Origin of the sequence: Streptomyces sp. NBC_01433, from assembly GCF_026340105.1 — a bacterium.
Lineage (GTDB): Bacteria > Actinomycetota > Actinomycetes > Streptomycetales > Streptomycetaceae > Streptomyces.
On the sequence record NZ_JAPEPM010000002.1, the window covers coordinates 457,545 to 515,215 of the forward strand.

General features: G+C 71.4%; 32 protein-coding genes and 3 pseudogenes (1 of these 35 only partly in view). 17 read left to right on the top strand and 18 right to left on the bottom strand.

Annotated elements, in window-relative coordinates:
• Positions 1-2 precede the first annotated feature (2 nt).
• The 9 genes and pseudogenes from OG413_RS29795 (at position 3) to OG413_RS29835 (ending at position 9,098) form a co-directional block, all read left to right on the top strand.
• Positions 3-659 (top strand): annotated as a pseudogene (locus tag OG413_RS29795) (transposase).
• A gap of 330 nt (positions 660-989) precedes the next feature.
• Positions 990-1,682 (top strand): tRNA-dependent cyclodipeptide synthase, encoded by a 693-nt coding sequence (locus tag OG413_RS29800; protein WP_266811027.1) that lies wholly within the window; start codon positions 990-992, stop codon positions 1,680-1,682.
• A 161-nt stretch (positions 1,683-1,843) separates the two neighbouring features.
• Complete coding sequence (locus OG413_RS29805) at positions 1,844-2,845, top strand: cytochrome P450 (RefSeq protein WP_266811029.1); 1,002 nt, start codon at positions 1,844-1,846, stop codon at positions 2,843-2,845.
• A gap of 27 nt (positions 2,846-2,872) precedes the next feature.
• Complete coding sequence (locus OG413_RS29810; RefSeq protein WP_266811031.1) at positions 2,873-4,114, top strand: cytochrome P450, cyclodipeptide synthase-associated; 1,242 nt, start codon at positions 2,873-2,875, stop codon at positions 4,112-4,114.
• Positions 4,115-4,197: 83 nt separating this feature from the next.
• On the top strand, positions 4,198-5,700 hold the full coding sequence (locus OG413_RS29815; protein WP_266811032.1) for an FAD-dependent monooxygenase: 1,503 nt from the start codon (positions 4,198-4,200) through the stop codon (positions 5,698-5,700).
• An 86-nt stretch (positions 5,701-5,786) separates the two neighbouring features.
• On the top strand, positions 5,787-6,626 hold the full coding sequence (locus OG413_RS29820) for a bifunctional 2-polyprenyl-6-hydroxyphenol methylase/3-demethylubiquinol 3-O-methyltransferase UbiG (protein ID WP_266811033.1): 840 nt from the start codon (positions 5,787-5,789) through the stop codon (positions 6,624-6,626).
• Between the two features lie 66 nt (positions 6,627-6,692).
• On the top strand, positions 6,693-6,986 hold the full coding sequence (locus OG413_RS29825; protein WP_266811034.1) for a putative quinol monooxygenase: 294 nt from the start codon (positions 6,693-6,695) through the stop codon (positions 6,984-6,986).
• Positions 6,987-7,623: 637 nt separating this feature from the next.
• Complete coding sequence (locus OG413_RS29830) at positions 7,624-8,295, top strand: VOC family protein (RefSeq protein ID WP_266811036.1); 672 nt, start codon at positions 7,624-7,626, stop codon at positions 8,293-8,295.
• Positions 8,296-8,516: 221 nt separating this feature from the next.
• On the top strand, positions 8,517-9,098 hold the full coding sequence (locus OG413_RS29835) for a DUF421 domain-containing protein (RefSeq protein ID WP_266811038.1): 582 nt from the start codon (positions 8,517-8,519) through the stop codon (positions 9,096-9,098).
• A 775-nt stretch (positions 9,099-9,873) separates the two neighbouring features.
• On the opposite strand, the gene OG413_RS29840 is transcribed toward OG413_RS29835, so the two are convergent.
• The gene (locus OG413_RS29840) at positions 9,874-10,242 is read right to left on the bottom strand and encodes a hypothetical protein (protein WP_266811040.1); all 369 of its coding nucleotides are present in this window, start codon (positions 10,240-10,242) and stop codon (positions 9,874-9,876) included.
• An 86-nt stretch (positions 10,243-10,328) separates the two neighbouring features.
• On the opposite strand from OG413_RS29840, the gene OG413_RS29845 reads away from it, so the two are divergent.
• Positions 10,329-10,544 carry an IclR family transcriptional regulator C-terminal domain-containing protein gene (locus tag OG413_RS29845; protein WP_266811042.1) on the top strand — a complete coding sequence of 72 codons (216 nt, stop codon included), beginning with the start codon at positions 10,329-10,331 and terminating at the stop codon, positions 10,542-10,544.
• A gap of 142 nt (positions 10,545-10,686) precedes the next feature.
• Here OG413_RS29845 and OG413_RS29850 read toward each other — a convergent pair whose 3' ends face one another.
• Positions 10,687-11,388, bottom strand: a complete 702-nt coding sequence (locus OG413_RS29850; protein ID WP_266811044.1) for a FadR/GntR family transcriptional regulator — start codon at positions 11,386-11,388, stop codon at positions 10,687-10,689.
• 128 nt (positions 11,389-11,516) lie between these two features.
• On the opposite strand from OG413_RS29850, the gene OG413_RS29855 reads away from it, so the two are divergent.
• From OG413_RS29855 to OG413_RS29875, 5 genes and pseudogenes are all read left to right on the top strand, one after another.
• Positions 11,517-12,365, top strand: coding sequence for a fumarylacetoacetate hydrolase family protein (locus OG413_RS29855; protein ID WP_266811047.1), 849 nt, complete (start codon positions 11,517-11,519; stop codon positions 12,363-12,365).
• A gap of 62 nt (positions 12,366-12,427) precedes the next feature.
• Positions 12,428-13,354 carry a VOC family protein gene (locus OG413_RS29860; RefSeq protein WP_266811048.1) on the top strand — a complete coding sequence of 309 codons (927 nt, stop codon included), beginning with the start codon at positions 12,428-12,430 and terminating at the stop codon, positions 13,352-13,354.
• A 4-nt stretch (positions 13,355-13,358) separates the two neighbouring features.
• A complete protein-coding gene (locus OG413_RS29865; RefSeq protein WP_266811049.1) occupies positions 13,359-13,511 on the top strand; it encodes a hypothetical protein in 153 nt (50 codons plus the stop codon).
• Between the two features lie 63 nt (positions 13,512-13,574).
• Positions 13,575-13,682 (top strand): annotated as a pseudogene (locus tag OG413_RS29870) (hypothetical protein); the annotation flags it as partial.
• A gap of 134 nt (positions 13,683-13,816) precedes the next feature.
• Positions 13,817-14,356: an FAD-dependent monooxygenase gene (locus tag OG413_RS29875; protein ID WP_266811051.1), complete on the top strand. Its 540-nt coding sequence runs from the start codon at positions 13,817-13,819 to the stop codon at positions 14,354-14,356.
• Positions 14,357-14,414: 58 nt separating this feature from the next.
• On the opposite strand, the gene OG413_RS29880 is transcribed toward OG413_RS29875, so the two are convergent.
• The 5 genes and pseudogenes from OG413_RS29880 to OG413_RS29900 all read right to left on the bottom strand — a co-directional run bounded on the left by OG413_RS29880 (position 14,415) and on the right by OG413_RS29900 (position 19,028).
• Positions 14,415-15,308 carry an oxygenase MpaB family protein gene (locus OG413_RS29880; protein WP_266811053.1) on the bottom strand — a complete coding sequence of 298 codons (894 nt, stop codon included), beginning with the start codon at positions 15,306-15,308 and terminating at the stop codon, positions 14,415-14,417.
• 24 nt (positions 15,309-15,332) lie between these two features.
• Positions 15,333-16,208, bottom strand: a complete 876-nt coding sequence (locus OG413_RS29885; protein ID WP_266811055.1) for a 4-hydroxybenzoate octaprenyltransferase — start codon at positions 16,206-16,208, stop codon at positions 15,333-15,335.
• A 385-nt stretch (positions 16,209-16,593) separates the two neighbouring features.
• Positions 16,594-16,871: pseudogene (locus OG413_RS29890) on the bottom strand (IS5/IS1182 family transposase); the annotation flags it as partial.
• Between the two features lie 33 nt (positions 16,872-16,904).
• The gene (locus OG413_RS29895; protein ID WP_266811056.1) at positions 16,905-18,071 is read right to left on the bottom strand and encodes a cytochrome P450; all 1,167 of its coding nucleotides are present in this window, start codon (positions 18,069-18,071) and stop codon (positions 16,905-16,907) included.
• Between the two features lie 27 nt (positions 18,072-18,098).
• Positions 18,099-19,028, bottom strand: coding sequence for a terpene synthase family protein (locus tag OG413_RS29900; RefSeq protein ID WP_266811058.1), 930 nt, complete (start codon positions 19,026-19,028; stop codon positions 18,099-18,101).
• A 154-nt stretch (positions 19,029-19,182) separates the two neighbouring features.
• Between OG413_RS29900 and OG413_RS29905 the strand changes: the two genes are divergently transcribed.
• Entirely contained in the window at positions 19,183-20,124 is a 942-nt protein-coding gene (locus tag OG413_RS29905) for an IclR family transcriptional regulator C-terminal domain-containing protein (RefSeq protein WP_266811059.1), read from the top strand.
• Positions 20,125-20,356: 232 nt separating this feature from the next.
• Here the strand turns inward: OG413_RS29905 and OG413_RS29910 are convergent, their stop codons facing one another.
• The 11 genes from OG413_RS29910 to eccD form a co-directional block, all read right to left on the bottom strand.
• The gene (locus OG413_RS29910) at positions 20,357-20,980 is read right to left on the bottom strand and encodes a type VII secretion system-associated protein (RefSeq protein ID WP_266811060.1); all 624 of its coding nucleotides are present in this window, start codon (positions 20,978-20,980) and stop codon (positions 20,357-20,359) included.
• The gene (locus tag OG413_RS29915; protein ID WP_266811062.1) at positions 20,973-21,419 is read right to left on the bottom strand and encodes a hypothetical protein; all 447 of its coding nucleotides are present in this window, start codon (positions 21,417-21,419) and stop codon (positions 20,973-20,975) included. Before OG413_RS29915 ends, OG413_RS29910 begins: the two co-directional genes overlap by 8 nt.
• Positions 21,391-45,549 carry a lonely Cys domain-containing protein gene (locus tag OG413_RS29920; RefSeq protein ID WP_266811064.1) on the bottom strand — a complete coding sequence of 8,053 codons (24,159 nt, stop codon included), beginning with the start codon at positions 45,547-45,549 and terminating at the stop codon, positions 21,391-21,393. Before OG413_RS29920 ends, OG413_RS29915 begins: the two co-directional genes overlap by 29 nt.
• 81 nt (positions 45,550-45,630) lie before the next feature.
• Positions 45,631-46,002: a hypothetical protein gene (locus tag OG413_RS29925; protein WP_266811066.1), complete on the bottom strand. Its 372-nt coding sequence runs from the start codon at positions 46,000-46,002 to the stop codon at positions 45,631-45,633.
• Between the two features lie 2 nt (positions 46,003-46,004).
• The gene (locus OG413_RS29930; RefSeq protein WP_266811068.1) at positions 46,005-46,460 is read right to left on the bottom strand and encodes a YbaB/EbfC family nucleoid-associated protein; all 456 of its coding nucleotides are present in this window, start codon (positions 46,458-46,460) and stop codon (positions 46,005-46,007) included.
• A 181-nt stretch (positions 46,461-46,641) separates the two neighbouring features.
• Complete coding sequence (locus OG413_RS29935) at positions 46,642-50,112, bottom strand: AAWKG family protein (protein ID WP_266811070.1); 3,471 nt, start codon at positions 50,110-50,112, stop codon at positions 46,642-46,644.
• Between the two features lie 128 nt (positions 50,113-50,240).
• The gene (locus tag OG413_RS29940) at positions 50,241-50,711 is read right to left on the bottom strand and encodes a type VII secretion system-associated protein (RefSeq protein WP_266811072.1); all 471 of its coding nucleotides are present in this window, start codon (positions 50,709-50,711) and stop codon (positions 50,241-50,243) included.
• Between the two features lie 134 nt (positions 50,712-50,845).
• Entirely contained in the window at positions 50,846-51,154 is a 309-nt protein-coding gene (locus tag OG413_RS29945) for a WXG100 family type VII secretion target (RefSeq protein ID WP_266811073.1), read from the bottom strand.
• Between the two features lie 89 nt (positions 51,155-51,243).
• Positions 51,244-51,579, bottom strand: a complete 336-nt coding sequence (locus tag OG413_RS29950) for a hypothetical protein (protein WP_266811074.1) — start codon at positions 51,577-51,579, stop codon at positions 51,244-51,246.
• Positions 51,580-52,047: 468 nt separating this feature from the next.
• Entirely contained in the window at positions 52,048-53,682 is a 1,635-nt protein-coding gene (gene eccB, locus OG413_RS29955; RefSeq protein ID WP_266811076.1) for a type VII secretion protein EccB, read from the bottom strand.
• 45 nt (positions 53,683-53,727) lie between these two features.
• Positions 53,728-55,134: a type VII secretion integral membrane protein EccD gene (eccD, locus tag OG413_RS29960; RefSeq protein WP_266811078.1), complete on the bottom strand. Its 1,407-nt coding sequence runs from the start codon at positions 55,132-55,134 to the stop codon at positions 53,728-53,730.
• Between the two features lie 408 nt (positions 55,135-55,542).
• Between eccD and eccCa the strand changes: the two genes are divergently transcribed.
• Positions 55,543-57,671, top strand: partial view of a type VII secretion protein EccCa gene (gene eccCa, locus OG413_RS29965; protein WP_266811080.1) — the 5' portion only. It continues 1,918 nt past the right edge of the window; 2,129 of the gene's 4,047 nt are visible here — the first part of the coding sequence; its start codon is at positions 55,543-55,545; its stop codon lies beyond the right edge, outside the window.

Below are 57,671 nucleotides of genomic sequence, written 5' to 3' on the forward strand. Positions count from 1 at the left end.
CCGTGAGGGTTGATCTGTCGCGTCGGCTGGTTCCGGACGAACTGTGGGAGCTGGCAGCTCCGTTGATGCCGAGGTTCACATCCCGTCCGCAGGGCGGGGGTACGGCCCCGGTGGACGAGCGGGCGGTATTCACGGCCGTGGTGTACGTGCTGACGAGCGGGTGCGCGTGGCGGCAGCTGCCGGAGTCGTTCGATGTCTCGCCGGCCACCGCGCACCGTCGGTTCACCGTGTGGACCGAGGCCGGGCTGTGGCGCAGGCTGCACCGGGCGGCACTGAACGAGATCGGTGCCGGGGGCGAGCTGGACTGGACGTCCGCGATCGTCGATGCCGCGTCGGGGCGGGCGAGAAGGGGGGCCCGCTGACCGGGCCGAATCGGAGGAAGCCGGTGAAGGTCCGCGCGGACAAGGCGTAACTACTCCGCGGAGCGCCTCCGCCGGCTCCGCGGCCGGAACCTCATCGCGCGGACCGCCCGCCCCGGTGCCGGGTCCAGCGAGCGGCTCGGTCGGCATCGCTGGAAGATCGAGCGATCGGTCTCCTGGCTGTTCGGCCACCGCCGCCGCACCGTCCGGTAGGAACGAAAAGGCGGCCGCTTCCTTGCCTTCCTCAGCTTCGCCGCAGCCCTGACCTGCTACAGGAGAGCCGCAAAGCTCACCACGTGAGACACTGTCCAAGGCCTATCGAATGTTCATAACATCCCCTAGCGTGTGACGGCACAACGAGGAGGCGTCGGCACGCTGCGGAGTGATCGCGGGTGATGTGCACGACTCGACCGTCGAGTTGTATGTATGCCGCCCACAGGGCTGCCGTGACGAGAAAGCAGGTTCCCTCTCGAAATGACTTGAGCCGTTCGGGCAGGGTGTCGGGTGAGAATTCGACGGTGTGACGACCGCCTCTTCTTCAGGCCGTCTGTTTCATGGCGGGCTTTCAGACCTGGCGACCGGGACAGGTATTGGAATGAGAACGTGGAATACAGATGCAGGTGAGCGGCGATGATCGTGGATTTCCTGATTCGACCACAGAGCGAGAATTGCCGTCGGATTTCCGATATATCCGACCACTGTCTCGTGGGCCTGAGCCCGTTCAACGGCTATTACACACCAAGTCGGGTGGAGGCGTTGGTCCAGTGGGCAGCCGGACATTTCACGAGGGTCGACGTTCTCGTTCCCGGGTTCGAGGCGGCACATACCCTCACCGCTGCGGGCGTCAGACCGCTGGAGGCAGTGGGCCGTGTGCGGCGGGCTGTGAATCAGCTCAGAAATCCCGCGGTGCTGGCCCTGTCGCACGCCGGCGTGTCCGCGCCGGAAAGGCATGTGCACACATGGACTCAGCTGATGAGCCGACCCGCGTACGCGGCGTTGCGTGAGCAGGCCAGGACGGCATACCGAGTCGATCCCGCCCTCAGGGCGGCCTGCCGGGCGGTTGCCCGGGAAGCGGTCCGATCCATTTCGGACACGGAGCCCGGCGAGGAGCAGATCGACGCCTGCGTCAGTTATCCGATCGCGGAGTTGCCGCTGATTGTGGACAGCCCGTCGATCTTTGACGTGGCTTCTTCGGTGTTCGTCTACCACCGGCGGATCGCGCTCGCCGCGGCCGTGCTCGCCGGTCCGGCAACAGGGCTGCGGTCGGCCGCGCAACAGGGGTTCGTCGTGGCCGAGCCCGTACCGCCGGATGGTTCGGTATGAGGCAGCTCAGGCAACTCCCGATGCCGGCGATAACACCGGAAGTACCGTTGAGGTTTCCGTTCGTGTTGGGCCCTTTGGGCACGCCTCCGCCCGTGATCCACTGGGCACGCCGACGGCAGCCGGTATGCCCGGTCGAGCTTCCGGGTGGATCGCGACTGTGGATGATCTCCCGTCGGGACGACATACTGCGGATATTGACCGACCCGGGTCTCGTACGGCTGAGCGATGCCGCTGACGCGCCGTCCCCTCCGGCCGGGATCAGCGGGGGGACATTTTCACGGGTCGGGCGGCCGGCCTCCGACTATTTCGCGCCGCCAGCGATGGAACTCCACCGGGCGGCAATCGGGAAACAGGCGGGTCGCGTCCTGGACGTCATGGAATCCGGGAGCAATCCTGCTGACCTGTTGGAACAATGGGCGGCGCCGCTGGCTGCTGCCGTGTGTCGCGATGTCTTCGGGTTGTCATTCGATCCTCAGGAATTGCGGAACCTTCTGATTCTGGAAGAGCCGGCAGGAAATCCGGGTAGCAGGCATCCGGTCCTGCACTCGCTCACAGAACACCTCCGGGACGGCCCCGTCCGCAGCGATGCGGCCGGTGCGCTGTTCAAGACCTGTGAACAGCGGGAGGCCGACGCTGAATCGCCGCACACCACGGTGACAGGCTTGCTCGTCCGGTGTGCGAGGTCACTCTTCTCGGCTTTGCTGACCGGACCGTTCACGCTCCTGCTCCACCCCAAACCGCTACGGGAGTGCCTGCGCGATCCGCTGCTGTGGCGGGCGGCAGCCGGGGAACTCCGCCGGTACCACTCCGGCACGGTGCTCGGCCCTGTCCATATCGCGCTCAAGGACCTGGAACTGCACGGCACTCTGATCAAGGCCGGAGACGCGGTATGTGCGACGCCCGTTGGCGCGGCCTGGGACGAGGAGCACTACCCCACCCCGGCGAAATTCGACATCCATCGTCCGGTCACCAGGCCCGCGGACCTTCGCATGGGTCCTGGGCCCCTGGCAGACGACGCCCTGAGCCGACTGGTTCTCACCATCGTCTGCCCCGCCCTGTTCGAACGCTTCCCACAACTGCGCTTGGCCGTGGATGAGTACGAGATTCCCTGGAGGAGTGATCTGACGTTCATCCGTCCGGCCTGTCTGCCCGTGGCCTGGTGACGGCCAACTCGGTGAGAGAGGAACACCATGCACTCGACTGCTCGCATCATCAGTGTCCTGTCGGACGAGTTCGCTCGGGACCCGTACGCCTGGTACCCCCAGCTGCGGGAGAGCGACCCAGTCCACTACGAACCCGGCATCGGCGCCTACTTCCTGAGCCGGCATGAAGACGTTCGCCGGGTTCTGACCCAGGACCAGATCTTCACCACCCAGGCCTTACGAGAACGCGCCGAGCCGGTCATGCGCGGTCGCGTCCTGGCACAGATGACCGGAGCCGAACACACCGCGAAGCACCGAACGATGATCCACGGATACACCGGAACGATGCTGGAAGATCAGACCCCGCTCATCCGCCGCAACGTGGAGGAGCTCATCCGCCCCCATTTGCGGCGCGGCCGGTTCGACCTGGTGAAGGACTTCGGCCAGCAGCTGGCTATCTGGGTCGCGCTGGACAGTCTTGGACTGCCCAAAGACGACTGGCGCAATGTGCACTCCTGGTTCCAGGGCGTGGCCGAATTCGTGACGAGCGTCACCCTGACCGAGGAGCGATACCAGCACTGCGTCCAGTGCGCCCGCCGACTGGAGGACTATCTGCGGCCCTTCATCGAGGAACGGCGTGAGAACCCCGGTCAGGACGTGATCTCGCTGATGTGCCACACGGAGTACGAGAGCGGGAGAATGAGCCTGCACGAGGTCACGGCTCTGTGCCACAACGTGCTCCTCGCCGCGACCGAACCGGCGGACAAGACACTGGCCCTGCTGTTCCGGCATCTGATCACCCACCCCGATCAGATGGCCCTGGTCCGCGGCGATCCCAAACTGGTGACCAACGCCATCGCGGAGACCCTCCGCTACACACCGCCCGTGCAACTGATCCCCCGCAAAACAGCGGAGAGCGTCGAGATCTCCGGTGTCGCCATACCCGCCGAGACCATGGTCTGGTGCATGCTCGCCGCCGCCAACCGCGACCCTCGTGTCTTCGAACGGCCTGACACCTTCGACCTCCACCGCACAGACCTCGGCCCCGAACGGTCCTTCACCGCCGCTGCGAACCATTTCGGGTTCGGCGCGGGCATGCACTCGTGCGTCGGGGCAGCATTCGCGCGCAGGGAACTGGAGACAGTAGTGACGATGCTGCTGGCCCTCATGGAGAACATCGGCTTCCCCGAGGACGCCACCTACGAGGAGACCGGCTTCTACTCCCGCGGCCCCGAATCGCTCACCCTGACGTTCGAACCCACCGCGGAAGGACGGCTCCTGGCGGCCTGAACCACCGGAACGGGGAATCCGCATGCGGCCGACTGCGACCTCCTCCGCATCACCATGACGGAGGGCCGGAAAGGGGACATGCCGTGGACAGCACTCGCCACCACACATCTGTTCTGATTGCCGGAGGAGGACCTGCTGGGCTGGTCCTGGCGGAAGAACTGGCCCGCCGACGCGTCGACTTCCGGATCATCGACTCCGGCACAGGCCCCTTTCCGGGGTCCCGAGGCAAGGGTCTCCAGCCGCGCACCCTGGAGATATTCGACGACCTCGGAATCATCGACTCCGTACAAGCGGAGGGAGCACCACTGCCACCGATGGTCGCCTGGGAGGAGGGAAGAATCATCAAGGAGTGGGACGTCATCGCCCGTGGCGAGCCCACCGGGTCCACGCCCTACGCCGAACCTCTGATGCTTCCTCAGTCGCGTACCCAGGAACTGCTGCGCGAGCGACTGCTGCATCTGGGCCACGGCGTCGAGTTCGGATCGCGGCTCGCCGGATTCTCCCAGGACGAGGCCGGGGTGCGGGCCCAGGTCGTCCGGGCCGACGGAGGTACGCAGGAGATCACGGCCGACTACCTCGTCGGGGCGGACGGGGGCGGCAGCACCGTACGGAGAATCCTGGGTGTGAGGTTCGACCGCGAAGAAGTGGATACCCGGCCCCTGCTCGTGGCCGATGCCGATATTCCCGCACTGGACCGAGAGCACTGGCACACCTGGGGCAACGCGGCCGGCATCATGACCGCCATCTGTCCCGTCGCCAGAACAGACTACTTCCAGGTCATCGCACGGTTCGCGGAAGGAACCCCCGACCCCGCACCGGAGCGGGTCCGCGAACTGGTGGCCGCCCGCACAGGATTGCAGGTGCGGAAGGTGCTGTGGTCATCGGTCTTCCGGGCACGAGCGGCACTCGCGGAGCACTTCCGGGTCGGCCGGGTGTTCCTGGCCGGTGACTCCGCTCATGTTCATTCCCCGGCGGGCGGCCAGGGCATCAACGCGAGCATCCAGGACGCCTACAACCTGGGCTGGAAACTGGCGCTCGCGGCAACCGGCCAGGCGGCACCCTCGCTCCTGGACTCCTACGAGGCGGAGCGCCGGCCGGCCGCGGCGGAAGTGCTAGGAGTGAGCACCCGCATCCACCAAGGGTCGTTCCAGGTCCGACAATTGGCCGCGAACCGTGACCGCACCACGCACCACCTGGCACTCGGATACCGGGGCATCCCGCCCAACACGGAGATGCGCCCCGCTCTGGCCGAGGAAGCCCTCCACGCGGGGGACCGCGCACCGGATGCTCCGTGTACCGACCTCAGTGGGGTCCCTGTACGTCTCTTCGACCTCTTCCGTGGACCGCACTTCACCCTTCTTTCGTTCGGAAGCCCGCCGACCCCGCCCGTCGGCGCCTGGGATCCCGCGGTGGTCCGTGTGGTGCGAGTCGGCCACGACATCTCAGATACCGCGGGGTTCGCATCTCGCGCATACGCTCCGCACGGCCTGTTCCTCGTACGGCCGGACGGATACATCTCGATGGCCACCGAGACTCCAGGTGATGTGACCGGCCATCTTCGCTCACTCGGCATGCAAGCCGGATGACCAGCGGGACCCGGATCCCCGGCGGCTCACACTCGCGCCGGGCCCCGCACCACTCACCGGGCCCGGAGGAAAGAGAGAGGCAGACCATGACCGATCCGCACCATCCGCAACCCACCCCCTACGTTCTGGATTCAGCCGCCCGAGCGGATCTCGAATTCGACCGCCTGCGCACGATCGAGCAGGTCTACGACCCCGGAACCGAGGAACTCCTCACCCAGGTCGACCCGGCACCCGGGTGGTCGTGCCTCGAAGTCGGCGCGGGAGCCGGCAGTATCGCCCGTCGCCTGGCATCGACGGCCGGAGAGTCCGGACGAGTGGTGGCGACCGACACCGATCCGCGATTTCTCAGGAACATCGCCCATCCCGGGGTCAACGTGATCGAACACGACATCACCACCGATCCTCTGCCCCCTGGTTCCTGGGATCTGATCCACGCCAGATCCGTACTGGAACATCTGCCGGACCCCGAATCCGTCCTGGCCCGGCTGATTCCCTCGCTGGCACCACACGGGCAGCTCTTCGCTGAAGCGATCGACGTCAGTACCGAGACACTCGCCATCGCCGCCGCTCAGGCCCCGGACAGGAAGACGGCCACAGCCTTCCTGGAGTTCGCAACCGCTGTGCACCGGCTGATGACACTCGCCGGAGCGCACCCCGAGCTCGGCAGCAACCTCCCGGTGATCCTCGCCGCCCACGGTCTGGAGAGCATCACACACCAGCGGCGACACCCCCTCGTCCCCGGCGGAAAGCGCGGCTTCTACGCGCTCACGCTCGCCCGCCTCGCACCGGCGTTCCAGGACCACGGGCTGCTCGACACCACCGATGGCCACCTCTCCTCCCTGTTCGACGACCCGTCCGTGGTTTTCCCCGCACTCCCCATCGGCGCCGCCCATGGACATGCCCCCGCGGTCGGACGGCGACAGTAGAGAACCGATCCGACAGGACGAACAGAGAACACCCATCCGAGCGGAACAACGAGAGAGGCAGATCCGATGAGTGAAGTAACGGTCGTGGGCCGGGTCATCGCCAGGGCGGGCAAGGAGGCAGAACTCGCACAACTGCTTCAGTCGGTCGTCGAACCCACTCGCAACGAGGAGGGAAGCCTGCACTACTCCATCCAGCAGAGCGTCGAAACCCCGGAGGAATTCATCGCCATCGAGCGGTGGCGACACACCGAGGACCTTCAGCGCCACTACCGGAGCGCGCACTCCCAGCATCTCGCCACCGCGGTCGAGACACTCCTGGCGGAACCGATCAAGATCACAACCTACCGGGAGCTGACATGAGATGAGAGTCCTCACAAGGGCAACTGCGGACCGCACGGGGACCGCACGGGGACCGCACGGGGACCGCACGGGGACCGCACGGGGACCGCACGGACATGATCTGAGTCAGATCCCATGTCCAGCGCAGACTCCGAGCCGCCATCTCCGGTACCCGGGACCAGCCCTGGGAGGCACGCCCGGGGGCACCTCGGGCTTCACCCTCGCCACCGCCGCGCTGGAAGCCACCACGGCCGTGACCTGACTGGCCATCAATCCGAACAACCTGCTCCACCACTGAACCGGCCAACCAGGACCACCACCCCTCTCGGGCGAGGACGGCGGAACGCAGCCGTGGCTCCCCGGTTCGCGAAACCGGAGAACCGCTGGACCATTGAATGCTCCACCGCCTCGCCCTGCCCGCACCGTCGAGAGGCACCAGCACGACCAGCCAACCCACAACTTCGCACCAGGCCCCGGCGGAGCCCGTCACACGCGCGCAGAATCGACCCCCTACACCGAGGCGGGACAGGCCTTACATAAGGAAGCCGGCCGGGTCCCGTCTCGGACGCAGTGCCGTGTTCTGCCGATATGGTCCGCGGTGAAAGGGCCGTTGCTACGCTCGTCCGACGTGTTCGCCTGAGCTGGAGGTGCCACAGCTGTGTTTCACCTGGACCACATGGCGCTCGGGGTATCGGATATCGAGAGCAGCGTGCGCGGGCTGGCCGAGCAGACCGGGTTGGGCAGCTATGAGGGTGGTGTGTTCCCCGGCGGTATACGCAACTGGATCTTTCCGCTGGGCGGGGATGTCTACCTGGAGGTGGAGAGCGCTGCCGGGGCGACCGGCGGCCCGGCGTCTTGGTTCCAGCGCGCCACCGGCGACGGGACGGAGCGCTGGATGTTCTGGTGCCTGCGCGCGGACACCCATGAGGAGCTGGAGCAGGTCGCTTCGCGGCTCGGCAGCGAGGTCCAGGTGATCCCGGGGCGCAGGGAGCCGGACGGCACCCAGCGCGTGGTCGTCAGCGCGCCGGCCGGGGAGGTGGCGCTGCGCGCCCGGCAGAGGGGCCTGCCGAACTGGTACTACCGGGATGATCCGGCCAAGAACCCCGCCCGCCGCGAGGTGACCGGCGACCGGACCGCGGCCGGGGTGGCCTGGCTGGAGGTGGCCGGCGACCGGGCACAGTTCCGCGAGCACATCGGGGCGGAGACCTTCGACCGGCTGCCGCTGCGTTTCGTGCCCGGTGAACCGGGGCTGCACGCCGTCGCGGTCCACACCGCCGACGGTGAGGAGATCGTGATCCGACGTGCCCCCGCCGGACAGGACACGTTCTGAGAAGTCGCCTTCTCCCGAGAGTCCGCCTCCAGGCGATCGCCCATGGCGGGATATCGCCGCGGACACCGGATCGCAACAAGCAGCCTTCGTGCGGTCAGTTCTCCAGCGATGACCGTACGTGTGTCCCGGCGTCCTGTCGGCGTCGGCCTGCGTAACCTGACGGCAGCTTGGAAGCGCAGGGTCTGTGAGCCGAGGACACGACGCGGGAGCGGAGCGCACGCATGTGGCACAACTTGGTGGACACGGACATGTCGTACCTTGAGAAGGCAGTGCGCACGGTCCTGGTGTACGTGCTGGTGTTGGTGCTTCTGCGCCTGGCGGGAAAAAGGGATCTGGCCCAGCTCAACACGTTCGACCTCGTCGTGTCACTGCTGCTCGTGACCATCCTGCAGAACGCGGTGATCGGCCCGGACGAATCAGTGGCGGGGGGCGCCTTCGGGGCGCTCATCCTGATCCTCGCGAACGGCCTCATGGTGCGGGGCACGATGATGTCGGATCGTTTCAGCCGCCTCGTCGAGGGCGTCCCGGTCACCCTGGTACGCGACGGGACATGGCTCCCGAAGGCGATCAGCCGCAACAGGTTGCGCCGCTCGGACCTGGAAGTGGCGGTTCGCAGTCAGGGCGGTGACGGGGGTGCCGAGGCGAGCGAGGTGACATTGCAGCCCAGCGGAACGCTCCTGGTCACCCTGCGCAAGAGCGACCAGGCCGCCGACAAGAACGACGTGGCGGCCTTGAGCGCCGAACTCACAGCCCTGCGCGCCGAACTCGCCACGTTGCGCCGGGAACTGGCCGCACGTCCCTGACACCGAGGTCACTGACACCGGGGACGAATTCCAGCGGTCGTCGCAACACGTTGATGAGACTGCGAGCAGAGCGGACGGGTGCCCGGCCGGGGAAACCGCACCGAGCGCCCTGCGTGCGGGCATGGGTGGCGCCTTGGGCGGCCGAACGTGACCCCAGGGGCGACCGATCGGGGCAGTGCCGTGAATTCGGGGGCTCTGGTGGCGGTGGCGAGAGCCGACGCCGGATTGATCGGACCCGTTGGGCTGCGCGCGAGGCCAGCCGTCCGCTGCGGCAGGTGATGCGCCAGTTGGCCACCCCGGCTCTCGGTTCTTGCGCGGAGGCAGCAGTGCGGAAGGCTGATCACCGGATCTTCCGTGAAGCCATCGGAGCCCCTCCCGGGAACCGGGCCAGGGCGATACCGTGGCGATCACATCATTGCCGCACCACGTACAACCGCGTGCAGCCCCCCCCTCTCCCACAGTCAGCCGCGAGGTTGAACCTCCGGCCGGTGCACCGACCACCAGGCCGTACGGGACCAATCCCGCATCGCCATCGAAATCGACACCGTCCCGGTTCACCGTGAGAAGCCGAAATCAGCAAACGGAAGGCATGGGGCCGCACGGATCGCCGCCGCTGCCGTACTCCTCCCCCGGCATGAAGTACCACCGCCGCGCGCCCGTGCCGTTGCGCGGACGCAGGTAGGGGCGGGCGGCGGGGATGTCGAGGCAGCGTCCGGACGCCTTGTGCCGGTCTTCCGAATCTGGACGCTGCACAGAGTGCCCTGGTGGGGTGTGCTCAGGCGTCGTTGCGCTTCGGCGAGGGCGCGGATGGGCAGTGCCGTCGTCCAGGAGAGGCGATGGCCTGGGTCGGTGTCTCAGGCTGCGCTTCCACGGCCGCGATCAGCGCTTGTGCCGACACGGGGGCGGCGTGCGCGGGCAGCGACATGAGGGCGCTCGCGTCGCCGGGGATGAGCCAGCCGAGCGTGTGGAAGGTCCCGTGGCAGGTCGCGGTGTCGACTCGGCCAGGCAGGTAAAGGCTGATGGTCAGCCGAGACGGCGCGGCGGTCCGCAGATCGATGGAGTCACTGAGGATCGGCGCGCCCGCCGGCACGGTGCCGGTTGACCGGCCGCCGAAGGTCACCGCGTGATCGCTTCCGTGCCGCACCCCGTCGTCGGTGTCAGCGATGGCGACACGGGCGGCGCCGATGGTCAGCGGTTCCGTACTCGTTGCTCATACGGATACGGATGCGGTTGGTCTCACTCTCATGGGCTCCCGAGAAGGAGCTCGAACGCGTTCTCGCCGAGGCGCGGTTGACACCCCTGCCCGAGCGCGGCACCTCCGATGCCGAGCAGCCGCGCAAGCGTCTGGGCACCATCCGGGAACAGGGCTACGTGGTCACCCGCGGAGAGGTCGACGCGTTCGTCGTGGGGTCGCGGCGCCGATCCGCGGCGCGGACGGCTCCGTGATCGCGGGTGCGACTGTCGTCGGTCTGGAGCAGCACCGGGGTGACGAGCGCCTTCCTCACGTGGCGGAACGGGTTGGCGCGACCGCGCAGAGCGTGCCTCATCGGCTGCGCGAGCTCGGCCCCTGAGCCTGGCTGCTTCGTCGTCAATGCCGGCCGGCCGGCGAGGTGCCGTGATCACCGATCAGGCGCAGCGCCTCCGCACGGTCCCGCCGCTCCAGGGCCGCGATCAGGTCCGCGTGCAGTTGGTACCGCTGGCCGATGTACTCGTCGAGCGGCTGATCGCCGGCGGGCAGAACGGTGAGCGTGTGGGACTCGATCAGGTCGAGCAGGCTCCGGTAGATCTCGCGCAACAGGTGGTTCGGGCTGACGCCGGCGATCTTGCGGTGCAGTTCCCAGTTGGCGTGGACGAAGGCGACGGGATCACCGTCGCCCGCCGCCCGCTCCATCGTTGACAGCGGACCGTGCAGGGCCGCCAGTTCGGCCGGCGAGGCATGCCAGAGCGCGTCCTCGATGAGCAGCGGATCCAGTGCGTCGCGGATCCGGATGGCCTCGCTGACGCTGTCCGGGTTCGCGTCCAGTGCCAGGACGGAATTGCCGAGGCGGGCCATGGGTGACTGTTCGGCGACGAAGATCCCGCCACCCGGCCCTGGGCGGACGGTGACAATGCCGCGGGACTGCAGCAGGCGCAGCGTCTCGTTGAAGGTGCCGACGGACACCCCGCACAAAGTGCGCAGTTCCTCCTTGGTGCCCAGCCGCTCGCCGGCTTGGGCCTCTCCGACCAGCTCCGTGACCTGCTCCGCCGCGGTGGCCGCCCTGGTGGCACCGGGGCCCCGTGCTCCAGTCACGGTCATCCTCCCTTCGCGCTACAAAACATCATGAAGATTATCAGCGATCCCCTCTTGACCCCCCACTGAGCTGCGACGCACTATCAACCTATTCATCATAATCAATAGCCCTGATCACGGAGTGGCACATGCACATCGCCAACTTGTCCGGCCGCCTCGCCCTCATCGATGCGGACGGCCTCGCAATCGACGTCGAACGTGCGAGCTCAGGTCGCTTCGCGGCGGACCCGCAGGCCGTCTACGACGCATGGGACGACTTCCGCGACTGGGCGGCCCACGCCGAACTCCCCGAGGGGGTCCTTTTCGAGCCGGCAGAGCTCGGCTCCCCCACGCCACAGCCGCGCCAGCTGTTCGCCATCGGTCTGAACTATCGCGACCACGCCGCCGAATCGGGATTCGCGGCACCTGAGGGCTTTCCCCCTGTGTTCACGAAGTTCGCCACCAGCATCACGGGCCCGGTCACCCGCGTCGCGCTGCCCGAGGGCGGTCACACCGACTGGGAGATCGAACTCGTCGCCGTCATCGGCCGTCGCGCATCACACGTCGCAGCCGTCGATGCCTGGAGTCACGTCGCAGGCCTCGCCGTCGGGCAGGACATCTCCGAACGCGTCGGTCAACTCACCGGACCCGTGCCCCAGTTCAGCCTCGGCAAGTCACACCCCGGCTTCACGCCGATCGGACCGTGGCTGGTCACTCCGGACGAGTTCGACAACCCGGACGACCTCGAACTGCGCTGCACCCTCAACGGCGAAGAGGTCCAGAAGGGCCGCACCCGCGACCTGATCTTCTCCGTGCCCGCACTGATCGAGGCACTGTCGTCCGTCACTCCCCTGCTGCCCGGCGACGTGATCTTCACCGGCACGCCCGCCGGTGTCGGCCTCGGCCGCGAGCCGCAGCGGTGGATCTGCTCCGGCGACGAACTCGTCAGCACGATCGAAGGCATCGGCGAACTGCGCCAGACGTTCCACGACCACTGACACAGCCACCGTACGACCGCCGCGCCCGTCCCTCAAAGAGAGCCGCATTTCGAGGAGTCTCCATGTCTCTCCATCGCCTCAGCTCGGTCACCATCGGTGTGCCGAATGTCGCCGAAACCCGCGCGTACTACGGGGAATTCGGCCTCACCCAGGAGCGCGACGGCTGGTTCGCCACGCAGGACGGCGGGAGCCAGCTCCGGATCGTCGCCGCACCCACCCGACGCCTCGTCGAACTCGTCATCGGTGTCGACCACGCCGACGACCTGGCAGCCGTCCGGTCCCGGATCGAGCGTCTCGGCGCACCTGCGGAGCTGACACCCGACGCGTTCGCCACGGTCGAGCCCGTCACTGGTACACGCGTCGTCCTGCGCATCGAGGAGCGCCTCGCCCAGCCGGCCGTACCGCCCACGCCGTACAACGGTCCAGGACGCGTCGAGCGCGCGGGTACCCGCGCCCCCGGTATCCTGCGAGCGCATCGCGTACGCCCCCGAAAGCTCGGCCACACCGTCCTGGCCACCACCGACTTCGAGACGACGACCGCGTTCTTCCGTGACACGATCGGGTTCAAGACCAGCGACCACATCAAGGACGCCGGCGTGTTTCTGCGGTGCTCCACGGACCACCACAATCTCCTCGTCCTCGCCGCCCCGGTCGTCTTCCTGCACCACACCTCCTGGCAGGTCGACGACATCGACGAGGTCGGCCGCGGTGCCACCGCGATGTTGGAGGACCACCCCGAGCGGCACGTGTGGGGCCTTGGCCGGCACCACGCCGGATCCAACTTCTTCTGGTACCTCAAGGACCCGGCCGGCAACTTCAGTGAGTACTACTCCGACCTCGACTGCATCCCGGAGGAGCAGTTGTGGACCCCGGAGACCCTCGAAGGCGCCGAGGGCCTCTTCAACTGGGGCCCGCCGCCCCCGCCTTCCTTCCTGCACCCCGAAGACCTCGCGGCCCTGATGACCGGCTCGCACAGCAAGGCCGGGTGACCCGATGACCGACGTTCCCCGCGTCTTCCAGACCGCCGGCACTGCCCGGCAGGTGGCGGACGTCCCCGTTCCCGCCCCCGACCGCTACGAGTGGCGCAACCACGACGGCGAGGCACTGGTCCGCATCGACTGGTCCGGGACCGGTCAGAGCGGCTGACCCACCACCAACTTCTTCAACCGGCCGGAGCTGGAAAGCGTCCTGACCGACGCGGCCACCGTCCTGGACAAGGTCACACTCCACCGCGGCCAGGAGGTCGCCGGGCTGCGCCGGCGGCCCGACCACGTAGAACTCACCACGACCGACGACCAGGGCCGCGGATACGAACACCGGGCGAGGTACGTCATCGGCACCGACGGTGCCAACAGCTTCGTCCGCACATGGATGGACGCCGCGGTCACCGACCTAAGGGCTGTCCCACCACCATCGTCTCCGGCGGACCCGGCCGCCGTCGCTGGGAGTTCATGCGCCTCCCGCATGAGAACGTCGATCAGCTCAACACCCTCGACACCGCCTGGAACCTCCTCGAACCGTGGGGCCGCACCCCGGCCAACACCACCATCGAGCGACACACCGTCTACACCTTCCGGGCTCGCTGGCTGGACTCCTGGCGCCACGGCCGCGTTCTGCTCGCCGGGGACGCGGCCCACCAGATGCCTCCTTTCGCGGCGCAGGGCATGTGCTCAGGTCTGCTCGACGCGCTCAACCTGAGCGGGAAGCTCGACCTCGTCCTGTGCGGCATCTGCGACGACGCACCGCTCGACTCGTACACCACCGAACGCAGCGGTCACGTCCTGCACCCCATCGGCATGTCGACGGCACTCGGCCAGGTCATCTGCATCCTCGACGAACAACGGGCCGCGCAGCGCGACGCGCACGGATGCTCGCGGGCGACGCGCCGCCCCAGTCAGGGTCCTTCCCCCACGCCACCGCCCGTGCTCGGCGACGGCATCCTCCGAAACGGCCCGGACGGCCTGACCGCGCCCGGTCATGAAACCCTGTGAGCCGCCAGTTCCCCTCCACCGAAGCGTGCCGCTGCCGGACGCCTCGAGGATCTCGACGTCATTCCTGCCGCACCCCCGCCAGCCGCCCCTGTGCGGCGGCCTGGATCCGGGAGGGCCCGAGCCCCCACTGGAGGGTGCGTCCGACGGCCGTCGCCAGGGGCCGGTCCAGGCCGTTGCGGACGGGGGCCGGGCGGTGGATGCCGAGTTCGGTGCGGGCCCAGTCGGGGAGGATTCCGACCGAGGCGTTCGTGAGCAGGCCGACGACCAGCCGCTCCCGTCGCGTGCGTCCGAAGCGGCGGAGGAACAGCACCGAGTCCAACGCGGCCGGAGTGGCGTGGAGTTGGGGGCGGAGGCCGACCAGGTAGCGCTCGGCTTCGAGGGATGTGCGCGGTACGTTTCGCGCGCCCAACGCCTCGGCCATGGGGGCGGCTTGGCGGTAGTAGGCGTCGCACTCGGCGGGGGTCAGCCGGAGCGGCCGGGGTGCGTAGGTCTGATGGCCGGCGAGGAAGCTGCGTACCTCGGCGGTGTGCACCCAGGTGAGCAGATCGGGGTCGTCCGCGCGGTACGGCCGGCCGTCGGGAGCGGTGCCGTGCACCCGGGTGTGGATCCGCCGGACGAGGTCGATCACCTCGCGGGCGGCGGCCGAGGAGCCGAAGGTGGTCGTAGTGATGAACCGTACGGTTCCGTTCAGCCGCCCGACCGGATCGCCTCGGAAGTCGGAGTGCTGGTCGACCCCCGCCATGGCCAGCGGATGCAGCGACTGGAGCATGAGCGCGGCGAACCCACCGGTGAGCATCCCGGTGGCGTGCCCGTGCACCCGCCACACCGGGTCCCCCGGCGCGATCCCGAACAGCCCGGGATCACCGGGCGGCCCCGCGTACCGTTCCAGCTTGAGATCCCCGCCATGCATGGTCGCCGTGAGTTCCGCCGCGATCCGTTCCCGCAGTCCCACCAGCGCCTCCAGCGTCCGTGTCCCTCAGCCGAGGGTACCGACCCGCCCGGCGAGCACGGCCACGAGGATGAGCAGTCCGCACAGGGGGTTGGTGCCGAACGCCCGCCCGCAGGCTCCGACGTCCGCAGGGTCGGCCCGCCATACCTGCCATCCCAACTGCCCCGCGACCACGCACAGTCCGGGCCAGTACAGCGGCCCGAGCCCGGCCACGACCCCGAACCAGGCGAGCAGCACCACACACCCCGCGTACACGCCGCCCACCAGCACCCGGCTACGGCGCCCCAGCAGCACGGCGGCCGACCGCACCCCGGCCCGCACATCGGCCTCCCGGTCCTGGCAGGCGTAGATCACGTCCGTCCCCACGGCCCAGCAGATCAGCGCCCCGTACAGCACCGCGCCCCCGAGCCCGAACCCTCCGGTGAGCAGGCCGTACACCAGCGGTACCGTCCAGTTGATGGTGATACCCAGCCACACATGCGGCCAGTGGGTGACCCGCTTCATATACGGATACACCGCTGCGAGGGGCGCCCCGGCCGCCGCCCACACCACGGCCTCCACACTCCAGAACCCCATCACCAGCGGAGCGACGGCCCCCACCACGACACACAGCACCAGTGCCCGCCCGGCCGCCAGCCGCCCGGAGGCGACGGGCCGCCCCGCCGTACGCGGCACCTGCGCGTCGAACCGCGCGTCCAGCACATCGTTGAGCCCGCAGGCGGCTCCCCTCGACAGCACCCCGTACACCAGGAGCAGCAGCCCGAGCAGGCCCCCTTCCCGGGGCCCGGCGATCGCTCCCAGGGCGATCCACCCGGGCACCACCAGCAGCCAGGCCCCCACCGGCCGGTCCAGCCGCAGCAACTCCAGATACGGCCGCACCCCGGCGGGGGCACGCCCCGCCAACCGGGCGACACGGCCTTGGGCCGGGGCCGGGGCTTGGGCCGGGGCTTGGGCCGGGGCTTGAGCCGGGGCTTGAGCCGGGGCTTGAGCCGGGGCTTGAGCCGGGGCTTGGGCCGGGGCTTGTGAGGCGACGGTCATACCGATTCAAGCCCCTTCCCGAGGGATTGCACGTCGATCGGTCCAACCTAACCCCGGCTGGGGCGAGTTAGCCTTCCTTGCAGGAAGATCCCTTGGAACGACGGTCTCATGGGCCAGGAAATGGTCTATAAGCGCAGGCCGGACGGTGGCCTCGATCAGTTCCGCGATCGTCACGACCGTGCGAGGCTCCGCCGTGCAGGGACACGGCCGACGGCCTCCCCAGCTCGGCGGCGGTGAGGTGCCGGCCGTTCGGGCCGGTGTGAGCACCCCTTCGAGCGCCCGGACGTGCGAGCCATCAATCGCGGCATCGTCCATCTCCAGCAGGCCGCCCTTTCGGAGTTCCGCCGACAGGACCTCGTGCAGCCGGGGTCACACCCCTGCTTCGGCCCGGTCCCGCAGACGCCACCAGGCCGTCACCCCGCCGCGGCCGACCCGCTCCGCGGGGATGTCCCTCCAGCTCACGCCCTTGCGCAGCACATGGACAATCACCCGAAGCGCGGCACAGTCAACCAGGTCCCGGCGCCCCGGCAAGTCCCCAGAGGCACGGCCGCGAGGGCGCTGTCACCAGGTGACCATCAAAGATTCCGGACCGCGAATCAACCGACCCTTCTTGAATGGAATCCCGGCAAGCGAACCCGCAGGACGCAGGTCGGGCAGCCTGGTGAAGAGTGTGCCAATCGCAATACGCAACTGGGCACGTGCGAGTTCCGCACCGAGGCAGTAGTGCGGACCGTATCCGAACGCGAGATGCGAATTGCTACGCCGACCGAGTACAAGTTCGTCCGGAGAGTCGAATATCGAAGGATCCCGATTGGGCGCGGCAAGCTGAATCACCACGGCATCGCCTGCCGCGATGAGGACGTCGCCGAGGCGCACGTCTTCCGTCGCGAGGCGGGCGAAGGACGCGGCGCTCAACAGCGGCGTGAACCGGAGCAGTTCCTCGACGAGATCGGGAATCAGCGTAGGGTCGGCCAGCACCTGCTCACGCAAGTGCTGATGGGAGAACAGCAGACAGATGAAGTTCGAGATCTCGCACGCGGTGTTCTCGTACCCGGCGACGAGCAGCAGCGAACCGAAGATCACGACTTCCTCTTCGGTGAGCCCACCTCGCTCGTCCCGGAGCAGGGCGCCCAGCAGTCCCGGGTTGCGACGCCGGGTGATGTCCAGCAGGTAGCGTTTGAGCTCCTCGCGGGCCGACCTGACCTCGTCATGGCCGGACTCACCCATGAGCAGACTGCGGTCCGACCAGGACTGAAACTTCTTCCTGTCGTCTGCGGGTACACCCAGGATCTCGCAGATCGTGGAGATGGGCAGCGCCAGCGCGAAGTGCTGCACGAGGTCAACCGGCGGATCGAGGGCGGTCATCCGGTCAACGAGTTCATCGGCGGTCGACTGGATCCGGTCGACCAGTCCGGCGACACGGTGGGAACTGAACTCGTGTGAGATCAGCCGCCGCAGCCTGGTGTGCTCCGGTGGGTCCAGTTTGCGCAGGTCGACATCGGTCTTCAGCGCCGGCGCAGTTCGTGGCATGTCGCGACCGACCGTCGCGGCCCGGCTGAATCGCGGATCGGACAGGACCGTCCGAACGTGGTCATGCCTGGTGGCAAGCCAGGCTTCGCCGCCGTGCGGCATGGCGATCCTGGAGATCACACCAGCCGCTCGCAGCCGCGCGTACTCCGGCGCAAGTTCCAGTTTGACCGGCTCACCGAAGGGATAGGGGCACGCCATGCGGATCACTCCGTTCGCCGACGCAGGTCAGTTCATGTATCTCGGTGAGGCGAGCGCCCAGGACAGATGGCCGCCGGTCGCCGCGCAGATACTGTCCGCGACGGCGATCGTCCGGCCCCACTCCTCGCGAAGTCTGTTCATCGACCGGGCCCGCAGTCGAATCCGCTCCGCCACTTCTTTCATCGCCGACGGCATATCGCATCGCAGTTCGTTGGCCAGCACCGTAACCAGGTTGTGCGGATCGTTCACCTGCGTCTCCCTGGCAAAGGACAACATGTCGTTGCACCATGCGGTGATGTCGTTCGACGCGGCGCAGAGAGATTCCCAGGAAATCGAGTCGGCCAGTACGCGCGGAAGTTCCTGCCGCAGCACTACCTCGTGCAGGTCCTGCATGAACGTGCCGTTGGTCCGCCGACGCAGCGGCAGATACTCCTCGACCGCGGGAATGTGACCACTTCGACGATTGACCGCTTCGGTTCTCAACCCGTCGCGGTGTTGCATGAAGTGGCGGATGAAGCGGCTGCGCCACGATTCGCTCATCAGGTCGCCGGTTTGCCGCCACAGGCCGAGAAAGGCCGACTCGAACGCGGACGGACTCATTGGTTCGACATCACGAAGAATGCTCAGCAGACGAGCATAGGCCAGGGTAACCGCCTGCTCGTCCACGCAGAACTGCTCGTCGTGCAGGTCGTCGAGGTAGAACAGCACAACGCCCCATTTCGCGGCCAGCAACACCCGGGACCGCTCGACGTGCGGGAAGATGTCAGAGGCCATCCGTGAGAATCCCGCACTCAGGAAGCGGGAATCCTCCTCGGTCGAGGATGCGAGGCTGTTGTCGAGAACCCAGGAGCGAAGGTCCTCGTTGATTTCCGACTGTCGGGGATGGTGCCGCTCGCCTCCGGGCAATGCGCCGCGCAGATCGGCGAGCAGCGTCCTGGACAGTTCATCGAGTTCCACTCGCGATCCCCTTCAGGCGGCAGGTGAGAATCCGTTGTCCACTGGGACACCTGCCTGTCGAACGCAGCGATGTTCGACCGCTGGGTGTGCTTGTTGGCACTGCCACCGGTTGCGCAGGGCAGAAGCCTTGGTGGATGTTCGTTGTGTCGTCAGCTTGGACAGCTCCATCGATCAACCCTTCGTGGCCGACGACCGCTTGACCGCGTGGCACCAGCCCTATAATTTCGCTAGGCGAATTCTGTTTCGCTATACGAACGTTGCCGAGCGTAGGAGGCGCTTCACCATGCAGTCAAGAAGGACGGATGCCGATAACAAGGAGGAGTTCGTCAGTTCACTCGCTCGGGGACTCGCGGTCATACGGGCGTTCGGCCCCGACCGACCTCAGATGACCCTGACCGAGGTCGCCTCGGCAACGGGCCTGAGTCCTGCGGTCGCCCGCCGCTTCCTGCTCACACTGGTCCGGCTGAGATACGCGGCTCATGACGGTAAGCACTTCATGTTGCGGCCATCCATCCTGGAACTCGGCGCCGGCTATCTGAGCTCGGTCAACATCGCCCAGATCGCCCAGCCCCAACTGCAGACGCTGCGCGACAACGTCGGCGACGCCACATCATTGGCCGTGCTGGACGGCGATGACATCATCCAGGTCTGTTATGTCCCCGCCCGCCGTCTCTACCGGTTCACGGTGACCAACGGAACCCGGGAAGCCGCATACACCTCAGCCGCCGGGCGCGCCATGCTTGCCCACCTCGACGCCCACGCCATTGACGAGTTCCTGTCCCGAGTCCGACTTGAGGCAAGAACAGACCGCACCGAGACATCACCCACGAAGTTCCGAGCCGTCCTCGCCGACGTTCGAGAACACGGCTACGCCGTCGTGGTCGACGAGTTCGAGTACGGCATCACCAGCATCGCCGTCCCGATCTTTGACGGTACGACGGTAATCGCCGCCGCTGCCTGCGTGGCGTCCAGCGGCTACCTCACCGAGGACGAACTCGTGTCCACCCGATTGCCCGAACTCCGAAACGCCACCGAGCGCATCGCCGAAGAACTCGCCCGTTTCCCTGCCTTCGCCCAATCCGTTCGCTGGGCCTGATGCTCCACCCATGATTCTTGGTCATGCCGTGTGAGACCGGCCCGACGACTCCGCACCGCCTGCTCGAAGAGCCACATTCGGCCAGGAGAAACGGAGTTGGCGCCGGAAGCGGCGAGTCGTGAGCAACACTCCGGCCCCGGGCCCGGTCGAGCCGGACGAGGCCCAGCCGCTGCTGAAGCCATATGCCTCCCCCAGTTGCCCGAGCATCAGGTCACCGTGGACGTCGCCGACCTCACCCGTTCCGGGTCTCCCCCGCCGCCGCTTCCTTCGCCGCCTCCTGGAGTACCTCCGCAAGCCCGTCCGTGGTCAGCACCATGCTGACGGGGGCCGAGCTGTTGAGGTACAGGCTATGGCCCGGAGGGGTCCGGCCGAGCAGATCCGCTACCGGCAGCCGTTCGAATCCCAGCCGCCCGGCGGCCTGGAGGTGGCGAGGGGAGGTATAGACCGGGACCACCGCCGTGCCGTCGGGCGCCGACGCGCTCACCGGCTCGCCGTCGGCCGTGACCAACACCGCGACCTCGGCCCTGGCCAGAGCGGCGGTGACATCTTCCGCCGAGCCGTACCCGGTGGTGGCGAGCTGAATGGCACGGTCCACGTCATCGGCGGGCTCGGGCCACCCCATGGCCTCGGGTGACGGCCTGTAGTCCTCGTTGTCCTCCCACTCGACGATCTCGCCCTCGGAGTCGGAGCGCCACTGACCGACCACGGCCCACGTCGGCGGCGGGCCCTCCCCCTGCCAGGCGGGATCGGTCAGGTAGAGCCAGTGGTCGGGTGCCAGCCCGGCGGCCTGGACGAACTCCTCGGGAGGCGCGGGGTCCACCGGGGCGGCGGAGGCTTCGGCGCCGGACTCACTCATCTTGTCCTCGCTTGCTGGGGGTGCCCGAGTCGGTGCTGGGGCGCGGTTGGTCCGGGCCGGGGCCGCCCGGTGCGGATTCGCCCGTCGTCTGCCCCCACCGTGCCGGCGGATCGTCCGCCGGGACGAACGGGGCCGCGGGGGCGGACGAGTTGAGGAACATCACGTCCCGGCCGGGCGGCAGCCGGTCGAAGAAGTCGGGAAGCGTCATCATCACATGCGCGGGCAGGCGGCCCGCCGGTGCCCGCCAAGACACCGGGAGGACGGGCCCGCGTGCGCGCCGCCGGGTACCCGCGTCCACACCGGCTCCCGCCCCCGGCCACACACACGGCAGTACCGCGCCGCGCCCGTCCGCCCGCCGGTTACGCAGCCCGGCGGCCACCACCCGGGACACCAGTCGCTCCATGGTCTCCTCACCGCTCACGGACAGGGTCGTCTCCACTCCCTGCATGCGGTCCCCCGGCCGAAGGCCGCGCCTTCGGAGCGGGGGCCGCCGCGGCGTGCCCGGGCATCGCGCCGTTCCCGGCCGCGGGGCTGTCCTCGGCCGTGCTCGTCGTACCGGGCCGCGGCCCCGCGGGCAGCGGCGGCTCGACAGGGCGTGGGCCCTCCAGGGTCCCGGCCGGGTCGACGGGCCGCGCCTCCTGCCAGTCGGTGGCCGTCGGACTGGTCATGGTGGCAAGCGAGTCGACCAGTGTGGGCACCGACGTACCCGCGTCGTCCGTCCCGGACAGCTCCACCGGGAACCGGCTCCACCACACGCTCCGGCCCAGCCGCTGGGCGATCAGGTCCGCGAGGCCCGGCGCGGGCCCGTCGAGTCCGTCGAGCACCAGGAGGACGGGGGTCGTCAGCGCCTTGCGCCGCAACTCGGCATCGGCGGCCAGCAGTTCAGCGAACTCGGCGGCCGGCACCCGGTACGACAGGCCGCCGAAAGCCACGTCGAGGTGGTCGCCGTCCTGAAGGTCCACGGAGGCCCGCACCAGGTGGGGGACGGGCCTGTCCTTGCCAAACGCGTCCTGCCCTGCCCACGGCGCGTCGACGACCCCGCTCGGCGCCCGGAACCTCCCCAGCTCCGGCAGGAAGGCCGAACCGTCCTTCCAGTCGCGGCCCCCGCCCATGGCGAGGCCCATGCTCGTGGGCGGCACGGGCTCGTCGAAGGCGCCGCGCGCCTCCAGGTCGTACGCGGCCGCCACGTCCGGGTCGGTCATGTTCCGGCCCGCCGCGAACCCGCGGGTGAGCAGCGTCAGCGCCTCACCGCGCAGCGCGTCGTTCACCTCGACGGCGGGATCGAGGTGCGACACCTTCGTGGTGAGCGCGTCCGCGTCCGGGCCGGCCGCGCGCAGCGTCTCCTCGGCCTTGACCCGCGCCCAGAACATGCGCGCGCGCTCGGCCCCGCCCACCCCGCCGGGGCCGGAGTGCTTCAGCGCGGCGACGGCCGCCGCGTCCACCGCCGCCGCGTCCTGAAGCCACCGGGCGGCCGAGTGCAGCACCGGCAGGTCCACGAACCGGCTCACGGGCAGGGCGGACCCGGACTGCCACGCCTGTGCCGCCGCGGCCAGCACACGGCGGGTGACCTGCCGGTCCACTCCGGACGCGGCCTCCGGGTGCGCGGCGATCACCCGGCGCAGCAGGTCCGGCGAGAACGGGCCGGTCCGGCCGAGGTCCGGATCGACGTGCCACATGTTGTCGACCGCACCGGCCCCTCGGATCAGGGTCGCGAAGTCGGCGGCGTCCTCCACGTCGTGTCCGAACATCAGCCGCAGGGCCCGCACCAGGCGCAGCATCTCGGCCCGGCTCCGCGACGACGGCTCGCCCTCGAACCCGGACAGCTTCGCCAGCCGGTCCAACTCGGCCTCGCCGGGCTCCGGACGGCTGGTCTCCCACCACCACCGGCGTCCGCGCGCGTCGGTGAACAGCACCCGCACGGGGTCGTTTTGATACCTGAACGCCCCCTGCAGGGCGTAGGACAGGCGCACCGTGCGCCCCGTCACGTTCGCCAGGTGCTGCCCCAGGGAGATCGCGTCGTCCGCGAGCGGATCGGCGGCGAACGGTACGGGGAAGGAGTCGCCGGCCTGCGACAGGTCCTGCGTGGTGCCGTCCTGCGGGGCCGAGGAGTAGCAGACCACCATGTCGATCCAGTGGTCCTCGGGCAGGCTCGACAGGCTCTTGCGCCGCCGCAGCCACTCCCCCGCCTCATGCCGGTCGGCCGTCCTCGACCCGCCGCCGGCCAGCGGCAGCATCAGACGGCCCGGCAGACCGTGGCCCGCAAGGTGGTACGCCCTGTCCTTCGGCCCGGGGTCCACCAGCGGCAGCTTGGCGGAGTACGTGCCCGTGGCGGGGTTGTAGTGGACGAACAACGTCATCCGGTCGAGATGACTGAAGTTGTCCTCGCGCGACTCGGCGAGTTCGCCGGGCTCGTGCAGACTGCGGCCGATCTGCTTCCCGGTCAGCGCGCTGATGATGGGCTGGGTCAGCACGTCGCGGTGCCAGTCCGGGGCGCCGTCGTCGGCGTCGGGCGCCAGGCCGGGCCGGACCGGGACCCAGGAGCCGTGCGGCAGTCCGTCCCGCCGGATCACGGCGATGGTGCTCTGCCCGGCCGGATCGGGGTGGCGACGCGCCAGGCCGCTGTGTACCCACACGGTGTGGCCGGTGCGCTCCGCGAGCTTCCTCGGCAGTTCCAGGTACCGGTCGCCGGCGAACGGCACAGCCAGCACGATCGGGGTCCCGGCCGGCAGTCCCTGCCGCGCCAGGTCGGCCGCGACCAGCTCGGCGAAATCGTCGGCGTCGAGTTCGCGCGTCGTCCCGTCGGGCAGCCGCGCCGTCACCAGGTCGTGCCGCCCGTCGGCCAGGACGGCGTACGGGGTCACGTCCCACGGCCAGGGGGAGAAGTCCGAGGTCCCCGAGGGGAGAAAACCGCCCGCCTGATCGGGCTTGAGGTTCTCGACGAAGATGCCGTCCAGTTCGACGATGTCGGGCCCGGTCCAGTTCAGGCCCGGCACCCTGTTTCCGCCTACGGAGACGTACTGGGGGCGGTCCGCCGCGAGCACGCCCTCCTCCTCCAGGTGAAACGCCGTGAGCGCGGGCACGCCGGACGCCCGCCCGGCCGCGATCGCCCGCTCGACCATCGTGTACAGGTCCCTGCGCGTCCCCGGGTCGACGAGCACGAACGGGCCCTGGTGGAGGATCCGCCGGGCGACCGCGTCCACGTCGAACGCCCCGGCGCGCAACGCCCGGTCCTCGCGGCGCAACGCGTCCAGGGTCTCCACCGCCGCCGCGTGCCCCGGCGAGGTGATGGCGATCGTGGCCTGCCGGCCCAGGTCCTCGCGGCTCACCTGCTCGGACGAGCCCACGGTGACGCCCTGGCCGGGCACGCGTGCACGGCCGCGCGAGGTGATCTTGAAGTCCTTCGCGGCCAGCCGCGCACGCCCCGCCGGCAGGTTCTCCTGGAGGGTGCGCAGCGCGTGGTCCAGCTTCTGGACGAACAGCTCGTACGCGGCCCGCGCGCGCCGGTCGCCCACCTCCCGGGCGGCCTGTTCCCGCGCCTGCGCGGCGCCGTCCCGTCGCGCGTCGGCACCGTACCCGGCGATGTCGATCGCCGGCAGCGGCACCCGCGTGCGCCGGTTGCGCAGAGCGGTCTTCGCCACCCGGAACGCCAGCCGTTCGACGCTCTCCCGCGCGCCTGCCCATGGGCTCGTCTCCCCCCGGCCGAACGCCACGAGGCTCAGCCCGGGCAGGGCGGCGAGCGGCCCGGCCGACGAGGCCGCCGCCGGCGCGGCGAACACCGGCTGCCCGCTGCCCGAGTCCAGAGGGGTCATGTCCAGGTCGGTCATGTCCAGGTCGGGGAGGCCCGGTCCCGACATGTCGAAGTCGAAGTCGCCGAGGCCGAGGGCGTCCAGGTCCGGGTGGTCCAGGACCGACATGTCGAGGTCGGACAGGTCGGCGTCGGCGCCCGACTGCGCCACCGGCAACGTCTCCACGCCGACCCCGGCGGCTGCCTCGGTGTCCTGGGTGTCCTGGGTGTCCTGGGTGTCCTGGGTGTCCTGGGTGTCCGTGGCGGGCACGGTCCAGCGCTGCCGCAGGCCCAGGCCGGAGCGAAGCGTGTCGGCCAGCACCGCGGCGGACGCCTGTGCGTTCCTGGTGCCGGTCCCCCCGCCCAGCAGATGGCCTGCGACGCGGCGCACCGCGTCGCGGAAGTCGTCACCGGCGTACCGGGAGTCGGCGAGCACCGCGTGCGGCTCCGCCGGCAGCACCAGGGAGACAGCGGCGGCCCAGGCACGGGGAACGTCCGCCTCGCCCATGGCCTCGGGTGCCGCGCCCGCGAAGTCGGCGTATGCCTGCGCCCACAACCGCCGCGACGCTTTCGCGGCCACCGTGTCCATCGTGTCCGTCCAGGCGTCGGGCCGCGCCATCCGCACGCGGACCAGGTCCAGCGGCGACAGCGCGCCCGCGGGCAGCCGGTCGTCGCCGCGCAGCGCCATCTCGGTCTGCTGGCCGCGGGAGAGCGTGATGCCCGCGGCGCCGAGCTCTTCCAGGCCGATGGTCTCGCTCGCGGCGTGCCTCGGCGGGGCGGGCGTCAGGTCGCCTTCGGTCACCTGCCCCGCGATCCACCGGCGCCGGCCCGCGCCCCTCGGGACGACCGGGGCCACGTCACCCGCGTCGGAGCCATCGCCCCGGCCGGTCCCGGCCGTCCCGCCGGTGCCCCGCGCCGCGCCCAGCGCGTTCGGCGCGACGCCCAGGGCCCACAGCCGCACCCCGGCGTCCTCAAGCCGCCGACGCGCCGCGTCGACCCCGGCCCAGGCGAACGCCACCGCCGTCCCGTCGCCGCTGACCCGCTCCATCGTCGCGGCTTCGGCGGCGGCCTCGCCGAGCGCGGTCAGCGCCCGCGCGTGCGCGTCCCACGCCACGGCGAGGTCCGCGGCCGGGGCGGCCTCCTCGGCGGTCTCGGCGTCGGCGTCGGCGTCGGCGGCGGTGACGACGGCAGCGGCAGCAGCGGCGATGCGGGCCCCGGCGGGCGGGAACGCGAGCGCCGCGGTGCTGGCCGCCACCGCCGTACGGGACGTCGGCGCGTTCGGCGCTGTCTCCGCGCCCGTGGTGCCGGAGCGGTCGCCCTCCGCGGGCGTGGTCCGCCCCCAGGAGCCCGCCGCGGCCGACTGCCCGTCAGGGCCCGGCAGCACCGCGACGGTGTACGTCCCGGTCGCCGGGTCGTGGTGGAGCGTGGTGGCGCCGTGGGTGGTCCACCAGTTCCTGGCCGAGTTCCGCGCGCCCTCGCCCGGAAGGCTGCCCTCGACCGGCCGCGCCCCGGACGGCCTGCCGTGCGAAACCACCGCGATGACCTCGGCGTTCCCCTGCTCGGCAAGCAACTGCGGGTCGCGGAAGACCAGTTCGCCGAACTGCTGGGGCGGTACCGGCCCCGGCATGCGGAGCCCGTAGGCGTCACCGTCGGCGACGTAGACGAAGGGCGTCGGGCGGTACGGGTCGGTCCAGGGCGCGGGCTCGGTGCCGACGGGCACGAGCGAGCCGTCGGGCGCGTACCCCATCAGGGTGACCACGCCGGGGTCGAACGTCCCCTGCGGCCGGGTCGTGCCGTCCAGCGTCCGGCCCCAGGCCGTGCCTTGGGCGTCCGTCAGGAGCCGGTCCGGCTCCAGCGCGCCCTGCCGCTCCAGGTGGTGGGCGGCCACCTCGTGCAGCTGCCGCGGGTCGCGGCCCACGGCCGCCGCCTGCCGTGCCACGAGGACCGCGTCGCCGAACCGCGCCGGGTCGGGCGCGGACAGGTTCAGCACCGCGGCGGCGAACGCGCCCCGGTCCGGGTGGGCGGCCGTCACCGTGGCGGCCTTGAACGACGCCCACAGAAGCCGCGACCACTCGGTCTCGCCCACCGGCGCCGTGGCGTCGAGCCCCAGGACCTGCCGGGCGACTGCCTCGCGGTGGGGGGACGAGCCGAGGCCCGCCAGCATGTGGACCAGGTTCGGCAGCTCGATCCAGCCGGTCAGGGGGCCCCGCAGGCCCGCGTCCCATCGGCGGGCCGCCTCCGCCAGCAGGCTGCGGTGGCTGTCCGGCGTGAACTGCGGGGTCTGCCCCGGCGGGGACCCGCCCGCGTGGTACCCGGTCAGGATCTGCTCGTACAGGTCCAGGGTGAACCGGCGCGCGCCGTCGCGGTTCAGGTGAGGATCGGCCTCGTGCATCAGGTCGAGCGCGCCCGTACCGCGCAGCAGCACCGGATACTCCGCGGTCCAGTCGACCATCGGACCGAAGATCTGGCGCAGCGCCCGGACCAGCCGCAGGGTCCGCTCCCGTGCCTCCTCCGGGGCGGGTCCCGGGCCGTGGTGCAGCCCGGCGTCGCGGGCCCGCCGGTCCAGCGCGTCCCCGGCCGGCTCCGGCCGGAACATCACCCACTGATAGGTACGGCCCCGTGCGTCGGTGAAGAGGCTGATGTAGGTCTCGGGGTCGCCGGGCCGTGACTGCCCGGCGGCGTTCATCAGGACGGTGGCGAACACCGTCCGGCCCGTCTCGTTGGCCGTGTGCTGGCCGACCGCGACGACCGCGAGCGGGTCGGGCACGAACGGCAGCGGGCCGTCGATGTGGCGCCCGTGCACCTCACCGATGCCGGGAGGCGTGGCCGCGTAGCAGATGAGCAGCACCACGGGGTGCTCGGGAGCGAGGGAGGCCAGGCTGCGGCGGCGGGCGAGCGTACGGGCGAACCGCGGCCCGTCGTCCTTCCGCTCCCCCTCCGGGGTGTGCCACAGGACGGCGCCCGGCAGGCCGTGGTTGTTGGGGAAGTAGGGTGCCGGCAGGTTGAGTTCGACCCAGGGCACGACGGAGGTGGCGCCCCCGGCGTCGTAGCCGGTGCGCAGGAAGGTGTAGGACGTGACCGTCCCCAGCCGGCTGTGCGTCAGCGTCCGCGACCAGCCCCCGTCCGCCGTCTCGGCGAGGTCCATCGAGATGTAGCCCGTCGACCGGTGGCCGTGGTGGCCGATGGAGAGGGCGCTCACCTGGCCGTCCGCCGCGTCGGCGAGCGACGTGGGCAACGTGGACGAGGTGGGCACCGTGACGGGCGTGCTGGCGAACCACTGGCCCCGGGGCGCCTGCTTCTCCTCGTCCAGCAACAGGACCATCGAACGGTCCGGAACGTTCGGGAGGCGCCCGATGCCCGACCGGCCGCTGGTGGCCCACACGTCCCGGCCGAGCCGGTCGGCGAGAGCGCGCGGCAGGTCCAGGGCCGCGGCGGCGGGCCGGGCGACGTGGAGGAGCAGCGGCACCCGGTCGGGCCGGGCCGCCAGGTTCCCGTCGAGGGCCATCAGCTCGTGGAAGACCTCGGGCGGCGCGGGACGCGCGAATCCGCCGAGCCCGCGCACCACGACCGCGTCGGACCGGCCGGCGAGCAGCACGAGGTACGGATCGGGGTCGCCGGACGTGGGACGCCACGGCGCGGCCTCGGGCCCGCTGTGGCCGGTCGTGCCGTCGGGGGCGCGCGAGATCCGGCCGGTGCTGCCCGGGTCGAAGTCGGCGGGCAGGGGCCGGCCGAGCCAGTTCCAGCCGCGCGGGCGGCCCTGGGCGTCGGTGAGCCGGAAGTCCGCGTGGAACGCCCCGCGTTGGGCCAGGTAGTGCGCGGACAGCGCGGCCAGTGTGTCGGCGTCGGCCGTGACCGGGGACGTCACCAGCCGTATCAGGGCGCCGCGCGTCGAGGCGTTCACGGTGTCGGAGGGGGCGAGCAGCAGCACCCGGCGGACCAGCGCGTCCAGGTCCAGGAAGCCGCCGCGCAGCGCCGGGTCCGCCGCCCGCAGCCGGTCCATCCGCTCCAGCGCCCGGGCGGCCCGCTCCCGGTCGACACCGTTCAGGGCGCCCAGACCGTACAGCGCTTCGACGACCGCTTCGCGGTGCCCCTCCGCCTCGTCGGACGAGACGGTCCGGGGCGGGGCGGCGCCCTGTCCCATGGCGGGATTGCCGATGGCGGGAATGCCGAGCGGGTTCGGCATCTGCGGCACCGGGTGGTCCGGCTCGGCGGCGACGGGCCTGGTGAGGATCGGGCGGGCCGGTCCCGGACGGGCGCGCGGCGGCTCGGGCTTCACCGTCTCGGCGGCGGGAGGCTCCACGGCCTGCGGGGGCGCGGGCTGCGCGGGCGCGGACTGCGGGGTGGTGGCGGACGTGCCGTCGAGGGCGGCGGAGTCGGCGGTCTCCCGCAGCGGAATGCGGAGGGCCGTGTCGCCGTCGCCCTCCGGCACCAGGTACAGGGCCGAGGAGTCCGCCACGATCCGGTGGGGCGCGGACCCCTGGTCCAGGTCAGCCATCACGACCGCGAGGGTGTCCATGTTGTCCACCCGGCCGATCCAGCCGCTGTCGCCCCGCAGGATCGCGCCCGTGGCCTCATGGACGAAGTCGTGGCCGAACCGCGTCCACCCGGCCGGGGGGATCTCCTCCCCGTCGGGGAGCCTGATGTGCCCGGTGTCGGCGACCTCGTAGCGGAAGGGCTCCGAACGGGACTCGGCGGACCGCGTGTAGGTGAACCACCGGTTGGGCCGCGGGCCCGTGTCGGCCGGTACGTCGTCCGCGGTCGCGACAGCCGGGGTCTTGCCCTTCGCGGTCCCGGTGCCCACCGTCCCGGTGTCCACCGTCCCGGTGCCTGCGGACTCGTCAGTGACGGGTACGTCGGTGCCGGGTGCACCGGCGGCGGGTACGTCGGTGGCGGACACGACGGAGTCCGGGTCGATGCCGCCGAAGCGGGGCCGCATGACGGTGACCGGGCGGCCGATCGGCCACTGCTCCACCACCGGGTCGAGACCGTCGTCGCGCGAGCCGCCCGAAAGACCTCCCGGCCGGGAGCCGCCGCGCGGACCGCGGGTGGCGACCTGCCGGGGCCCGCCGCGGTGGTCGTCGACCGTCATGTCCACGGTGGCGGCGCCCGCGTCGCCGGTGGACGGACCGCGGCCGTGCACCGAGACCGGTGCGACGGTGAACCGGTCGACGGTGAGGTGCGGTTGCGGGGTGCCGTTCTGGAGCGCCGCGAGCGCGTCGGCGAGCTCCTGCCGGAACGAGGCCGCGACCGCCTCCGCGCGTACCTTCGCGATGTCCCGCCCGACGAAGCGGCCGGTGCGCCGGCCGGCCACCTGGACGTCCGGCAACGGCAGCCCGTTGGCGGCGTTCCACAGCGCCGACCTGGCCACCACCTTGGCCAGGTGCCGGATGGAGTGCTTCGCACCCTCGGGCGTCCGCTGGGCGCCCTTGTCGAAGGAGATGGACACCGGTAGTGCCTGCTGGCCCCGGAGCACGACGGCGGTGAGGGGATTGGCCTCGGCGGAGGGCCCCTCGCCCAGCAGGTCCGCGTTGGTGTCGTGGGCGGACTCACCCGGACGCTGCGAGTACATCCGCATGTACCACTGGTTCTTGCCCGGGATGACCGCTTCGAGCTCTCCGATGCGGACCGCGGCGGCGCGGGTGGCGCCCTCCAGCGTCCGCTCGGCCGCCGCACGCTCCGCCGATCCGGCGGGCGCCGCCTGCTCCTCCGTCCAGGCCTGCTTCGCCCTGACGAGGGCCAGGGCCAGGTCGAGGTGGCCGCGCAGCTCCGCGAGGTGCTCGTCGACACCGGCTTCCTGCTGCCGCTCGAACTCCCGGCGCAGTCGCGACGCGATCTCCCGCAGCTCCTCCAGGTCGTGGTTGCGCAGGTTCGCCCGGACCGCCCTGCGGTGCCGGTCGTTGCGCACCGAGGCGCGCGCGTGGTTCTCCAGGGAGATCTGGTGACTGCCGTCCTCGCTCGCCAGGACCACGGTGACGAAGTGGTAGCCGAAGTGTCCGCCGCCGGAACCGGTCTGCGGCTTGGCGTAGTTGTGCTCCAGGCTCGGCTGGCCCTGCGCACCGGACGCCGCGACGGACTGGACGACGTAGCCCTCGCCGATGTCGGCCCACGCGTGCTCGTTGACGCCGATCCGGCCGGCGGCGCCGGACAGGGCGTCGCGCCGTGGGTCATCCTCCTGGGCGAGGCTGAGCGCGCTGCCGTACGCGCGGCCGGGCAGAGGACCCCCGTCGCCGCCGGTGGGCCGGTCGTCCCGCCGGACGAGTCCGGCCGCCCACGTGGGATCCGCCGTGTTCGGGGGCGTGCCACCGTCCGCGATACCGCCCAGGGCTTCGGCGAGGTGATGGGTGCCGGTGACCTCGGCTCCGTCGGAGGCGTTGACCGGCGCGGTGACGACCGGGCCGCCGCCCTCGGGGGCGCGGAAGACCATGTGCGACGTGCGGGAGGTTTCGGCCAGCATGTCGGCGAAGTCCCGGCAGACCTCCTCCGTGGACTCGCCGGAACGGGTCAGGAAGACCGGGGCGACGAGGAACAGCTGCCTGCTGCCCCCGTCGGCGGTGGGCAGGATGACGCTCAGGTCCTGATCGGTCCGCAACCGCACGGCCGCGCCCGCACGCGACAGTTTGGCCGAGGCGCGGGCGACGGCCTCGGGCGTGGCGAAGACCTGCTGCCCGTACATGCCGTTCTCGACCGCCAGCGTGCGGTCCGAGGAGATCCGCAGGACGGGCCGCTCGGTGACGAGCGTCTCGTGGTGGTCCTGCACGGACATGGCGAGTTCGGGCGCGTCCTGGGTACCCGCCAGCGCCCGCGGGGTCCGCCAGCTCCCCTGGGTCCCGCCGGGCCTGCGGAAGAGCACGCCCGTGCCGCGGTCGTCCACGACGCCGTAGTTCGTCGTGGTCAACGGCTCGGCCCGGCGCGCGTCGACGCCCTCGCGGCGGTCGGAGTACATCCCGAGGATCTCCGTGACGTCCCCGTCGCTGTCGGCGTCCTGCCCCGCACGTACGGAGTTCCACACCGTGCCGACGCCGTCGCGGACGGGCCCGAGCATGATCTGGTCGGTGCCGGTGCGCCAGTCGGTGGACGGGCGGGGGCCGTGCTCCGAGTACCAGACCCTGGCGCCCGTCAGGTCGGCGACGTGACGCGCCAGGGACCCGATGTCCTCGTGGGGGAAGGCCAGGACGACGTCGGCGCCCGCGCGCCGCGCCGGGTCCCGGGCGACGAGCCGGGCGAACTCACCGGGATCGTCCAGCGTGAGCCTGCCGCGGGGCGTGTTCAGCAGGACCGCGTCCGTGGTGCTCTGGGCGAGGACCACGTACGGCTTCGACCATTGCGCCTGCCACGTGCTCAGCCGGCCGTCCTCGCCCTCCACAGCGTACGAGTTCAGGGCCGGCACCTGGTCCCCGGTGCCGGTCCAGTTCCGCACGGTGCCGCCGTCCGACACCAGCCGGCTGTCCCGCCCGAGGGCGGCGTCATGGCTCGTCAGGTACGCGGTGAGGGCGGTCTCGTCGGCCAGCTGGGCCGGGGAGGCGTCGAGGGCCAGCGACCCGAGGAGCAGGAGGTGCTGCTCGCTCACCTCGGCGGCCGGGGCGAGGTTCAGCACCCGCCGGGCCAGGCCGTTCAGGTGGGCGAGGGTGCCGGTGGCCACGGTCGACGACTCCGGGTGCCTCCCGGCGAGTTCCCGCAGTGACAACGCCGTGCCGACGAGCATCTCGGGCGCATGGTCATGCCGGTCCGCGGAGCCGAAGAGGAGGTCGAGCCAGAGTTCGTGCGCGGCCTCCGCAGGGTCGTCCTCGCTGTCGGAGTCACTGGTGTCGTCGGTGAACCGGAACTGCGCCAGCGCCTCGGTGCCGGTGTCGTCCGTGAACCGGAACTGGGCCAGTTCCTCGGTGTCGGAGTCGTCCGTGAACCGGAACTGGGCCAGTTCTTCGGCTTCGGCCTCGGCGCCGGACAGCGTGCTCAGGTGGTACGCCTCCTCCTCGCCCGGGAGTCCGGGAAGCCCCGGGAGGTCGCTGCCGGTCGGGGACCCGGGCGGCGGCGGCAGCGGGACTGCGGCCGGGTCCTGCTGCGACACGGGCCTCTCCGTCGACTTGGGCGTCTCCGACGTCTTGGGCGGCTTGGGCGACTCGGGAGCCTTCGGGGCAGGTGCCGGGGTGCGGAGGGCCACGGGGACGAAGTCGCCGCCGCGACGACGGAGCCTGAGGTGCGGTCCGCCCTCGGCGGCAGGACCGGGGTAGGTGTGGGCAGCGCCGTTCTCCTCGATCAGAGTGACGGTGGTGCCGGTGGCCGCAGCCGCCCACTCGGCGACCGCGCGGTCGGCATCGGCACCCCAGGGGGCCTCGGCGAGATAGCGGCGCAGGTGGCCCTCGCGGGCGTCGGCGCTCGGCTCGGGCGCGCCGGGACGGACGTTCATGGGCGGCGGCGTGAAGAGGGAGTCGCGCTCGGCTGGGTCGCCCGGCAGGCCGTTCAGCCGCATCAGCTGGGCGGGCGGCGCCCCGGCGCGGGTGCGCAGGCGTGCCGCCTCGCGACGGTCCCGTCCGGACTGCTCGGCCGCCTGCCGCAGGGCCGTGGAGAGCGCGCCGAAGAAGCCGTTGCCGCGGCCGGCGGGTGTGCCCTGGGTGTAGGTGGCGCCGTCGGGAGCGGTGAGGACACCGTCCCGGTCGAGGCGGTAGCGCGGGCCGGTGCTGTCCGCGGGCGGCATCCAGGGCGGGGTGGCGTGGCTGCGGTGCGCGAGCGGCTTCGCGGGGCGCGTGCTGTCCGTACCCGAGGTCCCCGACGTACCCGACGTCGCGGACGTACCCGACGTGCCCGCGCTCCCCGGAGCCGGCAGTGGCGTGGCGGCCGGGGCCGGGGTCCCCGGCGGGAGGGCTGCGTGGAAGAAACCCCCGGTGGCGAAGAGGACCGGATCGGTGACCGGGTCGACGGCGGCCGGATCGGTACCGCGTGGGAGGAACAGTTGCTCGCGGCCCTCGCCGGTGACCACGGTGAGCGGGGTGCCCAGGACCCGGGCGGCGAGGGCGGGCAGCAGGTCGGCGCCACCGTGGTCGCCCGCACGGCGCTCGGGCGGTGCCGGTACGCCGTCCGAAACATCCGAGGCTCCCGAGTCGCCCGTGCCCTCCTGCCGCGGCTCGCTCGCGAACGGGCGGGAGAGGGCCGCGACGGCCAGCGCCACCCGCTGCGCGGGGGTCGGCCAGAAGTTCTGCGGGAGACGCCCGAAGGCGTCGAACTCGGCCTGCCACGCGGGGGGCAGTTCCACTCCGGCGGAGTCGAGTTCGTCCTGGGTGAAGGTGTCCGCGGCGTCCAGGGCCAGGGCGTCGAGCAGGTCCTCGTTGCCGTCCTCGCCCAGCGCCCAGGCGAGGCGGTCGCGCGCGGTGCCGATGGCCTCGGCCGTGACGGCCGGGTCGCCGGGGTCGGCCGCGAACCGGGCGGCGAGGTCGGTGCCGAGCAGGTGCGGAAGCCGGGCGCGGTCCTGGGCGACGGCGAGCAGCGCGTGGAAGAACGAGGCGCCGTCGTGCGGCATGTCGTGCACCTCGCGCACCGTGGCGCCGTCCGGCGAGTTGATGGTGCGCGGGGCGGAGCCGGTGCCGTCGGTGATCCCGTACGGCTCCGGCGCCTCGGAGCGCCATCCGGGCTTGGTGTACTCCTGCGGCCGGTCCGGCACGGGGACCGAGACCGAACCCTGGTGGTGTGCGGTGAGGCGCGAGGCGGCGAGGTGCAGCCGGTGATGGTCCGCGGCGGCGTCGTCGGTGCGCCGCTCCCAGCGGCGGGCCTCCTCGCGGGCGGCCTGCCAGGCGGCGACGGCCGGGGACTGGGCCACGGACCGCGGCAGGACGGTCACCCGGTCGGGACGGCCGTCGCCGAGCACGGCCTGTTCATCGGCGCTCAGGTCGAGCCACGTCTCCCGGGCGCGCGCCCGTGCGTCGTAGTAGCCCTTCTCGGCCGCGGCGAGGTCGCCGGCCGCCTCGGCCATGTCGTCCCAGGCCTTGCGGACCTCGTCGGGGAACGTGGTGTCGTCCAGGAGGCCGTAGTCGCGGGCGATGTCCTCGCGCAGCCAGACCAGGGCGGTGGTCTCGGCCTCGGCGGCGCGCGGGCCGCGCAGGGGTTTGCCGAGCGCCTGCAGCGGACGGCTGTCGGTGACCCGGTGGTCCACCTCGGCCACCGACAGCCAGCTCACCGGCAGCGCGAAGAGCAGGCTGCGGTCGGTGACGACCTTGACGTGGGTGCCGAGGGTGGTGTCCGTGCTGCCCTTGAGCGCGGTGCCGTCGTTCGCGCCGCCGACCGGGACCGTGGCACCGGGGTTGGTCACGCCCGCGTTGCTGTTGCCCGCCAACGGCGCGGTGCCCGCCGCGCCCTCGACGCTGTCGGTGATGCCGGCCTCCAGCGCGTCGGAGGTCTTGCGGCGCTGCATGGCCTCCATACGCGGCTTGTTCTCCACGGCGAGCAGCCGGGCGCCGCGGCGGTGCATCTTCGCGTAAAGACGGGAGCCTGCGGTGTGGGACTGGCCGAAGAGGCGGGCGGAGGCCTGGGTGGGCAGTGGCGAGCCGTCCGCGCCGAGCGCCTCACGGAAACCGGCGGTCAGGCCGCCCTGCGTGGTGGCCTCCTGCTGGGCCTGGGCCGGGGCGGTGCCGAGGCCGGTGAGCGGGGTGAGACGAGCCATGCGTACGCGTTCGCCGAGGAGCCTGCCGGTGTGCCGCTTGCCGAGGTCGCTGTCGCTGTCGCTGAAGCCGTCGGCGCGGGCGGTGGCGAGAGTCAGGGCATCCCACACGTTGGCCGCGCCGCGGATGTCCACGGCGAGGATGCCGGAGCCGATCCGGTCGTCCAGGGGCAGGACATCCGGGTCGGCGCCGCCGGTGCCAGTGCCGGTGCCGCTGCCGGAGGTGCGCCAGGCGGAGACGCCTTCCGGGCGGGCCTGAGCGGCTGTCAGCATCCTCACGGCACGCTCGGGTTCCGGCACGTCCTGCTCGGTGAGCGCGCCGTCCGCCCCGTCGCCCTCCGGGGTGAGCAGGCCCGCCGGGAGGATCTCGTTGAGGCTGCCGACCTGGGCGACGGCGCGAGGGGGGAGCGGTTCGCCGGTCGCGTCCGTCATGGTGACGGCCAGGGTGTACGTGGTGACGATCTCGGCGTGCGCCTGGGTGGTGGCGATGTTCGGCATCGAGGTGCTGCCGGCCGTCCCGGTCCGGCTGCTCGACCGCTGCTTGGCCGCCGTGCCCTGCAGCGAGGGGTTGGCGACGAGGATGCCGCTGTCGGCCGCGCGCTCGCCGGCGCTGAGCGTCGCGTCGGCGCCGCGGTCCTGGGACTCGCCGTCCGCGTCGTCGCGGGCGATGGTGCGGTAGTCCTCCAGCTCGAAGCCGGTGCGCAGCCTCTCCACCGTGGTACTGACCGGGGTCAGCGTGAACCGGACCAGTCCGGGACTGCCGCCGACCGGCAGGTGGTGCGGGCTGGACCAGGCGCGGTAGCGGACCGGCAGGGTCATCCCGTCGGTCGTCAGCTCGTGCAGGTGGGCGCGGAGGAAATCCGGGGAGAGGCGCTGGAGGACCTGCTCCCGGTCGTGCGAGGGCACCCCGATCTTCTCCAGCCTCCCCCACAGCTGCCGCGCCGCGTGGCTCGCGTCGAGCTGACCGCTGGGGTGGGTGGGGAAGCGACGGCCGCGCAGGAAGGCGGGCACCCGGTAGCCGCCGCCGAGGTTGCGCGGTGTGGTGGTGCCCAGGCCGTCCGGGGCGAGCCCTGCCTCGATGACGTCCTGCATCGGCAGGTGGAACATCACCGCGTCGCGGACGCGTTGGAGCGCGGCGGCGGCCCGGCGCGGGGCGAGGCCGCGGGCAAGGCGCCCGGACATCCGCCCGGCCGCGGAGCTGATCCCGGCCCCGGCACGGGTGCCCACCGCCCCCATCGCGGCCGTCCAGCGGTCCCGCACCGCGACGGTCTCGGCGACGTCGGCGACCACCAGGTACATCCGCCCGGCGAAGCTGAGGGTGGTATTGCGTCCCCGGGTGAGGGTCTGCGAGACGCCGCGGCCCTTGCCCCAGGCGTACTGGAGGGCGGTGGAGTAGGAGCCGGTCACCGGCTGTTGGCCCGGGGCCTGCTGAAGCGGCGTATCGGCGCCCTGGAGGCCGAGTGTGGTGTGTGAGACGGTGCTCGCGCTGCCGACGACGCGGTGCTCGTTGCCGATCGTGGCTTCGAGGCTGGCCGGCTTCGGGTCGCTCTTGACCCGTACGTTGTGCAGTTCGCCGCGGACCGCGGCTTTCAGGTAGTGGGTCGCGAGCGGTCCGGCGCCGTTGAGTCCGGTGATGCGGGATCCGAACGGGCCCAGGTACTGGCCCAGTTGCCCGGCCACGCTGAGGTTGGCCATCGCCCGGCGCAGCGCGGTGCGCACCGGGGCGCCGGGCGCGCTGACGTGCCAGGAGGTGCCCGTCGCACGGTCGGCGGTGTCCTGCACGAGCCGCTGGCGTTGTCGGCCGCCCTCGGTGCTGAGCACCACGTGCGGGGCGCTCAGCAGCCTGCGGGTGAGCCGCCGGTCGGACGAGTCCTGCCTCGGCAGCGGGCGGGTCCCGTCGAGGAGTTGGTCCGCCTCGACGGAGGAGAGCCGCTGCGGTACGGGCGCGGGCGCCGGTTCCGGCCCGGTGGGCGGAGGGTCGGCGGGGGCATGGCGCTCGGAGCCGTGCGCCGCGGGCACGGCCAGCTCCACCCGGCCCACGGTCTCGCTGCCCCGGCCGAACAGCGGGCGCTCCTCGACCTTGCTGACGAAGACACCCGCGCCCAACAGGCCGACCGAGACGAGCCGGGCCCAGCCGCGCGGGCGGCGGTGGCCCTCGAAGGAGGCGCTCAGCTCCACCTGGTAGCTGTACAGGTCGGCACCGTTCTGGAACATCAGGTGGTCGTGGGCGACCGCGACCGTGCTCCGGGTGGCCTTCCCGTCCGTCTTCGCGTAGCGGGCGCCGAGGGAGACGTTGCCTGCCTGGCGCGGCAACCCGGCCTCGGGCACCTTGTCGTGGTCACGCGGTGAGATGCCCAGCTCGACACCGGCGGAGAGGGTGGTGGACGCCTGCTGTCCCTGGCCGGAGACCTCGGTGCCGATCACCGCGTTGCGCAGCGAGCGTTCACTCATGGTGGTCTCGAACCGCCGGTCGGTGAGCCGCGCCCGCAGGATCAGGGTGTGGTGGCCGCGGCGCACCTTGCCGTCCTCGGTGAGGGTGACCGGCACCCCGGTGGTGGTCAGGTCGTCCAGACTCTGTGCCAGGCTGGGCCGGTTCAGTGCCTCGCGCACCTGGCGGTCGTTGTGCAGGGCGGTCCGCATCCGCCCGTCGCCGTACCAGAACCTGGCCAGTCGCGGGTGCCGCAGCATCAGCGGCGGGGCGAACAGCGACGGATACGAACGGTGGAGGGTGTCCAGGACGCTGTCGGTGAAGGCCCGCAGGGGGTCCTGGGGGGCGGGCTGCCCGTTCTGGTTCTGCTGGGCGTGAGGCTGCTGGTTCTGGTTCTGCTGGGTTCGCGTCCGGGGTTCCGGCCGCATCCGGCCAGGCGCCGACGGGGGTGCCTGGGTACGGGACTGGTCCTGCTGATCCTGGTCCGGGCTCGTCACCGGGTTCTGCGGGCGGTCGGGACGGAAGCCCTCGGCGCGGACCTGGCCGCTCAGGTGCACCGGGTCCTCCCGGGTGAGGTACCACGGCACCGGCGGCTCGGCGTCAGGGTTCGGGCCCGAGCGGCCGGGCGTACCGCTGTCCCAGCCCGCGAATCGGCGGGCGTCCTGGGTGGAGATCCAGTCCAGGCTCACCACCCGGACCGGGCGGGCCGCGGACGACGGATCGCCGGCCTTGCGCACCATCAGGGTGCGCTCCACCCGGTACAGCGCGACCGGATGGTTGCGGACGCGGCCGGTGGTCTTGCGGGCCGCGTCGGTGCCGAGGTAGTGACCCCGCCCGGTGCTGAGGTCGGCGCGGACCAGCGGGCCGCCCTGGAGACGTACGTCGGTCTCCGGGCCGGCGAGCGTGTAGTTCGGCCCGGCGGTGACCTGGATGCCGAAGCGGGTGTCGCGGACATGGCCGCGCTGGTTCTGGTACGTGGTTTGGGTGAGGTCGCGCACCTCCGCCTTGACCGACTCGGTGACCAGGGTGGCCCGGTGCGGAACCGACCGCTCCACGATCAGGTGCCCCAGCGGGTGCTGACCGCTGCCACGGGTCAGCTCAGGCCCGCTGACCGGTCCGGAGAGTCGCCCGAACAGGCCGAGCAGCCGCCCCGGCCGGACGTAGGAGACCAGCGTGCGATGCGCCGAACTACCGGGCCGTGCACCGGAGATGGCGAGCGCCACCTCCTCCGGCGGGTCCACCAGGTGCAGTCCGGTGGTGTCGGTGATCCGTGGCTCGATCCCGTCCGGGAACGTGAGTGTCTCCGGCGCCCGCCGGGGCCCCTTGAACGGCACGGTGAGGTCGTCCGGCAGCCGCCAGCTCAGCCCGTCCCGCATCGCGAACTCCGCGGTGTGCACCGGGTCGCGCAGCCAGCGGGGGCCCTGCGCGGGCGGGCCGGACGGGCGGCCTGTGGTGTTCCGGCCCGTGGTACCCGGCGCCTCGGTGACGCGCTCCACTCGCACCCGGTAGTGGACGTCGTCCAGGTGCAGGTGCGAGCCTTCCCAGGCCCGGTACTCGGACTGGTTGTACGCCTGGGTGCCCAGGCTGTAGTCGGTCCTGCGGGTCCAGCCCAGTGAGACGCCGATCTTCAGCAGCCAGTTGAGCGGCGGGCCCATGCCCAGCGCGGCGGCGACCCGGCGCCCGACGCCGACGCTGCGCCCGCCGCCCGTACCCGCCTGGCCGCGCCGCATGGTGTCCAGCCGTACGGTGGCGCCGTTCACCTCGGAGAAGCGTTCCCAGCGGTGGTACGGGATGGCCTCGACCGTCATCTCGTGGCCGACCCCGGACTTCTCCCGGCCCACGAAACGGGCGCCGCGCGGGGCGGTGAAGGCGCCGGGATCTCCGGTCAGCAGGCGCAGCAGCTCCGCCTCGTCGAACTGGGCACGCAGCTTCTTCGGCAGCTTGCCGAGGATCTCCCGGGCCACCTCCTCGGGCGAGCGCAGGGTGACGGCGCCGGGGCCGGTAAACATCCCGGTCTGCGGGGTCTGCGGGGTCTGCCGGGTCCCGTCCGTGCGGGTGCCCGGGCTCCCGTCGCGCGGATCGGCGTCCGGGCTGATCAGGACGGTGGGCAGCCGGCTGCCGTCCTCGAAGGTGACGGTGCGCGGCGCCGGGCCCGGCGGCCGTGCGTCCTCGCCGGTCAACAGCCGTGCCGGGCGGTGCCGTTCGAGCTGCGTCTCCAGCGGTAGCGGGTCGCCCCGGTCGGGGGTCTCGGTGCCGGGACCGTCGAGATCGGTGATCCCGCCCATGCTGCGCATCCACTCCCCGAAGAGGCCGGAGCCGTCCGAGTCCTGGGTGGCCGGGTCCTGAGTAGGGGTGGGCGGGACCGGTGCGGGGGTGAGCGGGGCCGAGGCCGGGACAAGGGCGTCGTAGTGGTCGGTGCCGTTGTAGGCCAGGTGCAGGGTGTCGCCCCGGCCGCCCGGGTGGAGGGGGGTGACGAGGGTGTTGCCCGGTGACTGCGGGTCGCTCTGGACGAGCCGCAGGTCCAGGTCGAGGGTGTGGGCCAGCGCCTGCGGGAGCACGTCGGCGAAGGGAGAGGCCCACAGTCCGGGGAGCTCGGCCGCCGCGGCGAGCAGCCCTTCGGTGCCGAGCCGCCGCGCGTCGGCGGGGGTGGGCGCCACGTCGGCGAGTTGGGGGTAGCCGCTGTCCCGGAGGATCCGCCGCCACCGGCGGTGCTCGCCGTCGGTGACGACCGCCTGCGCGATCCGGTTCCAGTGCTGGGTGACCCGGCTCAGCCCATCCGGATCCCGCACCCCGGAGACGGCGCGCATCCGCAGGTCGTCGACGACGGCGAGCACCGGGTCCGGGGTCGCCTCGGCCGCCGCGGCGGCCAGTTCGGACCCGGTGATCCGGTCGCGCAGCAGGCCGCGCAGCCCGGCGACGTTCCGCGCGGCCCACGCCGGCGGTACGGCCTGGCTGCGCGCGCTGTCGAGCAGCGCCCGGAAGAGGCAGTTTCCGTCGCCCGGAGTGTCCAGTCGACGCAATGCCAGGCCGTCCGCGCGCACGATGCCCGCAGGGCCGGGCGTCACGGCTCCCCTGCTGAACAGGGTCAGGTCCTCGGCGAGGCTCTCCGGGCGGCTCGGCGCGGGCGCCAGGTCGGGCCTGCGGCGGGCGAGTTCGGCGGTGTCCTCGGGGCTCAGGGCCAGCTCCGACAGCGGCAGCGGGGTGCTGGAGAGCGACCAGGTGATCTGCGCGGTGGGCGCGTAGGCGAGGCCGCGCACGTCCTCCGGCGAAACCAGGGTGGACGGCGGCGGGAGCGCGGACGGCGGCGGGGGCAGCAGGGCGTCGAGCGTGGTGCCGGGCCCGGCGGTGGCACGCAACTCGGCTGCGGAGCGCAGGAATTCGCTGTACTGCTCGGCCGTGGGGCCGGCCGCCGCATCACCGGCGGTGGCGCCCGTCGCGCCGCGCCGGTCGATGACCATCCGGCGCAGCAGGTCCGGGGTCATCCGGCCGTCGCCGTAGCGGGCCGCGGTGTCCGGGCTGTGCCACCGCAGGCCGTCCACGAAGGCGAGCCCGGCGAGCAGTTCCCGGTTCTCCGGCCGTTGTTCGGCATCCGGTCCGAGGGCATCGCGCAGCGTGCGGATCTGCTGGAGGGTGCGGGCCCGGGCGAAGGCGTCGGCCGGTTCCGGGCCCGCGTGCAGGCCGGCGTCGCGCGCCGCCCCGTCCAGGTCGGCACCGCTGGGCTCCGGAGTGAAGAGCCGCCACCGCCCCGGCTCGTCCGGGCCCTCGGTGAGCACCGCGCGGACGTTGCCGTCCCGGTCGCGGGCCGTGCCCACCTCGGTGGTCGGCGCGTGGACCGGGCGCCCGGTCCGGTTCGCCACGTGCTGGGCCACCGGCAGCCCCGCGACCTGCGGCTGCCGCCCGGTCTCGCAGGAGAACAGCACCAGCGGCCGGTCCTGATGGCCGTCCTCCGCCCAGGACTTCAGCACCTCGCCGAGTTGCACACCGCTGACCTTCACCGTGGGGCGCGCCGCGTCCTCGGTACCGAGAGTGACGGTGCGGGAGGTGCCGTGCCCCACGAAGTAGTCGGCGCCCCGCTCGGTGCCCGAACCGGGGAGCGCGGTCGGCGGGCCGGTGAACACCGTACGGAGGGCGGGCGGGACCGCGGTGGCCTCGGGCGTCGGGGCATCTGAGGTGGTGCGCACGCCGCGGAAGGTGTCCTCGCCGAGCAGCGCCCGGCGCCCCGCACTGTGCCCCGTACCGTCCTCGGCCGGACCCTGCGAGATGGTCAATGTCTGTACGGCACGCCCGGGTCGGGGCTTCACGGCCGCGTCCGGAACCCAGCGCCGCAGCTGCGCGACGGGCACCGTGTGGCCGTCCAGGGTGGTGACGGCGGGCTCCCTCGCGGACCGTCCGGGACCGTTTCCGTTGCCGCCGGTGGAGTCGCCGACCGCGGGCCGCACGACGATCCGGCCGGACGGCAGGGGTGGGGCGAGAGACATCGCCGGGACGTTGTCCGGCGTGGTGGGCGGGGGTTGCTGCGGGCTGCCGCCGCTGCCCGGCCCACGTCCGGAGCCGAAGCCGCCGGGAGCCTGTCCGCCGTCTCCCTGCCCCTTGCCGTCGCCCTGGCCCGGCTCCAGGTGCAGGTCGGTGGCCGTCTCGGTCCAGGGGGTGGACAGGGTGGCGAGCTTGGCCGGGGCCGGCCCGGTGGTGGCCGTGGAGTCCGGACCGAATCCGTTGCTGTGTACGGGGGTTGCCTTCTCCGGGAGCACTGCCGGGGAGGTGACGACCGGGGAGATGACGACCGGGGCGCCGTCGGTCGTCGCGGTGCTCTGGGTGGCGGGGCGGGGCATCGGGCCGAGGGCTTCGGCGAGCGGCAGCAGCACGTCCGCGCCGGGGAACGCGGTGTCCGTGGCGCCGTCCGCCGTCGCGGCGGGCGTCGGGCCGGTGAGCGGGCGGACCCGGACCGGGGCGCCAGGCTCCGCGCGGGTCAGCTCGACCGCGGCGCGTACCGGGCGCCCCGCCCCGTCCGGCGCGACCGCCGGCCCGAGCACCACGGCCCGGTCGGTCCCGGCCCTGTCCAGCAGCTCGGCCGCCTCCGGCGACCCCTCCCCCGGCGGCGGCACCGCCGAGACCACGATCGTCAGTGGCGGCTCCTGGGTGGACTCGGGGTTCCCGGCCCGAGTGGAGCCGGACTTCACGTCGGCTGTGCCGCCGACATCACGTACGTCGCCGGTGTCGGCGAACGAGCCGACGGTGCCCACCTTCGGCGGAGCGGTGGTGGTGTCGACGTCCGGGGCAGGGACGCTCTCTCCGGAATCCGGCGCGATATCGGTACCGGTCGGGTCGACGGCCTCCGGAGAGGGGGTGGTCTGCGGTGAGGGGGTGGTCTGCGGTGAGTCGTCCGTCGCGTTCGGCGAGCCGTCCACCGGGCCCGCGCCGTCCGGGGTGTGGGTTCCCTGGGGCGACGTGGCCGAGGGAGCCGGGCCGCCCCCGGCGGTGGGGACACCACCCGGCCGGACGCCGCTGCCCGTGCCGGGCCCGGCGGAGGTGGCGGAGCCGCCCGTGGCGAAGGGAGCGCCGCCCCCGTGGCCCGGCACCGTAGCCGTACGTTCGTTCTGCCCGGCCGCCCCTTCCGGGGAATCCTGAACGCTGTTCTCCGGGAACGTCACAGCCGAGTTCGCGGGCACATCCACGGCCACGTTCTCCGGGGACACCCCGGGCGCGACGCCGTGCCGGTCGGCTGTGCCGTCGAACCGTGCGTCCGGGCCGTGGTCCACCATCGGGTCGGCGTTGTCCCCTCCGGGACGTGCGGTGGAGTCGACCGTGGTCGTGACGGGGCTGTCGCCGGAGGTGCCCGGGACAGTGGCGAGCGGGGTTCCCCTCGTAGCCGGGGTGTCCACCGTGAGAGGGGTGTCCACCGTGACCTGGGTGCCGAAGCCGCCGAGGGCGCGGCGGACCTCGTCCGTGTCGACCTGGACGGCGGGGCCGCTCCCGGCGGGCACCACCCGGACCTCGGGCAGCTGCGACAGGTTGCCGTGCAGGCTGTCGCGGACACCGATCTCGGCGCTGCCGGGCGGCTGGGCGCCGCGCAGGGCGGCGAGGTCACGCAGCGCCTGCTCTCGGACCTCGGCGGGGCCGTGGTGGACCTGCTGCCACAGCTCGTTCTCGGCGGCGGTCGCGGGCAGCGGGCCCGGTGAGTACGGCGGCGGGTCCACGGTCGTATACGGCGGCGGGTCCAGGGTCGTGTACGGCGGCGGGTTCTCCGAGATGTAGGGCGGAGGCGACTGGCTGCCGGTGACGTTCCCCTGTCCGGTGGTCTGCCCGGTGACCGGCGGGGGCGAGGTGAGCGCGGGGCCGTCGCCGCCCGTGGTGTCCGGGCGCGAGGGACCGTCCGTGCGGTCGTAGCCGTCGCCGGAGCGCGAGGAACCGCCGGAGTCCCGCGTGCCGGAGTCGCCGCCGGAGACGGTGGGCGGCTGGTGGCGCAGCTTGTCTATGACGTGGCGCAGTTCGGCGCCGCTGTTCACGGCGGTGCCGCTGAGCGTGCCCTCGACCTGACTGCTGATGCCCGCGCCGACAAAGGTGGACCAGTTGGTGGACCAGTCTCCGTCGAAGGCTCCCTTGATCAGGATCTCCGCGAGCGCCTCGCCGGAACCGGCGGCGATGAAGTCGGCCGTCCCCTTGAGTCCGTAGTGCCCGGCCAGCGCTCCGGGCCGGTCGGCGTTGTTACGCAGGATCTGGTTGTTACGCCACAGCTCGGGGTTGTTCCGGAAGGAGAACGGGTTGTTCCGGAAGGTGACCGGCGGGTTGTTCGCGGGGTTGGGGCCGTTCCCGTGCGGGTTGGGGCCGGGGCGGTCGTTCAGGAGGCTGTCGCGGTCGGGGCTGTTGGAGCTGGGGTTCGGGCTGGGGTTGGGCGTGGGGTCGGGGTTCGGCTTGGGGTGCGGGCCGTTGTTCTTGAGGTCGAGGTTCGGGTTGTTCCGCAGGTTGGGGTTGTTCTTGAAGTCGAGGTCCGGGCCGTTCTTCAGGAAGTTGTTGTCGTAACTCTTGACGATGTTCTTCGCGAACTTGTCGAAAACGCTGGTGAAGAAGCCTGCGGCGGCGCCGAACGCCGCCGACTTGAGGATGTCGTTCCAGTCGATGCCGTCGGGACGGCGGCCGTCCGGGGCGAAGTTCATCATCGCCAGCCGCACCGCGAAGGTGGTGAACGCCTCGGCGAACGCCTCGGTCAGCGAGGGCGCCAGGTGCAGCCGCTGGAGCAGATGGCTGAGTGTGGTGAGGATGAAGAACCGGCTGCGCAGCTTGGCCAACATGATCTGGCTGGCCGAGGCGCCGCCGGTGAAGAAGGACATCGCCAGATAGATGGCGATCTCGATGAGCAGGCGGATGATCTCGGCGATGACCTGCCACTTGGACTCCATGATGTCCATGGAGGTCTTGCGCCGGCCTTCGGCGATCTTGTCGAGCTGATCGGCGAAGTCACGCAGGTAGTTCTTGCCGCCGTCGTCGATGAGCGTCCCCATCGCCTTGGCGTACGACTTGGCGAGGTCGTCCGGCATGGACTCGCCGATGTCGTGGATCGACTTGTCGATCAGCGAGGACAGCCTCTCCAGCTTCCGGCCGAGCCCGGAGTACGGCCGACGGCTCTCGAAGGCGAGGTCCTCGTCGGCGTCCATGAGCTTCTCCCCGGTGAGGATGAAGATCATCGCGTTGATCTCGGGCGATACCTGGATGCTCACCGGCAACCGCCCTGGAGCCCGCGCGGACAGAACGGGGCAGCCGCTCCCGGCAGAGCGCGGGAGCGGCCGGCGGTGCGGAGGTCAGCGGCGGCCATGCCCGCCCGGGCCGCCGTCGAGTCCGTCGGTGCTGATGCGGTTGTTGCCCTGTTCGATCGCGTCGATGTTGCGGTCGCGGGTGTCCTTCATCATCCGGACCTGGCTGACCGTGGCGTCGGTGATGCCCACCAGCGCGTCACGGATGGACATCATGGTGTCCTTGGTGGTCTGCCGTTCCTTCTGCTCCTGCGGCTTGGCCTTCTCCGCGAACTCGCCCTCCGAGCCGGGCCACTTCACCGTGGGCGCCAGAGCGTCGAGGAACTCCTCGGTCATGCTGCTGGTCAGGGAGCCGATCTCCTCCAGCTGCCTGGCCAGGGCCTCGATGCGCTGCGGGTCTACGTAATACCGCTGTCCCATCGTCAGTCCTCCCCCTCTTCGCCGAGCGCGTCCCGCCAGGCGGGGACGGCCCGACCGCCACGTGCCGAGTCCTCGTCGTCCTCGCGCAGCACTTCGGGACCGAAGATGCGTTCCCAGTCCAGCTCGAAGCCCTTCAGCTCCGGCACGTTGCTGCTGGGCTCGGCGAAGGGCGCCATCGCCTTCATCACATGCCGGTTCATCTTCAGGCGCGCCGCGCTCGCCGCCTCCAGGACGCTGGCGGCCAGCTCCTGCGGGGACATGTCGCGGTACTTGTTCTCCAGGAACTCGATCCCGGTCAGCTCACCCTGCGGGCCCGCGGTGGCACGGACCGCGCGGTCGGAGGAGAGCGCCGCGAACGACGCCGTCCGCAGCTCGCGCTCGGTCCGCGCGACCGCCTCCTGGGCAGCCTGAAGTTCGGCCATGGCCTTCTCCAGGCGCTTCTCCAGCGGTTCCGTCACGCCCGCTCCCCCCTTCTCCGTCGAACTCTTCGTACGTCAGGACGACCGTCCGGTACGTCCGGCCCCGGTATCCGGTCCATCAATTGCCCTGCTGATCCTGCCTGGTGGAAGCCCCGCCGCGGAAGCCGGGGCCGAGTGGGATTCGTCTCCGCGCGGTGGTCGCGCCGCAGCCGGTCGGTACTCACCGCCCGATCACGGCCGGAGTGCCGCCCTCCTCGGTGCCCCACACGTCCGCGTCCTCCTCCAGGTAGTCGGCAGACGTGGTGGACCTGCGGCCCTGGTCCGTCTCCTCCTCGGGGGAGTCACCGCCGGTGGTCGCCACCCGGGAGGCCGGGGCCAGGAAGGTGTCGCTGTCCTCCTGGCGGTTCCACGGGCTGCGCCGGCGGCGGTTGCGGCGCTCGCTCTCCTCGGCCGCGTCGACCAGGACGGCGCGCACACGCTCGCCGTTGCCCTTCTCACCGCCCGCGCCCATGCCTCCCATGCCGCCGCCCATCGGCATGCCGGGGCTGCCGGGCGTACCCGGGGCGCCGGGGGCGCCGCCCCCAGCGGCGGGAGCGAGCGGGGTGCCCGCGCCACCGGCGGCACCGTCCGAGAGGGGGGCGGCGCCGGGGCTCGTCTGGCCACCGTCGAGGCCCAGCTCGGAGAACGGCACGTCCCGGCTGGTGATGCGGTCTCCGCCACCGGTCCCGTCGCCGCCCCCGGTCCCGTCGCCGCCGCCCGTCCCGTTGCCACCACCGGCACCGTTGCCGCCGCCGGTGCCGTTCAGGCCGCCCAGATCATTGAGGTCGCCGAGACCGCTGCTGCCGCCGGTCTCATTGCGGCCGCCCGTCTCGTTGAGGCCGCGCAAATTCTCAAGATCGTCGAGAATGTCCGAACTGTCGTAGCCACCATGCGAGTTGAGGTTCTTCAGGTCCACCGTCCCGGTCTTGCCCTGCGGGTCGGTGACAGTGGCGACACCGGTGTCCGGGTCGATGACCTGAGTGGTGCCGTCCGGGAAGGTCGTGGTCAGCCGGCCGTTGTCCAGAACGGTGGTGGAGCCGTCCGGGTTGGTCACCTTCGCCCCGTGGGTGAGATCGGTGGTCACGGTGGATCCGTCCGGGTGGGTGGTGGTGAGCAGCCCGTTGTCCGGGTCGAAGGCGGTCTTGCTGCCGTCCGGGTACGTGGTGGTGAAGGCGTCGTTCACGAGCGCGGTGTGCCCGCCGGTCGGGGTCTCCAGGCCGGACCGGTCGCCGTGGGAATTCCCGAGGTCGCCCAGGTCGCCGGTCGATTCGGTGGGCAGGTCGGAGTTGATGCCACCGAGGTCCCCCAGGTCCCCGAGGCCGTCCCGGCCGTTCAGGTTGCCGAGGTTGCCGAGGTTCTGGGTGGTGGTGGTTCCGTCCGGGGCGGTGGAGATGGCCCGGCCGGTCGTGGGGTCGACGATCTGGGTGGTGCCGTCGGGGAAGGTGGTGGTCAGCCTGCCGTCGTCGCCGAGGGAGGTGACCGACCCGTCCGGGTTGGTCACTCCGGTGCCGTCGCCCAGGTTCTGCCTGGTGACGCTGCCGTCCGGGTGGGTGGTGGTGAGCAGCCCGCTGTCCGGGTCGAAGGCGGTGCTGCTGCCGTCCGGGAAGTCGGTGGTGAGGTTGCCGTCGCCGATCTGGGTGCTGCCTCCGGTCGGGGTCCTGAGGGAGCCGCCGGGGCCGTTGTTCAGGCCGCCGGGACTGCCGAGGTTCCGGATGATCGCGTCGTTGGCCGCGTCGGTGGTGTTCTTCGTGCCGCCCGGTCCGTTGTTGAGCGCGCCGAGGTTGCCGAGGTTCTGGGTGACCGGGGGCGGGACGGCCATGGGCGACTGCTGGTTCTCGCCGCCCGGGTTGTTCACGTCGCCAAGACTGCCGAGCTCCTCGGTGATCGCGTTGTTCACGTCGCCAGGGCCCGGGGTGTTGAGCTTACCGAGGTCGCCGAAACTCTCGGTGACCGGGATGTTCTGGTTCAGCAGCTCGTCGCGGTTGCCGAGGCTCTGCTCGTTGAGCGCGTTGGGGTCGTTGAGCCCGCCGAGGCCCTCCTCCACTGCCTTGCGCTGCTCCTCGGCCTCGCGCTTGGCCTCCTCCTGCTCGCGCCGCTGCTCCTCCCTCAGCTCGTCCTGGTACGCACGGTCCTCATCACGCTGCTGATTCTGCTCGTTCCGCAGCTCATCCTGGAGGCCCTTGGCCTCCTCCTGCTCGCGCCGCTGCTCATCGCGCAACTCGTCCTGGTACTTACGGTCCTCATCACGTTGCTGGTTCTGCTCGTTGCGCAGCTCCTCCTGGTACTTGCGGTCCTCCTCGCGCTGCCGCCCCTGCTCATCGCGCAATTCGTCCTGATACTTGCGGTTCTCCTCGTTCTGCCGGTTGACCTCGTCCTGCTCCGCCTTGAGCTTCTTCTTCTCGTACTCCTCCGAGGCTGTGCTGGTCGACTTCGGCTTGGGCACATTGCCGGAGAAGTCTTCGCCCAGTTCGAGGAAGTGGTTGTTCAGGGCCGACTGCACCTGTGCGGCGGGCTTGCCCAGATACTCGTCGACGCCCTGGGTCCAGATCTTGACCGCCTCATCGCCGACCTTCGCCCAGTTCGCGGTGTCGCTCAGGTCGCCGTACTTGGGGTGCACCTGGGAGAATTCGCCCTGCGGGCTGTGGCTGACGGTCGTGATGTAACGGCTGGTGTAGGACTTGATGTCCGTCTTGGCGACGTTGTTCGCGTCCACCCACTGGGCAAGGTCGTCCAGGACGTAGCGCAGCACCTGGTGCGGGTCGTAGTACGGGGATTTGGCCCAGGCCAGCCACGCCTCCAACAGCTTGTTGGCGGAGTCCTCCAGGTACGTGCGGCCCAGTGACAGGGCGCGCGAGTACACCGTGCCGCCGGTTCCGGTCTTGTCTCCGCCGCCCGCCGTGGAGTTGAAGGTCTCGACATAACTGTCGTAGTTCTCGCGGATCTTCTTCAGCAGGCCGCGGAAGACCTCCGCCGCCTCGCCCTTCCAGCTCGCGTCGTCCCGGGCGAAACGGTCTTCCCAGTCCTTCAGCACGACCGCGTGGTCCTTGAAGAACTTGGCCGCGAAGTCGAAGGACTCCCCGGTGGTGTTGAAGGACTTCAGGTCCACCACGTCGGGACCGGGCACACCGAGGTTGCTGAACCGGGCGTCCTGTGTGTTGCCGCCCAGCAGACCGAGGAGTGCCGCCCGCGGCCCGTTCATGTACTGGGCGAGGGGGACGGTGCTCATCTTGTCCTTGTGGTAATCCGTGAACTCGTTGCCGTCACGGACCTCCGCGTCGTGGACGCTGTCGGAGTTGGGCCCGGCGAAGATGATCTCGTCCCCGGCCTTCACACGGCCCTCGAAAACGATCCGGGCCTGCATGATCGACCGCTTCTTGCCACTGTCGAAGAACCAGATGTCGTAGTCCTCGCCCTTGTTCGTCAGGAAGCCGGAGTCCTTGACGAGCAGGCTGAGGCTGCGCTCCTTGATGTCCATCCGGAAGAGCTTGCCGCCGTGGTCGGACCGGAGCGTGTTGAAGACCGTGTTGCGGTCCGGCACCGGATAGCCGGTGAGGTGGGTGACCAGGGTGCCCCAGGTGTCGGCCGACGGGTTGTTGGCGTTGTCGAACTTGTCGAGGTTGGCGACGGAGTTGGGATCGTACCGATCGGCCACCGGGCGCCCTTTCTGGTCGTTTGCCGTCCGTGCCGGCGCACCGCTTCCTCATGCGGGTGTGCGGCCGGGTGTCTCTCACGTGTGCGTGCCGGGCGGCCGAGGCGCCGGCCGGCCCGCGCGGCGCGGGCTCAGGTGCTGTTCTTGTCCGACCCGCTGCCGCCCGCGGTGAATGAGTCGACCTCGTCGAAGGTCTGGAGCAGCGTCTGCGCGTCGATCGCGTTCAGGTTCTTGTCCTTGGTCTTGTTGGCCTCGTCGATGGTGTCGGTGAGCGCTTCCTTCAGCTCCTTGAAGAGGTCCATCTGGTCGCCCAGCAGCTTGTCGACGGCCACCGCCGCGGTACGGATGCCCTCGATCAGCTTCGGCCCCGAGACCAGGGGCTCGGTGACCATCCGGCCGATGCGCAGGATCTGCTTGTCCTGGGCGAGGTTCTCCGGGGTGGTGTGCCCCTTGATGAGGTGGCCGAGCGGCCGGATGTGCGCCCCGTCGCCGTCCTCGCGGTGCTTCTTCGCGGCGGTGTACACCGGCTGCACCTCGTTGTCCCGGAAGTTCTCCATCTGCTTGAGGTCGAAATGCTTGATGTCGGCCTTCTCACCGGCCATGGGACGTCCTCCTGCCGTTCGGTGCCGGACGGGGTACGGCCCGGCCGGACGAAGGGAGCCCCGGCCGGGCCCAGGACCTCCCGTTCGGATCGGGCCGGGGCACGCGTGTCGCGGCCCGATCCGAACGGAGGACCTCAGCGAGCCCGCACACTGCCCCAGTTGTCGGCGCTCCTGCGCTCGTCGCGCGAGTGGTTGTCGTGGATGCTCTGGACCAGCTCGCCGCTGTCGCCGAGGAGCAGTGCCATGTTCTTGGTGGCCTGGTCCCACTCCGCCTGAACCCCGCGGTACATCTGCTGGTCATCACCCTCCCAGGAGGTCACGAGCGGCTTCAGCTCGTCCTCCAGGTTGTTGAGGGTCGTGATGATCTGCTGGGTCTGGCCCTTCAGCTCCTCGATCGCGTTGCGGACCGTGGAGTACTGCACATCGATGATGCCGTCGGCCATGACGTCTCCTCTCGGGTGGCCGGGCGCCGGGGCCCGGGAAGCTCACGGGTTCCGGCCTCCCCGAAGGGGGCCGGTGTCGCGGGGGTGCCTCAGCGCAGCGCTTCGAAGACGCCCTGGCTGGTCTTGCTGTTGAGCACCTCGGTCAGGTCCTGGTTCTCCTTCGCCAGGCGGTTGGCCGAGGTCACGTTCTCCTCAAGCGCGTCGACCATCTTGCTGATCTGGACGACGACCTTCTGCGCCTCGGAGTTCCAGCTGCGGAAGAGCTTCAGCAGAGCCTGCCCCTCGTCGCCGCCGACGCCCGAACGCGCTGCGATCTCGGCGACGTTGTTCTGGATCTTCTCGACCGCGGCCCGGGCCGACTCCAGGGAGGAGACACCTCCCAAGCCCTTGGCATAGTCCGCTTTCCTCGCGGAACCGTCCGCCATGTCACGCTCCCTTCGTTCAGGCGAGTCTCCTCGCACCGTTGCCCCGCTGAGGCTAAAGAGAACCCACTGTCCGGCGCAACGTATGCGGGGAAGATTTGAGCATAGGTCAGCTCGACAGAATCCTTACATGGCAACGGTGTTGTCCGAAGGTTTCCACGAAATGAACGCGTCCGCCCCGGTCCGCCGGGGCGGCGGGGCACCAACCCTCCGCCGGGCGACGCGATGCGGTCGAGAAACAGGCGGGCGAAGAATGCAAACGGTCGTCGGGGCGGCCCGTTTCCGGTAAAACGTGCCTGGCCGCGCGGGATTCCACGGATACGGCCGTCGAAAAATCTGAGCTTTATCTGAGGTTTCCCGTCGCGCCCGATCCATGCCGAATCGGCACCGCCGGCGCCGGGTTCAGCTCGAAGGTCCACCTCCCCCGCCCATTTCCTTTTCTTCGACAGCCTTATGCGGTGTTTGCCCGGATCAGGGTGCGGAGTCGGCTGCGCCGACTGCGCCAGGAGCTCCCTCCGCGGCCGCATTGTCCGGCGTATCCCCCTCGTCCTTCCCCTTGCCCTTCTGCTCGTCCTTCTCCCCGCTCTGCCCCGGCCGCGCGTCGGTGCCACACCGCGGAGCCGTGACCCTGGGCTCCGCGGCGCCGGAGGCGGCGGCCGGATCCAGGTCCGCGCCGGTCGGAAGGGCCGCGAGCAACGGTGCGGGGACCGAGCTGATGTCTCCGGCCCCGTACCCGAGCGCTGCCAGGGAGTCCTTGGCCGGGACGCGGTACTTCACGCCGTTCTCCGCCACCAGATAGGTGGTCCCCGCGTGCGCGGCCCCGCTCGCGTGCAGGGCCCGGACCAGGGCGCCGCGCCCCGGCCGTACGACCGTGGCGTCCGTCCGGACACAGGCCGGCATCACCGGCTGAGCGGTTCCCTCCGACACCGCGAGGGGGGCGAGCGCGGTCAGCGGTACCAGCACCGACCTGATCCGGGCACCGCCGTTGTCGCCGTCCACCTGCGCGCAGAGCGCGGTGCCGCGCGGCACCGACTGCGGGACCGGCGGCGTCTTCGGCAGCTCCGCGGACCCGGCGGGGCCCGAGCCCGCCGCCCGATGCGCCCGCAGCGCGTCCACGCCGACCGTGCGCACCTCGGGCGACCGCCCCTGGTAGGCGTCCTTCTGGGTGGCCGGGTCGCCCAGCACCAGCGCGGCGCCGAGCCGGGTCAACGGCACCAGGCCGTCCTTCCGCAGCAAGTGGTACGTACTGCCGCCACCGGGCACACTCACCTTGAACAGCTGGCCGATCCGGCCGGCCTCGCCACCGAGCACCGGGCCCTTCCCGCCGCGCCCCGGAACCTCGGGCGGCTTCAGGGCGGGGCCAGGGGCCAGCGCGTCGAGGAAGGCCGCCGAGACCGGCATCGGCCGCTCGGAGCCGTAACCGAGAGCGTTACGGGCGTCGGAGGCGCGGTCCAGCGCCAGCCTGCTGCCCCGCCACACCACGTATTCGGTGCGGTCCGGGCCGCGCACGAGCACCCCGCGGTCACCGCCGACGCCGCGGGAGTCCAGTGGCGCCCCGGCGACCACGGTGGTGGTCCCCGGCTTCTCCACTCCGGCGCCCGTCACGGCACCGGAGGTGCTGGGCACCGCCCCGTCCGGTCCGGTGACGCACATGTGCCAGGCACCGTCGTCGAGCCGGCCGGGTGCGGGAAGGGCGTCCGGTGCGCCGGCGATGCCGGCCGGGGCCCCCACGGGAACGTCGCGCAGGGAGGCGGTCGCGACGTCCACGGTCGCCAGGTCGGAGCCGCCGATCAGCCGTGCCGATGCGTAGTTGCGTACCGGATGCAGTACGCCGTCGGTGCCGGTCCACAGGTAGCGGGCACCGGTGTCGCGGTTGACCACCAGGTGCCTGTCATTGCGCCAGCCGTCGTTGCCGCCGGGGCGCAGCAACCCGTACACGATGGCGCCCGCGCCGATCAGGACGGTCACCAGTACGCCGAAGACCACGCCTCGGGTGGTGCGCCCGAGCGGGCTCTCCGCGGCGTCCGGGTCGGCCGTCAGCAGGCCCGAGCTGAGCCTGCCCATCATGAATCCGTGGGCCTGTACCTGGTCGCGCTTGGACTGCACAGCCTCTCCTCAACTCGATCTCCGGGTAACGGCGTACGGGTGTGCTCAGCCGAACAGGCCGCGCAGCCAGCCGAAGAGACCCACCACCCACAGACTGAGCGGTGGCAGCGCGACGGCGAGGGCGGTGTGCGCCAGCTCCGCCGCCCGGCCCCAGTACGGCAGCACCCGGCGGCCGGGCACCGTCCAGGAGGCGACCACGAGTGCGGCCGCCGCGGCGAGCAGCACCCCGAAGACCACCACGCGCCCGTCCGCGTCACTGTCCACCGCCCAGGCCCGGGCCAGCAGGAGCAGCCCCAGGACCCCGGGCACCGCCAGGGTCAGCCGCTGTCCGATGTGCACCAGGCCCCTGCAGTGCAGGAGCAGCAGCAGGCTCAGCGCGAGCGCGGTCAGCACCTCGGGCAGGTCCGGGTTCTCGGCGAGGACGACCAGGGCGGCCGCGGCGATGGTGCCGGTGGCGGCGAAGAGCGCGGCGACCCAGCGTCCGGCCAGTTCGGTGCGCTCGGCGACCTCGTCGCCGGCGTAGGGGTCGATGCCCTCCTGGAGCTGAGCGGCGGAGGACGGCAACGCGGGCATTCTCATCCCGGCCAGCTTGAAGGCGAACGGTGCCACCACCCCGGCGGCGAGCACGACCACCGTCGCCACCAGCGCCACCGCGGCCGGCACGTCCAGGCCGGTGTACCCCATCAGGGCCCCGGCGATCGCGGCGGCCACCGAGACCATCGCGGTGGCCAGCAGGGCCGGGGCGCCGACGGCGGTGGCGGCGAGCGCGAGGACCGCGCCGCCCGCGCCCGCGGCGCCCGCCGCGAGCAGCCGCGCGCCCGCGACCCGCCCCGCGTCGGGGCCGGACAGGTCGCCGCCGGGCAGCACCCAGCCGACCAGCGCCAGGCACGGGGCGACCAGCAGGCCGAGCGCGGTCGCGGAGAGGCGGTCGCCGGCCGCGCGGCTGGCGGAGCCCGCGCCCGCGAGCAGCAGCAGCCCGGCCACGGCCGCGCAAGCGGCCCGGGAGGCGCCGGAGCCGGTCACCCCCGGCCAGAACACCAGCACGAGGGCGGCCACCACCGTCGCCACCGCGGTGCCCACCAGCAGGCCGCGGGCCGCCCCGGGGTGCCAGGTGTGCAGCCGTCGGCCCACGGTCTCGGCTATCCCGTCCACGAGGTCGTCGAGCCGTGCCTCGGGCAACGCCTCGGTGTGCGGGCGCAGATAGAGCACGGCGCCGTCGGCGAGCCCGGCGCGGGCCAGGGTGGTCTCCTCGTCGAGCGGGGCGTCGCCGAGCCGCTGGAGCACCCAGCCGGCGTGGTCGAGTCCGGCCTCCTCGGCCTCCTCGCCGACATAACGCAGCAATGTGGGCAGCAGATCGGAGACCGGCACGTCGGCAGGCACGGCCAGATCGACACAGACGCTCGGCGCACGTACGGTCAGGCGGCACGATTCGGCCACCGCACTGTCGGTCATCAGCTGAACTCTCGTCTTCCGTGAAGGCTTTGACAGGAGGACTTCCCCCGCGAGAGGGGATGTGCGAACAGTACGGAAAGTCCGCCCGGCCGGGAACCGGGGGGCCTGGGAGGGAAATTACGTCCGCGGCCCGGCGACCACCACTCCCCCGTGGACAGGTCGCGTTCCGTGAATGCACACTACTGCCTACGGCCACCGGGTCGTACGGTGGACCGGACTACAAAATATCCGGTATGCGGTTGGCCATCACGGAAGTTGGCCGTCCCCGCTAACCGCTCGGAATATTCACCCGGCGTTCACCGCGTCACGCGGGTCCCGGAGAATCAGCGCGAAGCGGCCTTTCCCACCACCGGGTGCGCCGGAATTCCGGCGTGGGCCGGAAAGTCAGTGAACCGGAGGTTCTGTTCCTTGAGTGTCGTGCTGTTTCGCCGCCCGGCCCGCCGGCGCGGCCCGGAGATGCCCGAGGGGCAATTGACCCTCCAGGAGCCGCCGGTCCTCGCCGAGACGGTGCCCGACACCTCGGCGATCTGGACCTATTTGCCGATGGCGCTGATGTCGGTGTCGATGATGCTGATGTTCCTGCGGCCCGGCGGCGGGAACAGCGTCTTCATGTACCTGGCGATGGGCGTCATGGCGCTCTCCGCCGCTGCCATGCTGCTGGGGCAGCTGATGCGCCGCTCCAGCGAGCGCAAGCAGCATCTGAAGGGTGAACGCCGCGACTACCTGCGCTACCTGGCGCAGATCCGCAAGCGGGTCCGCACCACCATCACGGAGCAGCAGCGGGCACTCGCCTGGCGCCACCCGGAGCCCGCGGCGCTCCGCTCACTGGCACGCACCTCACGGCTGTGGGAACGCCGCCCCGCCGACGAGGACTTCGGCGAGGTCCGGCTCGCGGTCGGCGAGCAGCAGCTCGCACTCACCCTGGATCCGGTCTCCACCCGCCCGGTGGAGGACCTCGAACCCCTCTGCGCGCACGCCCTGCGCCGCTTCATCCGCGCCTACTCCACCATCCCGGGACAGCCCCTCGGCCTCTATCTGCGCTCCTCGGCCCGGATCCTGCTGCGCCCCGAGGAAACGGCGGGGGACCAGGCCGAGCCGGGCACCCCGCCATCCGGGGCGGGCGGCGAGGACCCCGGTGCCGAAGCGGTACGCGCCCTGGTGCGCGCCGTGCTCGGGCAGCTCGCGGTGTTCCACGCGCCCGAGGAGCTGTGGATCGCCCTCTGCGTCAGCGACGAGCGGCGGCCCGACTGGGAGTGGGTCAAGTGGCTGCCGCACGCGCTGGACCCGTACGAGGAGGACGGCGCCGGCCAGGCCCGCCGGATCACCTCCGACCTCACCGAGCTCGACGACCTGCTCGGCGCCGATTTCGCCGAGCGCCCCGGCTTCGACCCGGACGCCCGGCCCGGCCGCGACGAGCCCTACACGATCGTCGTCCTGGACGGCGTCACCGTACCCGAGGGCCACCGCTGGGAGGGGCACGGCTACCGCAACGCCCTGGCCCTCGACGTATCCGGGGCGCTGCGCTGGCGACCCGGCCGCAACACGCTGCGGCTGACCGTCGGGCCCGATCTGGTGAGCCTGGTGCGCACCGACCGCAGCCGCAAGGAGCGCTCCGTGCCGCTCGGCCGGCCGGACCGGCTCGGCCCGCTCGGCGCGGAGTCACTGGCCCGGCTGCTCACCCCCCGGCGGATGAGCCTGGGCACCGATATCGCGCAGCCGCTGGAGACCGATGTCGAGCTGACCACGCTGCTCGGCATCCCCGACCTGCACCGGCACGACCCGATCGCCCTCTTCGACCGGCACACCGGCTCCGCCCGGCTGCGGGTGCCGATCGCGGTCGGCGTGGACGGCCGCCCGGTGGAACTGGACATCAAGGAGTCCGCGCAGGGCGGCATGGGCCCGCACGGCATGCTCATCGGCGCCACCGGCTCCGGCAAGAGCGAGCTCCTGCGCACCCTCGTCCTCGGCCTCGCCCTGACCAACTCCTCCGAGACCCTCAACTTCATCCTGGTCGACTTCAAGGGCGGCGCCACCTTCCTCGGCCTGGACGAACTCCCGCACACCTCCGCCGTCATCACCAACCTCGCCGACGAAATCGCCCTGGTGGAAAGGATGCAGGACGCCCTGCACGGCGAACTCATCCGCCGCCAGGAGCTGTTGCGCTCCGCCGGTAACTACACCTCGGCCCTGGAGTACGAGCGGGCCCGCGCCGCCGGGGCGGACCTCACCCCGCTGCCCAGCCTGTTCGTGGTGGTCGACGAGTTCAGCGAACTGCTCTCCGCGCACAGGGAGTTCATGGACCTCTTCGTGATGATCGGCCGCCTCGGCCGTTCCCTGGGGGTGCACCTGCTGCTCGCCTCGCAGCGCCTGGACGAGGGCCGTATGCACCAGCTCGAAAGCCATCTGTCGTACCGCATCGGTCTGCGCACCTTCTCCGCCATGGAGAGCCGCGGCGTGCTCGGCGTTCCGGACGCCTACGAGCTGCCGGCCCAGCCCGGCAGCGGCTACCTGAAGTCCGGCGTGGAGTCCCTGACCCG

Excerpts from the sequence above, each read along its gene's own strand:
- OG413_RS29940 (WP_266811072.1), bottom strand. The coding sequence starts at position 50,711 with ATGGCCGGTGAGAAGGCCGACATCAAGCATTTCGACCTCAAGCAGATG.
- OG413_RS29865 (WP_266811049.1), top strand. The coding sequence starts at position 13,359 with ATGACCGACGTTCCCCGCGTCTTCCAGACCGCCGGCACTGCCCGGCAG.
- eccD (WP_266811078.1), bottom strand. The coding sequence starts at position 55,134 with ATGACCGACAGTGCGGTGGCCGAATCGTGCCGCCTGACCGTACGTGCG.
- OG413_RS29805 (WP_266811029.1), top strand. The coding sequence starts at position 1,844 with ATGATCTCCCGTCGGGACGACATACTGCGGATATTGACCGACCCGGGT.
- OG413_RS29825 (WP_266811034.1), top strand. The coding sequence starts at position 6,693 with ATGAGTGAAGTAACGGTCGTGGGCCGGGTCATCGCCAGGGCGGGCAAG.
- OG413_RS29950 (WP_266811074.1), bottom strand. The coding sequence starts at position 51,579 with ATGGCGGACGGTTCCGCGAGGAAAGCGGACTATGCCAAGGGCTTGGGA.
- OG413_RS29910 (WP_266811060.1), bottom strand. The coding sequence starts at position 20,980 with ATGAGTGAGTCCGGCGCCGAAGCCTCCGCCGCCCCGGTGGACCCCGCG.
- OG413_RS29835 (WP_266811038.1), top strand. The coding sequence starts at position 8,517 with ATGTGGCACAACTTGGTGGACACGGACATGTCGTACCTTGAGAAGGCA.
- OG413_RS29895 (WP_266811056.1), bottom strand. The coding sequence starts at position 18,071 with ATGGCGTGCCCCTATCCCTTCGGTGAGCCGGTCAAACTGGAACTTGCG.
- OG413_RS29810 (WP_266811031.1), top strand. The coding sequence starts at position 2,873 with ATGCACTCGACTGCTCGCATCATCAGTGTCCTGTCGGACGAGTTCGCT.
- OG413_RS29855 (WP_266811047.1), top strand. The coding sequence starts at position 11,517 with ATGCACATCGCCAACTTGTCCGGCCGCCTCGCCCTCATCGATGCGGAC.
- OG413_RS29945 (WP_266811073.1), bottom strand. The coding sequence starts at position 51,154 with ATGGCCGACGGCATCATCGATGTGCAGTACTCCACGGTCCGCAACGCG.
- OG413_RS29875 (WP_266811051.1), top strand. The coding sequence starts at position 13,817 with ATGCGCCTCCCGCATGAGAACGTCGATCAGCTCAACACCCTCGACACC.
- OG413_RS29820 (WP_266811033.1), top strand. The coding sequence starts at position 5,787 with ATGACCGATCCGCACCATCCGCAACCCACCCCCTACGTTCTGGATTCA.
- OG413_RS29860 (WP_266811048.1), top strand. The coding sequence starts at position 12,428 with ATGTCTCTCCATCGCCTCAGCTCGGTCACCATCGGTGTGCCGAATGTC.
- OG413_RS29800 (WP_266811027.1), top strand. The coding sequence starts at position 990 with ATGATCGTGGATTTCCTGATTCGACCACAGAGCGAGAATTGCCGTCGG.
- OG413_RS29925 (WP_266811066.1), bottom strand. The coding sequence starts at position 46,002 with ATGGGACAGCGGTATTACGTAGACCCGCAGCGCATCGAGGCCCTGGCC.